Here is a 55,628-nt window from a genome sequence, read left to right as displayed (position 1 = left end):
TGGCAACGTTACGACGCAGGCGGCGGCTCGCACCTTTCCCCAGGTCGGAACGCACTTCAGCATTCAGGGCAAATTCAACAGTCATTGCACTTCTCCAAAATAACCAAACCGCCCTTTACGCTTGCGACCAGCGACCGGACGGTTAGGTAATAAGCCCCACTGGCACAGTGAGGCGTGTTGCGCTCAGGGTGATGGCCGGGTTAGCGGAACATCGCGCTGATCGATTCTTCATTGCTGATACGGCGAACCGCCTCAGCGACTACCGGAGCGATATCCAGTTGGCGAATACGCGAACAGGATTGCGCGGCGGCTGACAGCGGGATGGTGTTGGTCACCACCAGCTCGTCGAGTACGGAATTTTCGATGTTCTCGATCGCACGGCCAGACAGTACGGCGTGTGTGGCGTAGGCGAAGACTTTCGATGCGCCGTGTTCTTTCAGCGCTTTGGCGGCGTGGCACAGGGTGCCGGCGGTATCCACCATGTCGTCGACCAGGATGCAGGTACGGCCTTCAACATCACCGATGATGTGCATCACTTCGGAGTGGTTGGCTTTCTCGCGGCGCTTGTCGATGATCGCCAGGTCAACACCCAGGGACTTGGCCACGGCGCGTGCACGCACTACGCCGCCGATGTCCGGGGATACGATCATCAGGTTTTCAAAGCGCTGGTCTTCGATATCGTCCACCAGTACTGGGGAGCCGTAGATGTTATCTACCGGGATATCGAAGAAGCCCTGGATCTGGTCCGCGTGCAGGTCGACGGTCAAAACCCGGTCGATGCCTACAACGGTGAGCATGTCAGCCACAACTTTGGCGCTGATTGCCACGCGAGCGGAGCGCGGACGGCGATCCTGGCGGGCATAGCCAAAGTAGGGGATAACTGCAGTAATTCGAGTCGCTGAGGAGCGGCGGAAGGCGTCGGCCATCACTACCAGTTCCATCAGGTTGTCATTGGTTGGCGCACACGTCGGTTGAATCAGGAAGACGTCTTTACCGCGGACGTTTTCGTTGATTTCAATCATGATCTCGCCGTCGGAAAACTTACCGACAGAAGCATCACCGAGGGGAATGTGCAGCTGACGTACGATACGTCGCGCCAGATCGGGGTTAGCGTTCCCCGTAAAGACCATCATCTTGGACACGCGCAGTACCTGCCGGCTGAGGGTATACCTGGATGAGTACAGAAATGGCAGGGGCGGCTGGATTCGAACCAACGCATGCCAGGATCAAAACCTGGTGCCTTACCGCTTGGCGACGCCCCTACAACCGTACAACTCTGTGCGTTTATTGCTAAACGCTTGCATTCACTTCCCGACCAATGTTTCGAGCTTGCGGTGCAACATCGAAATGTTACGGCCTTGGGCAATAAAACTTGGCAATGTGGCTGGAAGTTGGCGGGCGACTTTATCAGCATCGTCCTGGTTTGGGAAGCTCCCAAACACACAAGCTCCAGTGCCGGTTAATCTGGTTGGAACAAATTTGTTCAACAAGATCAAAGCGTTACGAACTTCTGAATAACGCTTCGTGACCACCGGCTGGCAGTCATTACGACCACCCCCCTCAAGAAGGCTGCGAACTTTAATGGGCGGCGTATCCCGTGTCAACTCGGGGTCGGAGAAAATTTCCGCTGTGCTGACAAGTACTTGCGGAATTGCGACAAGAAACCAAGGTTCGCTCAGGGTCACCGGTTGCAGCTTTTCACCGACGCCTTCGGCAAAGGCGGCGTGGCCGCGCACAAATACCGGCACGTCCGCGCCGAGGCTCAGGCCCAGGGTGGCCAGTTGTTCTTCGCTGCAGCCCAGTCGCCACAGATGGTTCAGGCCGAGCAGGGTGGTAGCGGCATCCGAGCTGCCGCCACCAATGCCGCCGCCCATGGGCAGGCGTTTGTCCAGCCAGATGTCGGCACCCTGTGTGCAGTTTGCGTGTTGTTGCAGCAGTCGCGCGGCGCGCACGATCAGGTTGCTGTCGTGGGGCACGCCGTCGATGGGCGTATGCAGGTGAATTTCACCGTCGCTGCGCAGGGCAAAGCCCAACTCGTCACCGAAGTCGAGAAACTGAAACAGGGTTTGCAGTTCGTGATAACCGTCGGCGCGGCGGCCGAGGATGTGCAGCATCAGGTTGAGCTTGGCGGGCGCCGGCAGAATCAGTTCGGCAGCGGCGGGTATTGCCGGGGCGCTCATTGGCCGAGCTGGCGCGGTTGCCAGTCCTTGATCACCAGGGTGACTTGCAGGTCAAAGCCGCTGAGCTTGATCCGCTCCGGCAGCCAGAAACCATTCTGCTCGGCATAACTCAGGTACTCGACGTGCCAGCCGTCCTGGCTCAGTTGCGCGAGGTGGCTTTGGCTGTCGAGGTTCAGGCGGCTTTTGCTATCGGGGGATGGCAGGCCACGAATCCACCAGAGCAGGTGCGAGACAGGCAGGTTCAGGCCGAGCTGGTCTTGCAGTAGTTGTTCTGGCGACTCGGCCTGGTAACGGCCCTGATTGGCCACTTCCAGCTGAATGGCACCGGGGCGGCCGGTCAGGCGAGCAGCGCCGCGACCCAATGGGCCGGACAGGCGGATGTCGTAGTAGTCCTGACGCTGCAGCCAGAACAGGGTGCCGCTGCCGGAGTCTTTCGGCGCGCGGATGCCGACTTTGCCGTTGATCTGCCAGGCATCCAGGCTGCTGATCTGCTGCTTGTGTGCTTGCCAGCTCTGCGCGTCGCCCTGGCCTTCGAGGGCTTCGCGGGAGGTCAGGCCGGCGCAGCCTGCCAATAATGTGATCAGGCTGAAAATTATCAGGTGGCGCGCAAGCATCAGAGTGTCTCTGCTCCGGTCAGGCGCAGCAGGGTGCTGCGCAGGATTGTGCTGTCGGGTTGCTGTTTCAGGGCTTCGCGCCAGAGTTTGCGCGCTTCTTTCTGTTTGCCTTGTGCCCACAGCACTTCGCCCAGATGGGCGGCGACTTCGTGATCGGGAAATGCCTGTAGCGCTTGGCGCAGCAGGCGTTCAGCCTCATCCAGGTTGCCCAGGCGGTAATTCACCCAGCCGAGGCTGTCGAGAATCGCCGGGTCGTCCGGGTTGAGTTGGTGCGCTTGCTCGATCAGCTGTTTGGCTTCGGCGTAGCGCGTGGTGCGGTCGGCCAGGGTGTAGCCCAGGGCATTGAGTGCCATGGCGTTGTCCGGTTCGCGCTCGAGAATAAAGCGCAGGTCCTGCTCCAGCAGGGCCAGGTCGTCGCGCTTCTCGGCAAGCATGGCGCGGGTGTAGAGCAGGTTGAGGTCTTCCGGGAACTGCTCCAGGGCTTGCTGGATCAGTTGCCAGGCGCGTTCGGTGTCCTGCTGCTTGGACCAGGCCTCAGCCTCGATCAGGTACAGCTGGATGGCGTAGTCCGGCTGGCTCTCACGGGCCTTGCGCAGGCGCTCGGCGGCTTCCTCGGCGCGTTGCTTTTTGAACAGCAGGTCGCTTTGCCGGGCCTGGGCGGGCAGGTAGTCATTGCCGGGGCCGACCAGGGCGTATTCGATCAGCGCACTGGCGGTATCGCCGAGTTCTTCATAGGCGCGAGCCAGGTTGTAGTGCGCCGCTTCGCTGTGGCTACCACGCTCGACCAGTTCTTCCAGATAGACAATCGCCTCTTTCCAGGCTTTGGCTTCCAGGCAGACCAGCGCCAGAGAGAAACGCAGGTCATCGTCGTTGGGGTGTTGCTGTAGCAGCGAGGCAAACTCGCCCTTGGCATCATCTAGGCGGTCTTCGGCCACCAGTAGGCGGGCGTAGGTCAGGCGCAGGCGTTTGTCGTTCGGGTGCTGTTCAATGCCTTTTTCCAGCAGCGGCAGGGCGTCGTCGTTGCGCTCAAGGCTTTGCAGCAGGCGTGCGTGTAGCAAGATCGAGGCAATGGGGCGGTTTTTGCTGGGTTGTTGCTCCAACAGCTCCAGGGCTTCCTGTGGGCGGCCGTCCTGTTGCAGCAGCAGGGCTTTGCCAAATTGCAGCTGGCTGTTGTCCGGGTATTTCGCCTGTAGGCGATCAAAGCTTTGCAGCAGGCCGGCGCGGGTGTCCGGGTCGGTCTCCGCGGCGGACAGGGCGAGGAAGTCGAAATGCGTATCGCCCTGACGCTGCAGTACCTGCTCCATAAAGGTCATGGATTCGTCATAGCGGCCGGCGCGGGCCAGTTGCACGGCGGCGGCGCGCTGCGCGTCGATATTCTCGGGTGCGGTCTTGGCCCACAGCAGGCTGGTTTCCAGCGCGGGCTGCTCAGCGCCCAGGTACTCGGCGATACGAAAGCCGCGCTCGGCCACGCCAGCATCCTGGGTGGCGTTGGCCTGCTCCACATAGTTTTCCAGGGCAATGTCGAAGCGGTTGCGTTGGCCGGCAAGTTCCGCGATCAGCAGCGACAGCAGGGTTTCCTGGCTGAAGGCGCGGTAGACCTGCGGCTGGGTTTCTGCGGTGACGGCAGCGGGATCTTCCACCGGTGGCGTGCCATCCGGGGTAGAGGGGGCAAACGTCTGGCAGCCGCTTAATAAGGCAGCGGCAGTCAGCAAGGCGAAGGATCTATTCATAGGAAGAGTATGTGGCCAACCTGCGGTTTGGGCATCATGACACAAGCGCTGGGGCAAGCCCATGGGCGGCCATGATGCGGATTAAGAGATAAACCTGGCTATTGGGACAATAGGCCGCAGTGGTTGTTCTCGCTTTGCCGAAGTAGGACAATTGCCGGCTTCCACTCCCTGTCAGCGACGTGCATGGCCTTTATTGCCCTCGGTATCAACCACAAGACCGCCTCGGTGGACGTCCGCGAACGCGTGGCTTTCACTCCCGAGCAGTTGGTTGAGGCGTTGCAGCAGCTCTGTCAGCGCACCAGCAGCCGCGAGGCGGCGATTCTCTCGACCTGCAATCGCAGTGAGCTGTACCTCGAACAGGATGACCTGAGCGCCGATGAGGTACTGGCCTGGCTGGCCGCCTATCACCGGCTAAGTCTCGAAGAACTGCGCGCCTGCGCCTATATCCATGCCGATGACGAAGCCGTGCGTCATATGATGCGCGTGGCCTCGGGGCTGGACTCCATGGTCCTTGGCGAACCGCAGATTCTCGGCCAGATGAAGTCGGCATTTGCCGTGGCCCGTGAGGCCGGCACCCTCGGCCCACTGCTGGGGCGGTTGTTTCAGGCCACCTTCAGCACCGCCAAGACCGTGCGCACCGATACCGCGATTGGCGAAAACCCGGTGTCCGTGGCCTTTGCCGCCGTCAGCCTGGCCAAGCAGATTTTTGCCGACTTGCACCGCAGCCAGGCGCTGTTGATCGGCGCCGGTGAAACCATCAGCCTGGTCGCGCGTCATCTGCACGACCAAGGCATCAAGCGCATCGTGGTGGCCAATCGCACGCTGGAGCGTGCCAGCAGTCTGGCCGAGCAGTTCGGCGCACATGCTGTTTTGTTGTCAGAGATTCCCGATGAGTTGGTCAACAGCGATATCGTGATCAGCTCCACCGCCAGCCAGCTGCCGATTCTTGGCAAGGGCGCGGTCGAGCGGGCGCTGAAGCAGCGCAAGCACAAGCCGATCTTTATGGTCGACATCGCCGTACCGCGCGATATCGAGCCGGAAGTCGGCGAACTGGACGACGTCTACCTGTACACCGTCGATGACCTGCATGAGGTGATCGCGGAAAACCTCAAAAGCCGCCAGGGCGCGGCCCAGGCCGCCGAGGAATTGGTGGCGGTCGGCGCTCAGGACTTTATGCAGCGCCTGCGTGAACTTGCCGCGGTGGATGTGCTCAAGGCCTACCGTCAGCAAGCCGAGCGCCTGCGTGACGAGGAGCTGAACAAGGCTCTGCGTCTGCTTAATAACGGCAGCTCCGCCGAGGACGTACTGGCGCTGCTGGCCCGCGGCCTGACCAACAAGCTGCTGCATGCGCCCAGCGTGCAGCTGAAAAAATTCTCTGCTGACGGCCGCGTCGATGCGCTGGGCGTGGCTCAAGAACTGTTTGCCCTCGACGAGGGCGCGCCTCCTGCTTCTACCCATAGCAGTTCGGCCAATAAATAAAGGTCTGCAATGAAAGCGTCACTGATCAATAAACTCGACCTGTTGCAGGATCGTTTCGAAGAGCTGACCGCGCTGCTCGGCGATGCCGAAGTGATCAGCAACCAGCCGCAGTTTCGCGCCTATTCCAAGGAATACGCCGAGCTTGAGCCGGTGTACCAGGCGTTCAGTGCATTCCGCAAAGTCCAGGCCGACCTCGAAGGCGCCCAGGCGCTGCTCAAGGACAGCGACCCGGATATGCGCGAGATGGCCGAGGAAGAAGTCGCCGAGGCCAAGGAGCAGCTGATCGAGCTGGAGGCCACGCTGCAGCGCATGCTGCTGCCGAAAGACCCGAATGACGGCCGTAACGTATTCCTCGAAGTGCGCGCCGGCACCGGTGGTGACGAGGCGGCGATCTTCTCCGGCGACCTGTTCCGCATGTATTCACGCTATGCCGAGAAACAGGGCTGGCGCGTCGAGGTGCTGTCGGCCAGCGAGGGTGAGCACGGCGGTTATAAGGAAGTGATTGCTCGGGTTGAGGGCGACAACGTCTACGGCAAGCTCAAGTTTGAGTCTGGCGCGCACCGCGTGCAGCGCGTGCCCGAGACCGAGTCGCAAGGCCGTATCCACACCTCGGCCTGCACCGTTGCCGTGCTGCCCGAGCCGGATGAACAGATGGCCATCGACATCAACCCGGCCGACCTACGTGTGGACACCTACCGCAGCTCCGGTGCCGGTGGTCAGCACGTCAACACCACCGACTCGGCGATCCGTATCACCCACATTCCTACCGGTACCGTGGTGGAATGTCAGGAAGAACGCTCGCAGCACAAGAACCGCGCCAAGGCCATGGCCTGGCTCGCGGCGAAATTGAAGGACCAGCAGGAAGCTGCCGCACACAAGGAAATTTCCGATTCGCGCAAGCTGCTGGTGGGCTCCGGTGACCGTTCCGAACGCATCCGCACCTACAACTTTCCTCAGGGGCGAGTCACCGACCACCGTATCAACCTGACCCTGTATTCGCTCAATGAAGTGATTGCTGGCGGTGTTGAAGCGATCATTGAGCCGCTATTGGTCGAGTATCAGGCTGATCAGTTGGCTGCGCTGGGCGATTGAGTCCTGCGGTGCGCACGGCGCACCCGTACGCCATGTGCCACGTAGGGTGGATGACGCTTTTTCATCTACCAGAAGTCTGCGGTGGATCGATAAAGCGCGATCCACCCTACGAGAAAAATATGGTCACCATCGAAACCCTGCTTAACACCGCCGAACTACCTGACTCGCCCACCCCACGGCTGGACGCCGAGCTATTGCTCGCCCATGCCCTGGGCAAGTCGCGCAGCTATCTGCACACCTGGCCGGAGCGCGAGCTTGAGGCCGAGCAGCTTGAGCGTTATCAGGCGATGCTGGCTCGGCGTCAGGCTGGCGAACCGGTGGCTTATATCCTCGGCCAGCAGGGTTTCTGGAACCTGGAGCTGGAGGTTGCCGCGCACACCCTGATTCCGCGTCCGGATACTGAGTTGTTGGTGGAAACCGTTCTCGCGCTGCTGCCGGCCACACCCGCTGCGCTGCTTGATCTCGGCACCGGCACCGGTGCGATTGCCCTGGCCCTGGCCAGCGAGCGCCCAGCCTGGCGGCTTACCGGAGTGGACCGTGTGGCGGAGGCGGTGGCCCTGGCCGAGCGCAACCGCGCACGGCTTAAACTGGCCAATGCCAGTTTTATTGCAAGCCACTGGTTTAGCGCCCTGGCTGGCCAGCGTTATCAGCTGATTGTCAGCAACCCACCGTATATCGCCGCCGATGATCGTCATCTGGCCGAGGGCGATGTGCGCTTCGAGCCGAGCAGCGCCTTGGTGGCGGGCGCGGATGGGCTGGACGATATTCGTCTGATCATCCAGCAGGCACCGGACTATCTTCAAGCCGGTGGCTGGTTGCTGCTGGAACATGGTTTCGATCAGGCCGCAGCGGTGCGCGAGTTGCTCGGCGCGCGTGGCTTTAGTGCGGTGGAAAGCCGGCGTGACCTCGGCGGCCACGAGCGCATCAGTCTGGGACGTTTCGAAAATGAGTGACGCCATGAGTGCGCAGGACATGCTGAATGACGAGGAGCTGCTGCGCTATAGCCGGCAGATTCTCCTGCAACAGATCGATATCGCCGGCCAGCTGCGCCTGAAACACAGCCGCGCGCTGATTATCGGCCTTGGCGGCCTGGGTTCGCCGGTGGCGCTGTATCTGGCCGCCGCTGGTGTCGGTGAATTGCATCTGGCGGACTTCGATACGGTCGACCTGACCAACCTGCAACGGCAGATCGCCCACGACACCGCCAGCATCGGCCTGAGCAAGGTCGACTCGGCGAGCAAGCGCCTGCTGGCGATCAATCCGCAGCTGCGCCTGCAGGCTCACCGGCAAGGTTTGGACAGCGATTCCCTGGCCACAGCGGTGGCAGCGGTAGACCTGGTGCTGGATTGTTCGGACAACTTCAGCACCCGCGAGGCGGTTAACGCCGCCTGTGTGGCCGCCAAGGTGCCGCTGGTCAGCGGCGCTGCGATTCGCCTGGAAGGCCAGCTCTCGGTGTTCGATCCACGCCGCGATGACAGCCCCTGCTATCACTGCATCTACGGCCATGGCAGCGAGGCCGAGCTGACCTGCAGCGAAGCCGGTGTGGTCGGCCCGTTGGTCGGTCTTGTCGGTAGTTTGCAGGCGCTGGAAGCCTTGAAGCTGCTGGCGCAGTTTGGCGAGCCACTGGTCGGTCGCTTGCTGTTGATCGATGCGCTCGGCAGCCGTTTTCGCGAGCTGCGGGTCAAGCGTGATCCGGGCTGCAGCGTGTGTGGAGTGGCCAGCGGTGAGTAATGCGCCAATTGGCGTATTCGACTCCGGCGTTGGCGGCTTGTCGGTGCTGGGCGAGATTCGCGCGCTGCTGCCCAATGAGTCGCTGCTGTATGTCGCCGACAGCGGCCATGTGCCCTACGGTGAGAAGAGCCCGGAATTTATCCGTGAACGCTGCCGGGTGCTGGCTGAGTTTCTCCTGGGTCGGGGCGCCAAGGCGCTGGTGCTGGCCTGTAACACCGCCACGGTGGCAGGTGTTGCTGAGTTGCGGGAGTTGTATCCGCAGCTGCCACTGGTGGGTATGGAGCCGGCGGTCAAGCCTGCCGCTGCTGCTACCCAGAGCGGTGTGGTCGGCGTGCTGGCCACGACCGGCACGCTAAAAAGCGCCAAGTTCGCCGCCTTGCTCGACCGCTTTGCCAACGATGTGCGGGTGATTACCCAGCCCTGTCCAGGGTTGGTCGAGCGTATCGAGGCCGGTGAGTTGGATAGCCAGGCTACCCGCGAGTTGCTGCAGGGCTTTGTCGCGCCGCTACTGGCCGAGGGCTGCGACACGTTGATTCTCGGTTGCACCCATTACCCCTTTATCAAACCGCTACTGCGCAGCCTGGTACCGGACTCGATCAGCCTGATCGACACCGGTGCGGCAGTGGCGCGGCAAGTCCAGCGGCTGTTGGCCGGCCATGATCTACTGGCCAGCGGTCCGGCGCAGCCAGCGCAGTTCTGGTCGAGCGGCGATCCTGCGGCCATGCAGCGGGTGTTGCCGTTGCTATGGGGCGAGGCGGCGGAGGTCAGCGCGCTACCGTAGCGCCTTAAAAAGCGCGCACTTAGCGGTAGATGCTGCTCATGCCCTTGCGCTCGTCCAGGCATTCGGGGGAGGCGGTTTCGAATTCGCGGCAGATCAGCGGGCGCACTTCGTAGATGGTGCAGCGCATGCTGTCGCGGTCCAGCGCGGCGCACCAGCCGTCGTCCAGGCGCAGCATGACTTCGCCGCCCCAGTCGTCGGTATCGATATAGCGTTGTGGCACGCCGGTGTCGGTGATCAGCATGACTTCCAGCTGACAGCAGCAGGCCGCGCAGTTGCTGCAGCTGACGGCGGGTTCGTCCGCGAGTTGGGTATGGGGGATGTTCTGACTCATGCCGCGCAGTGTACGCCATCGGTGTTATTGCGGCGTCTGCGGCCGACGTAGGGTGGCTGGCGCTGCCCTGCGCTGAGCCTGCCTGCTACGCCGACTGGCGTGCGCGCAGGCTCTGTTCGTACTGGCTGCGATAGAGCTTGGCGAAGCCGTGTAGCACGGGCATCACCAGGGCCCAGATGATGCCGATCAGCAGCAGGCTTTGCCAGGTGCCGTAGGGCAGGCCGACGCCAGCAATCTGCGCGCCGCCGTAATAGGACAGCGGCGCGCCAATCACGCCGAGCAGGCTGCCGCGCCACCAGGGTTGCGCGGTCCAGGCCAGGCAGTGATTGAGCGTGGTGGCCATCAGCAGCCACAGGCAGGCCAGCCACAGCGGGATCAGCGTGCGTGGCTCGCCAAAGTCGAATACGCCGAGGTTGAGCAGAAAGCTGTCCAGCGCGCTGCCGGCAAGAAACACCGTGATCAGCAGCTTGCCTTCCGCCGCCCAGTTGCTGGTCCACAGCAGATGTACCGCCAGCACCGCTGCGACAATCAGCAGCCACAGGCTGTCGCCGCCGAAGACACAGGCGAACCAGCCGAGCTGAAATAGCAGGGTGTTGACGATCAATTTAAGCATTGAGATTTCCTAATAAAGGAGCAGGACGTGCCGCAGGCTTAGCCAGCAGCAATTGCGCGGTGCCGATGGTGCGCTCGATAAAGCCGCCCTCGCAATAGCACAGGTAGAACTCCCACAGGCGGAAGAAGTAATCGTCGTAACCCTGTTGCTCCAGCTTGTGCCGCGCGTGGCGCAGGTTGTCGTGCCAGATGCGCAGGGTGCGGGCGTAGTGCAGGCCGAAGTCCTCCATGTGGTGCAGGTTCATATCGGTCTTGGCGGTGATGATTTCCAGCATCTTGTTTACCGAGGGCAGTGCGCCGCCGGGGAAGATATAACGCTGGATAAAGTCCACAGCGTTTTTTGCCTGCTCATAGCGCTGGTCGCGGATGGTGATGGCCTGCAGCAGCATCAGGCCGTCGGGCTTGAGCAGGTTGGCGCATTGTTCGAAATAGGTGGGCAGGAAGCGATGGCCGACGGCCTCGATCATCTCGATCGATACCAGTTTGTCGTACTGCCCGGCCAGGTCGCGGTAGTCCTCCAGCAGCAGGGTGATCTGCCCCTGCAAACCCTGCTCGACAATGCGCTGCTGGGTGTAGGCGAACTGCTCGCGCGACAGGGTGGTGGTGGTGACCTTGCAGCCGTAATGGGTGGCGGCGTAGATCGCCATGCTGCCCCAGCCCGTGCCGATTTCCAGCAGGTGGTCGCTGGGCTTGAGGGCAAGCTTCTGGCAGATGCGTTCGAGCTTATTCAACTGCGCCTGTTCCAGGCTGTCGTCGGCGCTTTGGAACATCGCCGCCGAGTACATCATGGTCGGGTCGAGAAACTGCTCGAACAGGTCGTTGCCCAGGTCGTAATGCGCCGAGATGTTCTTGCGCGAGCCTTTGCGGGTGTTGCGGTTGAGCCAGTGCAGCCCCTGGATCAGCGGGCGGCCCAGTTGCGCCAGGCCGCTTTCCATGGCGTCGAGCACCTCCAGGTTGCTGACGAATACGCGGATCACTGCGGTCAGATCCGGGGTGGTCCAGTAACCGTGGATATAGGCCTCGCCCGATCCAATCGAACCATTGCCCGCCACCAGCCCCCAGACCGCGCCATCCTGCACCTGGATCTCGGCGCTAAGGCTGGAGTGGGCATCGCCGAACTCCATGCGTTCGTCACCTTCGACTATCACCAGTTGGCCATGGCGCAGCTGTTTCAGCTGGCGCAGTACCGCACGGCGCAACAGGCTGGCACCGATGCCACTGCCGGCGCGCACCACATGTTTGGCGGAGGTCAGGCTAGAGCTTTTCATGGGGGACTTCCTTTGATGCGGGGCGGGCGACGCGGAAATCACCTTCAGCGGCCCGATGGGTGAACAGGGGAATACGTTTGAGCAGCAGGCGCAGGGCCTGCCAGTAGATGGCGGCAAGGGTTTTGCCGGTCATCCAGGGAAACTGCAGCAGGTAGCGATGCAAGCTGGCGCGGTTGAGTTCAGTGCGTTGCAGGCTGAGGCTGGCGTCGAAGAGCTTTTCCTCGCCCTGCCAGTCGGCCATATGAATACCTAAGCGCTCGCCTGCCGGGCTGAAGCTCATGCGGTACTCCAGCTCGCGCGGCAGAAACGGCGAGACGTGAAACGCCTTGGCCACAGCGACGTGCTGGTGCCCCTCGCCTTCGGCCGGCAGCACATAGTGGTAGCGCTCACGGAAGGGCGTGTTACTCACCTCGCAGAGAATCGCCGCCAGACGACCATCGGCCTCATGGCAGTAGAAGAAACTCGCCGGGTTAAACGCCAGGCCCCAGCTGCGTGGCTGGGTCAGCAGGCAGATATGCCCCAGCGGCGTACGCCCCAGTGCTTCCGTCACGCGCTGGCGCACGGCGTCGGTCAGGCTGATACCGGCACCGGTGAACTGCGGCAGGTAATCGCTTTCGCGAAAGGCAAAGGGCGCGAAGCGGCCACTGCCGGCCAGGGGCGACAGCGCGAGCACCGCATCCTGCTCGCTCAGGTCGAGGTAGAGCAGGCCCATGCGATAGCGGAAGTTATGCAGGCGCGGGGCAAACCGGCGGTGCTGCACCCAGCCGCTGTAGAGGGCGCTGTTCATTACCGTTGGGCTGTTCACTACAGCGCCTCACCGAATTCACGGGCCACGCGCAGCGCGCTGACCACGCCGTCTTCGTGGAAGCCATTGGCCCAGTAGGCGCCACAGAAGTAGCTGTGGTTGGCGCCGAGCAATTCTTCCCAGCGTGCCTGCGCGGCCATGCCGGCCAGGCTGTATTGCGGGTGGGCGTAGGTGTAGCGGGCGAGGATCTTGCTCGGGTCGATGGCCGCGGTCTGGTTCAGGCTGACGCAGAAAGTCGTATCGCTCTTAATACCCTGCAGGATATTCATGTCATAGGTCACGGCTGCTGGCTGATCCACTGGGCCGCCCAGGCGATAGTTCCAGCTGGCCCAGGCCAGTGGCCGTTTTGGCAGCAGACGGGTGTCGGTGTGCAGCACCACGTCGTTGTCGGCGTAGGGCAGGGCGCCGAGGATTTCCTTCTCGATTCGGGTCGGTTCGGCCAGCAGCGCCAGGGCCTGGTCGCTGTGGCAGGCGAAGATCACCTTGTCGAAGCGTTCGGTTCCGGCGGCGCTGTGCACAGTCACGCCGTCGCTATCACGTTCGACGCGGGTCACTGCGCAGTTGAGGCGGATATGCTGCTTGAAGGATTCGGTCAGCGGCGCCACATAGCTGCTGGAGCCGCCCTCGACCACACACCACTGCGGCCGGTCACTGACCGACAACAGACCGTGGTTCTTGAAGAAACGCACGAAGAACTGCAGCGGAAAACCGAGCATGTCGTTCAGCGACATCGACCAGATCGCCGCGCCCATCGGCACGATGTAATGCTGGATAAAGCGCTCGCTGTAGCCATTGGCCTTGAGGTAATCGCCCAGGGTCATATCGCTGGCGATACGCTGCTGGTTAAGGTCGTTCAGCGCCTCGCGGTTAAAGCGCAGGATGTCGCGCACCATGCTCCAGAATTTTGGCGACACCAGGTTACTGCGCTGGGCGAACAGGCTGTTGAGGCTGTGCCCGTTGTACTCCACGCCGCTAACCGGGTCGCTGACCGAGAAGCTCATCTCAGTGGCCTTGAAGCCCACGCCGAGCTGGCTGAGCAGGCGGATAAAGTTCGGGTAGGTCCAGTCGTTGAACACGATAAAACCGGTGTCCACGGCGTAGCGCTGGCCATCGACTTGTACATCCACGGTATGGGTGTGACCGCCAATCCAGTCACTGGCTTCAAACACCGTGATGTCGTGGCTGCGGTTGAGCAGGTAGGCGCTGGTTAAACCGGCGATACCGCTGCCGATAATGGCGATTTTCATGGGCTGTCCTTGGTCTTGGCTTCAGTGCGGGCCATACGGGCGCCAATGGCCACCTGCAAGCGCTTGGGCAGATGGCCGAGCAGCTTGAGCATGGCGATAAAGGGGCCGGGGAAGCTTATTTCGAAGGGCTGCTGCTGCAGGCGCTCGGCGATATAGCGGGCGGCTTTGTCTACCGGCCAGCGCATGGGCATGGGGAAGTCGTTTTTCTGCGTCAGCGGGGTGTCGACAAAGCCGGGGCTGACCAGGGTGACGGCAATGTTTTCGGCGTTCAGATCAATGCGCAGGGCTTCCAGCAGGTAGCGCATGGCCGCCTTGGACGCACCATAGGCTTCGGCGCGCGGCAGCGGCATAAAGGTCACCGAGCTGCCGACGCCCACCAGATGCGCGCGATTGCCCAGGCGCAGCAAGGGCAGGGCGGCTTCGATGCAGTAACTGGCCGAGAGCAGGTTGGCGCGCATCACCCGCTCAACCATCGCGGCCTCGAAGGCGCTGACCTCGACATACTCGCAAGTGCCGGCGTTGAGAATGGCGCAATCCAGCGCGCCCCAGACCTGGCCGATATGTGCGCCGATGCTACGTACCTGGGCGGCATCGCTGAGGTCGCCAGCCACCACCAGCACCTGCTGCGGATAGCGCTTGGCCAGCGCTTGTAAAGGCTCGACGCTGCGCGCGCTGAGCGCCAGGCGGTGACCCTGTTCGAGCAGTTGTTCGGCCAGGGCGGCGCCGATGCCACTGCTGGCGCCGGTGAGCCAGATACGCCGTGCGTTCGCGTTCATGCCAACCTCCGTTTCAGCCAGCGAATTGCCGAGCCGAGTAAGGGCAGGTGCTCGTAGAGCAGGCTGCCGGCGTCGAAATAGTCGCGGTGGCGATAGACCTTGCTGTGCCACAGCAGGTGCGAGCAGCCTTCCACGCGGATCAGCTGGCCGCCAGCCAGGCGCGGGTGGCGGTAACTCATGGTCCAGCGTAGGTAGCCTTCGCCGTCGCGCACCTGATCAAAGCCGTAGAAGTCGAAGCGCAGTTCGCTGACGTTGGCGTACATCTCGCCGAAGTAGCGCTGCATATTGGCCAGCCCACGCACCTCATGCAGCGGGTCGCAGAACAGCGCATCGTCGCTGTAGAGCTGGCCCAGGCGGTCGAGGTTGTCCTTGTTCAGCCCGGCAAAATCCTGGGCGAACTGGCGCAGAAAGTCGCTCACAGCACCTCCTCGCCGGTAAAGTGCGGCAGGCTCTTGAACGCCGCCAGGGCACGCGTACGACTCTTGCTCAGGTCGACAATCGGCGCGGGGTAATCGGCAATACCGAACAATCCGCCGATGGCCGCTGGGTTATGGATATTGGTTTTGTTCAGGCCGACCAGTTCAGGCAGCCACTGGCTGATAAAGCGGCCATCCGGGTCGAATTTCTGCGACTGGCTGAGTGGGTTGAAGATGCGGAAATACGGCGCCGAATCGGTACCGGTGGAGGAGCTCCACTGCCAGCCGCCGTTGTTCGCCGCCAAGTCGCCATCGATCAGGTGACGCATAAAGAAGCGCTCGCCTTCGCGCCAGTCGATCAGCAGGTTCTTGGTCAGGAACATCGCCACGATCATGCGCAGGCGGTTGTGCATCCAGCCGGTGGCCAGCAACTGACGCATGGCGGCATCGATAATCGGAAAGCCAGTACGGCCTTCCTGCCAGGCTTTCAGCTCCTGCGGCGCATTGCGCCAGGCCACGGCCTCGGTTTCCGCACGGAAGGCGCGGTGCATCGAAACACGCGGGTAGCCCACCAGAATATGTTTGTAGAACTCGCGCCAGAGCAGCTCGTTGATCCAGGTAATCACCCCAACGTTGCCGCTGTCGAACTCGCCCTGGTTGGCCTGCAAGGCCGCATGCAGGCACTGGCGCGGCGAGATCACCCCAGCGGCCAGGTAGGCGGACAGCTGGCTGGTGCCTGGCTTGGCCGGGAAGTCGCGGGCGCTCTGGTAGAAGTCGATCTGCTGCGCGGCAAAATCATCCAGACGCCGCGCCGCCTCGGCTTCACCGGCCGGCCACAGCTCACGCAGTTCGGCAGCGGGCAGGGCGAAGCCTGCAACTTGTTCAGCAATGACATCGCCTTGGATCGCCAGCGGCGCCTGGGCCTTAGGCGTGGCGATCAGCGCCGGTAAGGCGGTGTGCAGGCGCTGATAGCAGACCTTACGGAACTGGCTGTAGACCTGAAAGTAGCCGCCGGATTTGGTCAGCACGCTGCCGGGTTTGAAGAACAGCTGATCCAGATGGCTGCGAAAATTCACCCCTAAGCCATCAAGGGTTTTCGCCACTGCCTGGTCGCGGCGGCTTTCATGCACGCCGTACTCTTCGTTGACCAGCACCGTACTGATCTGCAGCTGTTGGCACAGTTCGCCGATCACCTGCGGCGCGGCGCTCCAGTTATCGGCTTCACGCACCAGCAGCGGCACGTTGAGTTTGCCCAGCTCAGTGGCCAGTTCCTTGAGGTTGCGCAGCCAGAAGTCGACCTTGCTCGGTGCATCATCGTGGCTCAGCCACTGGCCGGGGCTGAGCAGGTACAGCGCCACGGTCGGGCCGCTGCTCATGGCGGCGGCCAGGGCGCTGTTGTCCTGCACGCGCAGGTCGGTACGAAACCAGATCAATTGCAGCATGTTCAATTCCGTCAGCTGTGCAGCAGGTTAAGGTCGGTAAGGCTGTGCAGCGCGGCCAGCGGGTCGGCGGCCAGGCTCAGTTCGGCGTTCTGCGCGGTGATGGCGACTAATTCTTCGGCGTGGATCTGCACCACCTGACCGACCAGCAGGCAGGGGCAGTCATAACCGCCGAGCAGGCGTTGCAGGTGGGTGCTGTTCAGCGCCTGACTGGAATACAGCAGCACCGCGCGCGGCTGAATATGTTCGACCGCCAGGGCCAGTTCGGTCGGTGGCAGTGGCCAGTCGAAGACTTCCACCGGGCAGCCGGCGCTGCTCGCCAGCCAGGCGGTCAGCCACAGACCGGGGGCCATCGGCAGGTCGGAAACGTTGATCAGCAGCAGTGGCGCACCGTTGTGCTGACGGTTGTTGTGGTACAGCCGCGCACCAAGCTTGCTGCGCAGCCAGGAATAAAAGAACACCCGCTCGGCCTGGGCGCCGAACTGGTTGCGCCAGCGCAGTTCCAGATCACTCAGCAGCGGCAACAGCAGTTGCTGGCACAGGGTATGCGGCGGGTAGAGCGCCAGTTCGCTGTTGAAACACTCATCCACGCGTCGCTCGTTGAGGTTGCAGATGGCTTCCTGCAACTGCTGGCGCCGGGCTTCCCACTGCGAACTGGCTTCGGCAAATGCCGGCTGGTTGGAACGCAGCAGCCCCTTAACCTGGCTGACCGAAACGCCGCGATTGAGCCAGGTGAGAATCGCCTGGATACGCGCAACATGTTCATCCGAATACAGGCGATGACCCTTGGGTGTGCGGTGCGGCACGATCAAGCCGTAACGGCGCTCCCAGGCGCGCAGGGTGACGGCGTTGACCCCAGTAATGCGCGCCACATCGCGGATCGGCATAAAACCCTGGGCGATGGCCGCCTGGTAGTCGTCGGCCGCACCTGCGCTGATTGGCTGCAGGCTCATAGGGCGTTACGCAGGCTGAGGTTTTCCGGGTGCGGTTGCAGGTAAACCTGCTGCGCGATGTAGTGATCCGGATGACGGCGGAAGTGATGCTTGAGCAGGGTCATGGGCACCACCAGCGGCACCACGCCGTGGCGGTACTGGCCGATCAGCTGCTGCATTTCCTGCTTCTCGTCGCTGCTTAGCGACTGCTTGAGGTAGCCGCTAAGGTGCTGCAGCACATTGCTGTGGGTGCGGCGGGTGGCGCAGCTTTTCAGTGCGCTCATCAACTCGCTGAAATAGCGCGGCGCCAGCTCGTTGATGTCGTGCTGGCCAAGGTTGCCGAGCATGCGCCCGAGCAGTTTGTACTGCATGGGGTTGGTGGCCATCAGCAGGTATTTGTAGCGCGAGTGGAAGTCGATCAGGCGCTTGCGCGTCAGACCGTCGCGCAACAGCTGCTGCCATTCGGAGTAGGCGAATACGCGGGTGATAAAGTTTTCGCGCAGGATCGGATCATTCAGGCGGCCGTCTTCTTCCACCGGCAGGTTGGGGTGCCGCGCGCAGAAAGCCTGGGCGAAGATGCCACGGCCAGGCTCGCTGGGGCGGCCGTTGTCCTGATAGACCTTGACCCGGTGCAGGCCGCAGGACGGCGACTGCTGCATAAAGATGTAGCCGCAGATATCGGTCAGCTCGCCGGCCATGCGCTCGCCGTACTCGGCCAGCGGTGCGGTGACATCCACCTCGCGCCTGACCGTGCCCACGGCGCGCGGCGCTAGTGGGTCGCCGACCAGACGGATCGGTTCACGCGGGATGCCCATGCCGATGGCCACTTCCGGGCACAGCGGGGCGAAGTCGAAATATTCGCTGAGGGTGCGGCTGCACAGGCGCGATTCCTTGTGGCCGCCGTTGTAGCGCACCTCGGTACCGAGCAGGCAGGCGCTGATGCCCAGTTTGGGTTTGCCGGTGGCGGTTTCGGATGGGCTCATGGGCAACCTCTGATGTACGACTTGTACAGATCCTGGTGGATGTACAACTTGAGTTCATCATAGGTTTGTAATTGTACAAGTCAATATTTTTGTACAACTACTGTAGGGTTTTGTGTGTAAGCCTGTTACTTCCAGCCCATGCGCCAGTGCTCGGGATTTTCCAGTACGCGCCAGTCCAGGCGTTGGCAGCGCTGGTTGAGCACGGCCTGCAATTCGATCTGCAATACTGTGCCGTCTTCGTCGCAGAACAGTTCGGTGACGAGAAAATGTTTCTCGCGGTTCTGTGGCTGCGCTGCTGTCCATTTCGACAGCAGCAGCTTGCGTGGGTTAAGCCGATGTTTGGCCGGCGCAGTGTGGGCTGGAGTATTCATTGCAAATGTTCGAGCAAGCGCCGCGCCGCTTCCTGGCCGCTGAGCCAGGCGCCTTCAACCCGGCCGGACAGGCACCAGTCGCCGCAGGCATAGATGCCCAGGTCGGCATCGGCCAGTACGCCCCACTGGTGTGCGCTGGCCGGGCGGGCATACAGCCAGCGGTGCGCCAGGCTGAAGGCGGGTGCGGGTACGGCGCAGCCGATCAGTTCGGCGAAGGCGCCGAGCAGGTGTTCGATCACCGCTTCCTTGGGCATATCCAGGTGCTGTTTGGTCCACTGGCTGCTGGCGTGCAGCACCCAGGTGTCGAGTTGGGTGTCGCGGCCCGGTTTGCTGCGGTTGCGCGCCAGCCAGTCGAGCGGGCTGTCCTGTACAAAGCAGCCTTCGACGCGGGTTTCCAGCTGGTTGGCAAAGGCCAGGGCCACCGCCCAGGTTGCTTCCATGGCCACGCTGGCGGCGGCGCCAGCCAGTTTCGGCACGCTGGACAGCAGCGCCGTAGCCTGTGGCGCCGGGGTGGCGACGATCACATGGCTGAACGGGCCGTGGTTGTTGCCTTCGGCATCCTGCAGGTGCCAGTGCTGCTCACCGCGAAACACTTCGGTGATGCGGCAGGAGAAGCTCACTGGCAATGCGCCGAGCATGGCGCGGGTGATCGCACTCATGCGCGGGCTGCCGACCCAGCGCACCTGTTCATCCGGCGAGGCACTGAGCTGGCCGTTATTGAAGTTGTAGAGGCTGGGGGTCCATTCGGCGACCCAGCCACGGGCTTGCCATTGCTGCACCACCTCGACAAAGCGCCGGTCGCGGGCGGTGAAGTACTGCGCGCCAAGGTCCAGCGCGCCGGCATCACTGCGCTTGCTGGCCATGCGGCCGCCACTGCCGCGGCTCTTGTCGAACAGTTGCACCGGGTGTCCGGCGGCATGCAGCGCCTGTGCGGCAGACAGCCCGGCGATGCCGGTGCCGATGATGGCGATGGGGTGTAGAGCGGTCATGGTCTACCTCGTGTTTTCAAGCGTTAGGCTACGCTTTAGACAAAAGCTATACAATATGGTTTTTGTGTATAAGCTATGCCGGAGTCGATCCTGCCTTCCTATAGTTAAGACAACCTGCAGCCGGATTGAAGCCACAAACGGCATTAATCCGTCGATTGTTAGCAACTATGCAAAGGTCATGCGAGGGCATTGTTATGCACATTCTTCTGACAGGCGGAACCGGTTTGATCGGGCGCGCGCTGTGCCGCCACTGGTTGCAGCAAGGCCACCAATTAACGGTGTGGAGCCGCAGGCCCGAGCAGGTCGCGGCGCTGTGTGGCGACGCGGTACGCGGTATTGGCCGGCTCGAAGAGCTGGCTGAAGAACCCTTGGATGCCGTGGTCAACCTGGCTGGCGCACCGATTGCCGACCGGCCCTGGACGCGTAAACGCAAGGCGCTGCTGTGGGCCAGCCGGATTGGCCTGACCGAACAACTGCTGGCCTGGCTGGAGAGCCGTGAGCACAAGCCGCGAGTGCTGTTGTCCGGTTCGGCAGTGGGCTGGTACGGCGATGGCGGCGAGCGCGAGCTGCATGAGGATTCGCCGCCAGTGAGTGAGGATTTTGCCGCGCAGCTGTGTGGCGCCTGGGAAGAAACTGCCCAGCGCGCCGAGGATTTGGGTATCCGTGTGGTGCTGCTGCGCACCGGGCTGGTGCTGGCCAGTGACGGCGGGCTGCTCAAGCGTCTGCTGCTGCCGTTCAAGCTTGGCCTGGGTGGCCCGCTGGGTAATGGGCGGCAGTGGATGCCGTGGATTCATCTCAGCGATCAAATCGCCTTGATTGATTTTCTCCTGCAGCAGGAGCAGGCCAGCGGTCCTTATAATGCCTGCGCGCCGACGCCTGAGCGTAACCGCGCTTTCAGTCAGGCCTTGGGCCGCGAGCTGCACCGCCCGGCCTTTATGCCGGCCCCGGCCTTTGTCCTGCGTGTGCTGCTGGGTGAACTGTCGGTGCTGCTGCTCGGTGGCCAGCGTGCGATGCCGACGCGCTTGCAGGAGGCTGGCTTCAGTTTTCGTTTTACTCATTTGGATGTGGCCCTGGCGGACTTGCTCGGCCATCACTGATTAGGACTTTGCATGACCGATCACGCCTTGCTGTTGGTAAACCTGGGCTCGCCGGCCTCCACTGACGTGGCCGATGTGCGCCGTTACCTCAACCAGTTTCTGATGGACCCCTATGTTATCGATCTGCCCTGGCCGCTGCGGCGTCTGCTGGTTTCGCTGATTCTGATCAAGCGTCCGGCCGCCTCGGCACATGCCTACGCTTCGATCTGGTGGGAAGATGGCTCGCCGCTGGTGGTGCTGAGTAAGCGTCTGCATCAGGCGATGAAGGCGTCCTGGAGTCACGGCCCGGTGGAGCTGGCCATGCGCTATGGCGAGCCGTCGCTGCAAACCGTGCTGACCCGCCTGGCCGAGCAGGGCATCAAACAGGTAACCCTGGCGCCGCTTTACCCGCAGTTTGCCGACAGCACCACCACCACGGTGATCGAAGAAGCCAAGCGGGTAGTGCGTGAGCAGCAGCTGCCAATCCGCTTTTCCATCCTGCCGCCATTCTTCGATCAGCCGGAATACCTGGACGCCCTGGTCGACAGCGCCAAGCCTTATCTGGAACAGGATTTCGACCATCTGCTGCTGAGTTTCCACGGCCTGCCGGAACGGCATCTGCACAAGCTCGACCCCAGCAATCACTGCCTGAAAGGTGATGATTGCTGCCGTACTGCCGCGCCCGAAGTGCTGGCGACCTGTTATCGCGCCCAGTGCCTGCGCAGCGCCGAGCTGTTCGCTCAGCGCATGGGGCTTAAGCCCGAGCAGTGGTCGGTGTCGTTCCAGTCGCGGCTCGGCCGCGCCAAATGGATCGAGCCCTACACCGAAGCGCGCCTCGATGAGCTGGCCAAACAGGGCGTGAAGAAGCTCTTGGTGATGTGCCCGGCCTTTGTCGCCGACTGCATCGAAACCCTGGAAGAAATCGGCGACCGTGGCCGCGAGCAGTTTGTCGAAGCAGGCGGCGAGAGCCTGCAGTTGGTGCCGTGTCTGAATGATCATCCCAGCTGGGTTACGGCGTTAAAAACGCTGAGTGAGCGTGCACCGCTGATGCTCTAACCGAATGCGGCGCGGCTGTCATTCGCTCGAAGGGATGCCGCGCATTCGCCTCACTGATAACACCTAAGGGCGATACTCATCGCCCTGTATATCGGCCTAAGCTGGCAGCTCTTTCAACCGTCGTGCACCGCACCAACGGTGCCGAGGAGACTGCCAGTGCCCAACAACAATAACGGCTATCCCTCTGCTACCCGCGCCTGGGTAACTGTCGCCATCCTGATGGTGGCGTACGTGCTGTCGTTTATCGACCGGCAGATTCTTAATCTGCTGGTTGGCCCGATCCGCCGTGATCTGATGATCAGTGACACGCAGATGAGCCTGTTGATGGGGTTGTCCTTTGCGCTGTTCTACACCGTATGCGGCATCCCCCTAGGCCGACTGGCCGATACCAAGAGCCGCCGTGGGCTGATCGCCATCGGCGTGCTGTTCTGGAGTGCGGCCACCGCGGCCTGCGGCATGGCCAAGCTGTACTGGCAATTTCTGCTCTGCCGCATCGGCGTTGGCGTGGGCGAGGCGGCGCTGTCGCCGGCGGCCTATTCGCTGATTGCCGACAGCTTCCCGGCCGAGCGCCGCGCCACCGCGATCAGCGTTTATTCCATGGGGGTTTACCTCGGCTCCGGCCTGGCTTTTCTGCTCGGCGGTCTGGTGATTCAGTTCGCCTCGGCCCAGGGCGATGTGACGCTGCCGGTGTTTGGCGAAGTGCGGCCTTGGCAGCTGATCTTTCTGATTCTTGGTGCAGCAGGGATTCTCTTTACCCTGCTCCTGCTGGTGGTCAAGGAGCCCGTGCGGCGCGGCGTTGGTGCCGGTATCGCGGTGCCGCTGGCGGATGTTGGCCGTTATATCCGCGCCAACCGGCGTACCGTGCTGTGCCATAACTTCGGTTTTGCCGGCCTGGCGTTTGCCGGTTACGGCAGTGCGGCCTGGATTCCGACCTTCTTTATCCGCACCTACGGTTGGGATGCCGGCCAGGTCGGCATCGTTTACGGCAGTATTGTTGCGGTATTTGGTTGTCTGGGTATCGTCTTTGGCGGCCGTTTGGCCGACTGGATGGCCAAGCGCGGCAGCAGCGACGCCAATATGCGCGTCGGTCTGTATGCGGCCATTGGTGCGGTGCCTTTTGTGCTGGCCTTTCCACTGATGGAAACTGCGCTGTGGGCGGCAGTCCTCACCGCACCGGCGGTATTTTTCCTGAGCATGCCGTTTGGCGTCGCGCCGGCGGCGATTCAGGAAATCATGCCCAACTCGATGCGCGGCCAGGCCTCGGCGATTTATCTGTTTGTGATTACCCTGATCGGCCTGGGTATAGGCCCGACGGCGGTGGCCTTGGTGACTGACTACGTGTTTGCCGATGACAATGCGCTGCGTTATTCGCTGCTGATTGTTACCTCGCTGGCGGTATTCAGCTCCATCGTGCTGCTGAGCATGAGCCTCAAGCCTTACCGCGAGAGTGTGGTGCGGTTGCAGCAGTGGTCGGCTAATCCGGCCTGAGTCGGGCTAGCAATCGCGTAATACTGTTCATTTAAGGAAAATGCCGCTTCCCTGTTACAGGCAAGCGGCATTCTTTTGCGCTTAGATCCATGGATGGGTCACCACCCATCCTACGTCCCTGTTCATACAGCTTGAGCCTGGCGCGAACAGTCCCCTCGCCCCTCCGGGGAGAGGGTTAGGGAGAGGGGATAACTGGAAGTTTTGCGGTGTTTCCGACCCTCTCCCCCAGCCCCTCTCCCATAAATGGGAGAGGGGTTAAATCGCGTGCGACCTTAACTGAACAGCACAACGCATCTGCGGGGCTTTTCAGTGGGCGCGATTTACAAATCCGGCTCTTCCAGCACGGTCTTGCTGCGCCAGCCTTGGCCACCCGGCAACACCAGGTTAAGTACCAGGGCGCAGATGGCGCACAGGGAAATGCCGGACAAGGCGAAGTCACTGTTGCCAATCACCATGCCGCCGATGCCAAACACCAGGGTCACCGACACGATGATCAGATTACGCGCCTCGGACAGGTCGACCTGATGGCGGATCAGGGTATTCAGACCCACCACTGCGATGGAGCCGAACAGCAGGCAGAGAATGCCGCCCATGACCGGTACTGGGATGCTCTGCAATGCAGTGCCGAACTTGCCGACAAAGGCCAGGCCGATGGCGAAGCAGGCTGCCCAGGTCATGATCTTCGGGTTGTAGTTCTTGGTCAGCATCACCGCGCCAGTGACTTCCGCATAGGTGGTGTTGGGCGGGCCGCCGAACAGGCCGGCGGCTGAGGTGGCCAGACCGTCGCCCAGCAGGGTGCGGTGCAGGCCAGGCTTCTTGATAAAGTTCTTGCCGGTCACGCTGCCGATCGCTACCACGCCACCAATGTGCTCAATAGCCGGAGCCAACGCGACCGGGACGATGTAGAGAATCGCGCCCCAATGCAGCTCGGGTGTCACGAACGCAGGAATCGCCAGCCAGGGTGCGGCCGCGACATTGCTGGTGTCGATCACCCCGCAGAACGCAGCGACGATGCAGCCAACGATAATCCCCGCGAGGATCGGCACCAGGCGTAGCAGACCTCGACCCATGGCGGCGACCAGCACGGTAGTGACCAGCGCTGACATGGAAATCAACATCGCGGTTTCATACGGCACCAGCTGCGCGCTGCCATCACCGGCCTTGCCCATGGCCATGTTCACCGCCACTGGCGACAGCGCCAGGCCGATGGAAATGATCACCGGGGCAATCACCACGGGCGGCAGTAGGCGGTCGATAAAGCCCGCACCTTTAACCCGCACCACGGCGCTGAGCAAGATATACACCAGGCCCGAGGCGACGATGCCGCCGAGCACGGCCGGCAGGCCGAACTCACCTTTGGCGGCGAGAATCGGCGCGATAAAGGCAAAGCTGGAGGCGAGAAATACTGGCACCTGGCGACCGGTGACCAGTTGGAACAGCAGTGTGCCGATACCGGCGGTGAACAGCGCGACGTTGGGGTCCATGCCGGTGATCAGCGGCATCAACACCAGGGCGCCGAAGGCCACAAACAGCATCTGCGCGCCGGAAATGCCCTGGCGCCAGAGTGGGTCGTTGTATTCGTCCTGCATATGATCCTGCATGGTCAGGCGTCCTTCTGCTTGGTACCGAAGATCTTGTCGCCGGCATCACCGAGGCCGGGAATGATGTAGCCGTGTTCGTTCAGGCGCTCGTCGATGGAGGCGGTGAAGATCAGCACATCCGGGTGCGCGTCGTTGACCACCTTGATCCCTTCCGGGGCGGCGACCAGCACCATGGCGCGAATATCCTTGCAGCCGGCTTTTTTCAGCAGGTCGATGGTGGCGACCATCGAACCGCCGGTGGCGAGCATCGGGTCGATGATCATCGCCAGACGCTCGTCGATTTCCGGCACCAGCTTTTCCAAGTAGGTGTGTGCCTGCAGCGTTTCCTCATTGCGCGCGACGCCCACGGCGCTGACTTTGGCCCCGGGAATCAGGCTGAGTACGCCTTCAAGCATGCCAATGCCGGCACGCAGGATCGGCACTACGGTGATTTTCTTGCCGGAGATTTTCTCCACCTGCACGGTGCCGCACCAGCCTTCGATCTCGCAGTTTTCCAGCGGCAGATCCTTGGTTGCCTCGTAGGTCAGCAGCGCGCCGACTTCCTGGGCCAGCTCGCGAAAGTTCTTCGTGCTGATATCGGCGCGGCGCATCAGGCCGAGTTTGTGGCGGATCAGCGGGTGGCGGATCTCGAGGATGGGCATGGCGGGGTCTCCGGCAGGACGGGCGAAAAATTGCGTTAGATTAAAGCATTGGCTATGCCAAGTGCTGCCTCGGGCTCGGGTGAAATCAGCAATTAGCGTCTAAATTTCGCCTGTTGGCGACAAATTGCCCTGTTTGTCTGGCAACCCTTGCTCTGCTCTACGCAGATGGGTACCTTTGCCGGCTTTTATTTTGACGCATTGATCAGCTTTCTGGTCTGGCCGTCCCGCTCCCAAGAGGAAACAGCATGTCCGTCGATCTCGCGCATATTCGCCAAGTTATGGCCGAAGCCGATTGCCTGCACAGCAATGCCGAGGTCGAGATGGCTATCGACGCCATGGCGGCAGCCATCAACAACGAGATGGCCGACAGCAATCCCGTGGTGTTCTGCGTGATGAACGGCGGGCTGATCTTCTCCGGCAAGCTGCTGCCCAAGCTCAGCTTTCCGCTGGAGTTGTCCTACCTACACGCCACCCGCTACCGCAATGAAACCAGCGGCGGCGAGCTGTTCTGGAAGGCCAAGCCGGAAATCTCCTTTATCGACCGCGACGTGCTGATCATCGACGACATCCTCGATGAAGGGCACACCCTCGGTGCAATCATCGATTTCTGCCGGCATGCCGGTGCCAAAAACGTGCGCATCGCCGTGCTGGTAGACAAGACCCACGACCGCAAGGCACGCCCCGACCTCAAGGCGGATTACGTCGGCATGTCCTGCGTTGATCGCTACGTGTTTGGCTACGGCATGGATTACAAGGGCTACTGGCGCAATGCGCCGGGCATCTACGCGGTTAAAGGGCTGTAAGCACCGCCTTTGTAGGGTGGAAAACCGCGAAGTGTTTCCACCAATAAGGTCCACGGTGGATAAGCAGCACGTTATCTCCCTACGTTGTTGCAATAGCCGGCCTTGGTAGCCCGGATAAGCCTTGGCGCAATCCGGGATGGAGTTGCCCCCGGATTGCGCTGCGCTTATCCGGGCTACGAAATCGCAGGCCTTGCGAGTAAGCATGGGCTCTACGCCATCGCTGATTCCCCATCGGCCATGGGCGCCAGCCAGCGCAAGGCCTTTTCCCTGGCCTGGGCCAGGTCACGCACATAGGCCAGCTGTCCTTCCACTCGCACTATCCCAGCGCGGCGCAATTGCAGGCGCACCTGGGCCGTCGGCCCGCTCAATATCAGTCCGACCTGTTGTTCACGGTAGTCGCGCAGTACGTTGTCCAGCGCGGCGATGGCGGTCATATCCAGCAGCGGCACCGCGCTGATATCGACGATCACCACCTTCACTCCTGGGGTAAAGCGCCGCAGCACGCTCAGAGCTTTTTCCGCTGCGCCGAAGAACAGCGGCCCGCGAATGGCGTAGGCCAGTACGTGTTCGGGCAGGTCATTAAGCGCCTGGTGAAAGTGCTTGGGCAGCGCTTCGGTGTCGGTCAGGTCACTCATGCGCTTGATAAACAGCCCGGCAGCCAGCAGCAGGCCGACGCCCACGGCCAGCACCATATCGAACAGCACGGTAAGAATCAGGCAGGTCAGCAGCACCAGTACATCACTGCGCGGGGCGATGCGCAGGGTATGCCTTACATGCCGCGGCTCGCTCATGTTCCACGCCACCACCAGCAGCAAGGCCGCCAGCGCCGCCATCGGCAGGTAGCTGAACAGGGGCGCGAGAAACAGAATGGCGATCAGCACCACACCGGCATGGGCAATCGCGGCCAGTGGCGAGTAAGCCCCGGCGCGCACGTTGGCGGCGCTACGGGCAATCGCAGCGGTGGCGGTGATGCCTCCGAACAGCGGCGCAACCAGATTGCCGATGCCCTGGCCGATCAGCTCGCCATTGGGGTCGTGCTTGCTGCCGGTCATGCCGTCTGCGACCACCGCGCAGAGCAGCGACTCGATGGCCCCGAGCATGGCAATGGCAAAGGCCGGGGCCAGCAGTTGGCGAAACAGCTCAAAGCTCATCACCAGCGGCTGGCCATCCGCGCCCGGTAACTGCCAGGGCCAGACAAAGCTCGGCAGAAACGGTGGAATCCCTGGGTACTCGATGCCATCGAGGCTGTAGCTGAAGCGCTCGCCAATAGTCGCCACGGGAATCTGCAGGCTTTCCAGCAGCAGCCCGAGCAGCGCGCCGACCGTCAGCGCCACCAGATGCCCGGGTACTTTCGGCACCCAGCGCGGCCAGATCAGCAACGTCGCCAGGCACACCAGCGCCACCAGGCAGTCGCCCAGTTGCAGGCTGGGCAGGGCGTGTAGCAGGCCATTGAGTTGTTCGATGTAGTTGTGCGGCTCGCTGATCAGGCGCAGGCCCAGCAGATCCTTGATCTGTAGGGTGGCGATGACGATGCCGATACCGGCGGTAAAGCCCAGCGTCACCGGGTAGGGGATAAATTCGATCAGCCGCCCGGCGCGCATCAGCCCTAGGGCAATCAGGATCACCCCGGCCATTAGGGTGCACAGCAGCAGGCCGCCGAGGCCGAATTGCTGGGTGATTGGCAGCAGAATCACCACAAAGGCGGCGGTCGGCCCGGAAACATTAAAGCGCGAGCCGCCAAACAGGGCGATCAACGTGCCGGCCACCAGCACCGTATACAGGCCGTGCTGCGGCGCCACGCCGACGGCAATCGCCAGGGCCATGGCCAGCGGAATGGCGATGATGCCCACCGTGACCCCGGCGCTCAGGTCGCTGCGCAGGTTTTTCCAGCCGTAGCCGGTGCGCAATGTCTGGCGCCAGGCGGAGAACAGCGGCGGTAAGGGCAGCGACATAATGACTCCCAGGTGGCTGGGCGCAGTATAAGGGCGGGGCGCGGCGGGCTGTATTGACCTAAGTCGGCTGTGCGCCAGCTTCGTCGCGTGCTAAACCGTGTGGTTGGCCGGCATCCGTTGAGCCGTTGCCCACCCCGGAGGTACACTGCCGGCCCCGTGTGGCCTGGTTAGCTGGAGTGAACGATGCGTAAAGACAAGAAACAGGTGATTGGCGAAGAGATTGGTGACGAGCCGATCAAGCTGTTCCTCAGCGTAGAACCGGCCGATGCCACGCCGCCGTCGCTGCACAAGCTGGTCAAGGCCTACCGTGGCCTGCGTATCGATGACTTCGAGCGCTTTGTCGGCTTCTTCGTTGCCGCCGGCTACGACCTGAACGCCAAGGACGCCCAGGGCAATGACTTTATCGCGCTGATCCAGGATCAACGCTTTGCCGAACCCTACATCGACGTGATCAAAGCCGCTCGCGGCTAAACGCCGAGTCAGCGCGTGCAGCGCTGATTAAGGCTCACGCCTGCCCACAAAGCCGCGACCTGTTCGCGGCTTTGTCGTTTCTAAAACCCGCTCTGCTTCTTACCGATAATCACGCAAATCAATAGTGCTGGGCGAAGCGAGACGACCGGTCATATTCTTGCCGGTATGAACTCCAGCATCCGACTCGACAAGCGTGACCTGATCCTCGCCAAAGGCGCCGAGGTGATGACCCGTCGTGGTTATCACGGCGCCGGCGTGCAGGAAATCGTGCAGGCGGCGGGGGTGCCGAAAGGCTCCTTCTACCACTACTTCGCCAGCAAAGAAGACTTTGCCCTGCAGGCCCTGCAGCAGGTTTATCAGCCACGCCTGGCGCGTTATGCCGAAGCCCTGAGCAATCCGGCGCTGAGCCCGCGTGAACGCATCCTCGGTTATTACGCCGAATTGGTGGAGCACTTCGCTCGCCAGGAGCGTCTGGAATACCACTGCTTTATTGGCAGCCTGAGCTTCGAGATGGCCGAGCTGTCGCCGACGCTGGGCGCGCAGGTCGATGCGATTCTGCAGGCCTCGGCGGACACCCTGCAGGCCTGTCTGGAACAGGCGCAGACCGCTGGTGAGCTGCCTGTCGATGAAGATTGCCGCAACCTGGCGAGCTTTATCGCCAATGCCTGGCAAGGCGCGCTGACCCGGCTCAAGGTGGCCAACAACACCCGCGCCCTGACTGACTTTATCCAACGCCTGCAGCTGCTGTTGCAGGCTTGATCACAAGCCCCTTTAACCAGTTGCGGCGCTCTGGCCGCCCCGAGGAATGATGATGACCGATCCCGTTAAAGCGCTGTTCCAACCCTTTACCCTGGGCAACCTGGAGCTGCCGACCCGTGTGGTCATGGCGCCGATGACCCGTTCCTTCTCCCCGGGTGGCGTACCGAACAGCAAGGTCATCGAGTACTACCGTCGCCGCGCCGCTGGCGGTGTTGGCCTGATCGTCACCGAAGGCACCACCGTTGGCCACAAGGCTGCCAATGGTTACCCGAACGTGCCACGTTTCTATGGTGAAGACGCCCTGGCTGGCTGGAAAAAAGTGGTCGAGGCCGTGCACGCCGAAGGCGGCAAGATCGTTCCTCAGCTGTGGCACGTGGGCAATGTGCGCAAGCTGGGCACCGAGCCGGACGCCAGCGTCCCAGGCTACGGCCCGAGCGAGAAAATCAAGGAAGGTAACGTGGTTGTGCACGGCATGACCCAGGACGACATCAAGGAAGTGATCGCCGCTTTCGCCCAAGCCGCTAAAGATGCCAAAGCCATCGGCATGGACGGCGTGGAAATCCACGGTGCCCACGGCTATCTGGTCGACCAGTTCTTCTGGGCCGGCAGCAACCAGCGCACCGACGAATACGGCGGTGACCTGGCGCAGCGCTCGCGCTTTGCCATTGAGCTGATCCAGGCCGTGCGCGCCGCAGTGGGCCCGGAATTCCCGATCATCTTCCGCTTCTCGCAGTGGAAGCAGCAGGACTACACCGCACGCCTGGTGCAAACCCCGGAAGAGCTGGGAGCCTTCCTCAAACCGCTGGCCGATGCCGGCGTGGATATCTTCCACTGCTCGACGCGCCGCTTCTGGGAGCCAGAGTTCGACGGCTCCGAGCTGAACCTGGCGGGCTGGACGCGCAAGCTGACCGGCAAGCCAACCATTACCGTGGGCAGCGTCGGCCTGGATGGCGAGTTCCTCCAGTTTATGGTCAACACCGACAAGGTGGCTCAGCCAGCCAGCCTGGAAAACCTGCTGGAGCGCCTGAACAAGCAGGAGTTCGACTTGGTTGCCGTAGGTCGCGCACTGCTGGTCGACCCGGATTGGGCGGTAAAAGTACGCGATGGTCGCGAGCAGGACATTCTGCCCTTTAGTCGTGATGCGTTGACCAGCCTGGTCTAAATACCCGTTTTATCGTGTGCGCCGCAAAACGGCGCAACACTCCTCAAGCCCCGGCACATCGGGGCTTTTTTTCGTCTGCATATTGAGGGAGCTGGGGGCGCCTAGTTCCATGGCCGCGAAGCCCTTATCGCGGCCATGGGCCGCTCCTACAACCGGGTGGTGCACGACGGACACAGGCAAGCTGCGCCTCGTTGACTAGTATTGCCAGTGCCTTGCCATCAGGTACCGACTATGAAACGTGTTGTGCAGATATCCGTATCCCTTGTTCTGCTGTTGCTGATCAGCCTGGCCGCCGCAGTGGCCTGGAACTGGGCGCCGGATCGTCCCCTGGCGGACCTCAAGCCGCGCTGGGCTTTGCCGCCATCCGAGTTTCTGGCCATCGACGGCATGCTGGTACACCTGCGTGATCAGGGCCCACGGGATGACCCCGCACCGATTGTGCTGCTGCATGGCACCTCGGCCAGCCTGCACACCTGGGAGGGTTGGGTGGCTGCACTGCAGACTAAACGCCGGGTAATCAGCCTCGATCTACCGGGCTTCGGCCTGACCGGGCCATTCCCCGATGGCGATTACCGTATGGCCCACTACAGCGCCTTCCTCGGCCATGTGCTGGACCAGTTGCAGGTGCCGCGCGCGGTGGTGGCGGGCAACAGTTTTGGTGGGCAACTGGCCTGGCAATTTGCCCTGGACCATCCGCAACGGGTCGAGCGCCTGGTGTTGGTGGATGCGGCCGGTTATCCGCGCAACGCCACGTCTATCCCCATCGGCTTTCGCCTGGCGCAGGTTCCCGCGTTGGCGCCGCTGATGGCCAACCTGCTGCCCCGGCAGATGATCGAGGCAAGCATCCGCAACGTCTACGGCGACCCTGACAAGGTCAGCGATGAACTGATTGATCGCTACTACGAGCTGACCCTGCGCGCTGGCAACCGTGAAGCCTTGCGTCAGCGTTTTATCCAGGCCGAAGCGGGGCAGAGCTACACGCGCATTGCCGAACTCAAGGTGCCGACGCTGATTATCTGGGGCGGCCGCGATGAGTTGATTCCACCGGTCAACGCCGAGCGCTTCAAGCGCGATATCAAGGGCAGCCGTCTGGTGCTGTTCGATGAGCTGGGGCATGTGCCCCAAGAAGAGGACCCCGCACGCACCGTGGCGGTGCTGATGGGCTTTCTAGAGGGCTAGCCGGGGTTTATCGCAGCTTTTTTCCCTGCACTAAGCTGCTGATATTTCGAGAGAGATTGGCCGCGTAAAAGAGCTGGCGTGCTTTGTGCTACCTCAGCTTGCGCTGATTGGCTTTGGCCAATCTTGGTCTAGGCTCTCGGAATAACAATTATTCGGCAGGTGCAGTATGCCCAAGGCCATCAGGCTGTTTGTGCACGCAGTGGAGGCGCTCAACCGCGTTGTCGGGCGTTTCGCCATGTACCTGATCTTCGCCATTCTCGGCGTGCTGCTGTACTCCTCAATCAGCAAGACCTTCTTTATGCCGGCCGCCTGGACGCTGGAATCGGCGCAGTTTCTGATGGTCGCCTACTTCCTGCTTGGTGGCGCCTATTCCATGCAGCTCGATGCCCATGTGCGCATGGACCTGTTCTACAGCCGCTGGTCGCCACGGGCCCGCGCGATCATCGATGCGATCACCATCGGCTTTCTGATTTTCTACCTGGTGTTTCTGCTCTACGGCGGTATTTCCTCGACCCAGTACGCCCTTGAGTACAACGAAACCAGCTACTCGGCCTGGTCGCCGAAAATGGCGCCGATCAAGATCATCATGTGCATCGGCATCGCCCTGATGCTGCTGCAGGCCATCGCCACCCTGTTCAAGGACATCGCCGCCGCGCGGGGGGAACCGCTGTAATGGATTACGAGCTGATAGCCCTGCTGATGTTCTCCTCGATGATGTTGCTGCTGCTTACCGGTAAACGGGTATTTGGCGCGATTGGTTTTGTCGCAGTGGCGGCAGCCCTGCTGTTGTGGGGCGATGGTGGTTCGGAAATGGCCTTCAGCGCGGCCATGAAACTGATGAAGTGGTACCCGCTGCTGACCCTGCCGCTGTTCGTATTTATGGGCTACATGCTCTCCGAATCAGGACTGGCTGAAGACCTCTACAAGATGTTCCACGTCTGGATGGGGCCGCTCAATGGTGGCCTGGCCATCGGCACCATCGGGCTGATGGTGGCGATCTCGGCGATGAATGGCCTGAGCGTGGCCGGCATGGCCATCGGCGCCAGTATTGCGCTGCCTGAATTACTGCGCCGTGGTTACGACAAGATCATGGTCACCGGGGTGATCCAGGCCGGCAGCTCCCTGGGCATTCTGATTCCGCCGAGCGTGGTGCTGGTGCTGTACGGCATGATCGCCCGCCAGCCGGTCGGCCAGCTGTGGCTGGCCGGGGTGTTTCCCGGTCTGCTGATGGCGGGGCTGTTTATCCTCTATATCGCCGTGCGTTGCCGTTTGCAGCCTGAACTGGGACCGGCTTTATCCGCGGAAGAGCGCGGGCAGATCAGCCGGCGCGAGAAACTGCTGCTGCTCAAGGCCGGCATTGCGCCGCTGTTTATCTTCTTCTGCATGACCGGCCTATTTCTCATGGGCATTACCAGCCTGGTGGAAAGCTCGGCGGTGGGCGCAGCGGCGGCCACCCTGATGGCGCTGGTCAAGGGGCGTTTGACCCGCAGCGTGATGGAAGAAACCCTGCGCAAGACCCTCGGTATCAGCTGCATGTTTATGTGGATCATCCTCGCCGCGCTGTGTTTCGGCGCGGTGTTCGACGGCCTCGGTGCGGTCAAGGCGATTGAGGCATTCTTCCTCGAAAGCCTCGGGCTGGGGCCCTGGCAGGTACTGATCCTGATGCAGCTGTCGTTCATCATCATGGGCATGTTCCTCGATGACACCGCCATGCTGGTGATTGTCGCCCCCCTCTATATTCCGCTGGTCGGTGCTCTGGGCTTCGACCTGGTCTGGTATGGCGTGCTCTACACCATCACCTGCCAGATCGCCTATATGACGCCGCCCTTCGGCTACAACCTGTTCCTGATGCGCGCCATGGCTCCGCCGGAAGTCTCGCTGCGCGACATCTATGTATCGGTTACCCCATTCGTGCTGATCATGGTTCTGGCGCTGGTGCTGGTCATGGTCTTCCCGCAGATCGCCCTGTGGTTGCCGCAGTGGCATTACGGCAGGTGAGCACATGAATTTCAGCTGTAGGCCAGCGCAGTCGTATCTGTAGAAGCCAGTGAGGATTGCTGCGGTACGTGCCGTTTATGCCGTATGCAATCCTCAAGGACTTTGTCGCAATCAGGTGCAGGTCGCCCCTCTGAAAACCCTGCCAGCGCCCCGTGGGCCTGGCAGTGCGGTTGTATGCCATCTGAATCGTCACGATCTGAATCGACACGTCTGGAGATAACAGCATGAGTACGAGACGCAGTTTTCTGAAAACCGCCGCGGTGGCCACCGGGGCAGCAGGGGCAACGGCACTGGGCCCGGCGCATATCTACGCCTCCGAGCCGAAGAAAATCGTTTGGCGCCTGCAAACCTATGCCGGCGCGGCCCTGGGCGAGCATGTGATCAAACCCTCCATCGATGCCTTCAACAAGGCTGCCAATGGCGAGATGGAAATCCAGCTGTATTACGCCGACCAACTGGTGCCCACCGGTGAGCTGTTTCGCGCCATGCAGCGCGGCACCATCGATGCGGTACAGAGCGATGACGACTCCATCGCCGCGCCCGTGGATATCTCGGTGTTCGGCGGCTACTTCCCGTTTGCCACGCGCTACAGCCTGGATATTCCAGTGCTGTTCGAGCAGTACGGGCTCAATGAAATCTGGGCCGAGGCCTATGGTGAAGTCAAAGGCGTGACCTGGCTCGGCGCCGGCGCCTGGGACCCTTGCCACTTCGCCACGGTGGAGCCGATCACCAAGCTTGAGCACCTCAAAGGCAAACGCATCTTCACCTTTCCCACGGCCGGCAAGTTTCTCACCCGCTTTGGTGTGATTCCGGTGACCCTGCCCTGGGAAGATGTTGAGGTGGCCATGCAGACCGGTGAGCTGGACGGCATTGCCTGGTCCGGCATCACCGAGGACTACACCGTCGGCTGGGCCAACGTGACCAAGTACTTCCTTACCAACAACATCTCCGGCGCCTGGTGCGGCTCCTACTTCGCCAACTCGGATAAATGGGCCGAGGTGCCCGAGCACCTGAAAACCCTGTTCAAGCGGTGCATGGACAGCTCCAACTACTATCGCCAGCACTGGTACTGGGGCGGTGAGGCGCAATTGCGAGTCGAAGGCGGCAAGCTGCAACTGACCTCCATCGCCGCCGAAGAATGGGCCACGGTGGAAGGCGAGGCGCTGAAGTTCTGGGACGAAATCGCCAAAACCAGCCCACGCTGCGCCCGTGTGGTGGAGATTTTCAAGAAGTACAACGCGCTGATGGCCAAGGCTGGCGCGCCTTATCGTTGATTGCGTCGATCCGCCTGCAAAACCACGCCCGCGCCGCAAGGTGCGGGCGTTTTGCTGTGTGTAGTGAGTGAGAACTCGTTGCGATAGCTTCCCTTTACTAAAGTGAAGCAGCCGTGAAGTTGTTAGTTGTGGCTCTCGCTGGCTAGAGCCGGTGTGTGTTGCGTAGCGCTGAAAATCTGAAACCAGTCAGCTGCCCACTCTAAGCGTTGGTTGAGAAAGTGTGCGTTCTCAGGAAAGTTATTAATCAGCGCAGGATTCCAGGGATTCATACTCCAGTCTTTGGGCGCCGAGCTCCCAAATTGTGAGTCCGGGAAGGTGTAATAAAGCGTCGTGAGCGACATGGAAGAATCAGCTTTATGGAATCCTGTACTGATCGCTGAGTCGGGTAGAGCGGTGCCTAGCTCGGCAAGGCGATTAGCAGCAAATTTAAATATTGGTTGTTGCCATGGGGTAGCGACATGACTCGACCAGTAACAAAGTTGTTGTCCGAGTGCCTGGTTTGATTGCACATGTTTTTTATAATCGGCGAGTTGGCTACATGCCTGATATTGACTGAAGCCCTGATCGTCTTTAACTCTTTGCAAGCGTATGGCCAATAGATCTGAAAGTTGGTTGTTTGTGTTGCGCGACAGTAATAGATAGTGGTCCTCACCACGTGTTGACGGGGTTTGAACATGGCCAAGTCCGTGCCATACCCCGTCGGGTAGTAGTAGTGTTGTTTGGGCAATTGTCAGGTGATTGCTAAATGTCTTGCCCTTATACTGTTCTGGCTGGTTAAGCAGGGGAGTACGTGTTGTGTCCATACGGCCGCTAGCAATAGTAAAGTGTTCGGACTTGTATGCGCCTTGAAAGGAGGTGGGCGACAAGCCTGTTAGGGTCTTGAGCTTGAACATGGCTGTTGCAAACTTAGGGTCATCTTGTTTATACGCGTAAAAATGATCCGGCTGTCTTGTGCAGTTCAGGCAGGGCGATGATTCATAGCTATGAACGTCGACAGGTATGGATTCGCTGATGCCCTCTATATCCTGGCCGTGATAACCAGCAAGAATAACCTTGCGTAGATCTGCAGCTGGTCGCGCGACTATCTTCCAGCGTACCGGTTCATATGCCATCAGAGTAAGTACTACCGGTGAGGTCGTCTGGTTTAGGTAAACCGTGATTGTTCTGATGGGGTGCTGGTCGGAGTACTTTTGATGGCATGCCATCATGGCTGTTGGGTCATCCCCGAGGGCCGTGCAGTTACTCCACCAAGGTTTTTCCCTTTCTCCATTAGGTAGGGCAGCTTCGTATACGCCAATAACATGCAGTTCGGTGTCAGACGTGAATGTGGCAGTTGGAAGATTGATCGGAGTATCGAATGCTGGGTCGAGTGGGGATTGGCGTGGTATCGCCGCCATACCGGTCCCCGGGATAGGCGCTGGTGGCGTGTACTGTGCCTGCCCTCGGCTAGGGATCTTGTGCTGCCAAGGCGCACTCAAAACAACTAGTGCTGTTGCGAGCAGGGTAAGTGATAGTGTCCAGCGCCAAGCCGGAGAGATAGACCATAAACTATTTGTGCCGCGCATAGGCTTATTCCCGAGTGGGCGGACGTGTTACTGCCTGCGCCGAAATACGCTGTTCTGAGTCTATTTGAAGCTTGATTTTCGGGTGGCCGGCCTTTTTCGCCTCGATCAAGGAGTCAGCTAATTGCTCCTCAATGGCTCTGATTAGATCGCGTGACGATCCAAGCTTACCGAGTTTCTGATAGCGAGCCATCAAGGTAAGAATAATGTCAGGGTCAATGCCTTGGTCGGCGACTTCAAGGCCATAACCGTGAATCATATCTTCGATTTCTAGGGCAGTAACTCTAGCAATGTCGAGTCCCTTGAATGGCTGGAAGACAAAGATGCGGTCGATCCGATTAAGAACCTCAGGGGCGAAGTGTGCTTCACGTAAGGTATTTACGGCTGCTTCACGCATGGCGTCTGGTTCTTGCGCGAACTGTATCGATATTTCGCTCAGGCGCTGAGTTCCAGCGTTGCTGGTAAGTATGAATATCGCAGACGCAGTAGATATCTGATTGCTATCGGAGCGCTCAGTTATGAATCCATCGTTCCAGGCTGTTAAGAATGCTTTGAGTACATCTGGATGGGCTTTTTCAATTTCATCTAGTAGTACTACTGCATTCGGGGTGTCTTGCAAGCCTGAGGTAAGTTTCCCGTAAGTGTCGGATCCGACATAACCTTTGTTCATGCCAAGTAGTTGCGAGAGTGAGTGGCTGCCTGCGGAAAATTGGGTCATGTCCAAGTGCAGCAGTGGGCGCTCCAACTCTTTGGCGAGAATTTTTGCTAGGTAGGTTTTCCCTGTGCCGGGTGGCCCAGCGAATAGGAATACTCCTACGGGTTTTCCACGCTGTGACAAGGCAAGACGACGTCGTATTTGGGCGGCTATGTCATCACAAACAGTGTTCTGGCCGATAACACGCTGTTTCAATGCCTCAGACAAACTTTTGGCGTCTATAAAGGTGGCGGTATCCTGTTTTTCAAACCCCTCTTCAACTGCTTGTTTATTAGTAAGTCTGTCCAGAATATCCATGAGGGGCCTCAGTTGCAGAAAACGTGGGAGTTCGTCGTGCGCGTGCAACCAGCCAAGTAGCAACACTAGCCAGCCTAGTATTGCCGCAGCAGCGATATACCAAGCGATACTGTGAATCGCCGTGAGCAGAGCTGCGATAAACGCAGGTTGTGGCCAGTGACTTTCAACGAACTGGAAGATCATGGTGAAAACCATGATTGCAAAAAGCAGTGGCATATACCGACTAATGGTGTTCAGCATGATAGGACCATTTAGAAGGTGACTGGCACGGTAAGTGACTGCCCTGGCTGAATTACGGGGAGGGATATAGCCGCCGCACCACTTCTGAGCCCAAGGGTGATACCGCCCCCACCGTCTGTCACCCCGACTATTTTTATCGTGGTTGTTCCATCAATAGGAACGGCAAGTCGAGCTGGGGCATTCAGCAGTGGGTAGTCGATTTGGTAGCCGGCCGACGAAATACGCACAACATCGCCATCCTGGTCAGCAAAATCCCAGAGTTCTATCCAACCTAAGCTGCTTTTTTGTGAGGTTGCAGCTGGCTGCTCGTTCAGAGCGGTTTGCAGGGCGCTACGTTGGTCTGGGCTAAGCCGCATCATATCCAGCGCGCCATCTATTTCATGTGCGGCCACTGGTGCGAGTTGAAAAGCCTGAGCACGTGAGAACTCATTGATGAGTGCGGCTTTGTCTCTTTCGGAAAGGTCATCAGCTGACGAAGGTCCCCAAAAGGCTGTCATTAGGCTGCCCGCTCCAAGGGTTAAACCAAGGAATATGGCGGCAAGCATAGTTTTGGTATTGCGCTTCTGGGAGGGAACCTTGGGTGCCATTTGATGTGTGGCGTGTTGAGGCTGCGGCTCCAAATGCTTCATGCTGAAACTCTTTTAATCCATTAAAAATTTGTGGCGGGCTTTTGCTAATAAGGCGTGGCGGACCCTTTGTACTTTTCCACGTCATGGTGCTGAGGCCCATGCCGGCGACTTTTACAGGTAAAGGATTTTTCCACAATAGCCGGCTGGGGGAATAATGATGACAGAGTGTCGCGTAACGTGATTTCAGTATTTTCTTTTTTGGGACGTGCTACGGGCAGTAAGTGAATAGATTTTCTGTCTTGGCTTTACCGGGGATTTCGAACATGGCTTTTGCCCACGATGTTTTCCCTAATTTGTCAGCCAACTCCTCAATCCTGTACCACACTGAACAGGCTTTTTCCGGGTGTTCTAACAGGCGTTGGGTGGTAGTCAGGGCGCGTTGTGCGGTTGTTGTGGGGATGCGCTTGAGACTTTGTTGTTACCCCCGAATGTCGGCCATAACGACAGTCATAACAACAAGAGACAGGTGTATTTATGCTCAATCCGCGAGACGTGAAAACCGTTCAGGATGCCAAGCGCATTGTCGAAGAGCGGGGCCTTAGCCATATCAAGGTCGGGGTGTTTGATAACGATGGGGTGATGCGCGGCAAATACCTCAGTCGCAGCAAGTTCTTCTCTGCCCTCGACAGCGGCTTTGCCTTCTGCGATGTGGTGCTCGGCTGGGACGTGAAGGACCAGCTCTACGACAACGCCCAGTACACCGGCTGGCACACTGGTTACCCGGACGCGCCGGTGCGGGTGTTGCCGCACACATGCCGCGATCTGCCGTTCGAGAACGGCATGTTGCTGTTTATCTGCGAGTTTGCCGAGGCGGCCGAGAAGGTCTGCCCACGCGGCACCCTGCGCCGGGTGGTGGAGCGCTGCAAGGCCATGGGTTTTGATGCCTTTGCCGCGCTGGAATATGAATTCTTTATGTTCGATGAAACCCCGGAGTCGGCCCGCGAGAAGGGCTTTCGCAACCTCAAGCCGTTCACCCCGGACTGGTTTGGCTACTCGATGATCCGCAACTCGGTGCACGCCGAGCTGTACCACGAGATTCTGGAAATGGCCGAGCGCATGGACTTTCCCATCGAAGGCCTGCACACCGAAACCGGCCCCGGCGTGCTGGAGGCGGCCATCGCCTATGACCGCGCCGAAGCCGCAGCCGACAAGGGCGCGCTGTTCAAAACCTTTATGAAGGTGCTGGCCCAGCGCAACGGCCTGATGGCCACCTTTATGGCCAAGTGGTCGGGCAAGTACCCGGGGCAGAGCGGGCATATCCATGTGTCGCTGCGTGATCTGGCCAGCGGCAAGTCGGCGTTCTATGACCCGAGCCAGGCGCACAATATGAGCAAGATTCAGCGCCACTTTCTCGCTGGGCAGCAGCGTTTGATGCCGGAGTTTCTCTGCATGGTGGCGCCAACGCTGAACAGCTACCGCCGGCTGATTCCCGGTTTCTGGGCGCCCACCGATGCCACCTGGGGCGTGGAAAATCGCACCGCCGCGCTGCGGGTAATTCCCGGCAGCGACAAATCCCAGCGTCAGGAGTATCGCCTCGGCGCGGCCGACGGCAATCCGTTTCTGGCCCTGTCGGTGGCCCTCGGCTCTGGGCTGTATGGCGTGATGCAGCAGTGGGAACCGACCGAACCGGTGGTGGGCAATGCCTACGCGATGAAGCACCCCGAGGAGCTGGCCCTGCCGCGCACCCTGTGGGATGCAGCGCAACGGTTGAAGGCTTCGGCGGCGGCGCGGGAGCTGTTTGGCGATGAGTTTGTCGAGCACTTTGCCGCCAGCCGCGAGTGGGAAGAGCGCGAATACCGTCGGCATGTCAGCGACTGGGAATTGGATCGCTACTTCGAAATTATCTAGCGCGCGGCCCCGGCTGATTGGGCTTATGGAGTCTTTTCAATGAGCAAACTGCAATGCATTTCACCCATCGATGGCTCGGTGTATGTCGAGCGCCATCTGGCCTCCAATCCGGAAATTCAGGTGGCGCTGGTCAAGGCCGAACTGGCGCAGCAGGCCTGGAAGAACACCCCGCTGGCCGAGCGCATCGCCATCGGCCGTAAGGCGATTGCTGCCTTCGCCGCCAAGGAAACCCAGCTGGCTGAAGAGCTGTGCTGGATGATGGGCCGGCCGATCCGCTATGCCGCCGGCGAAGTGCGCGGCTTTGTCGAGCGTGCCAGCTATATGGCGGATATCGCCGAACAGGCGCTGGCGGATATCAAGGTGCCGGAAAAGCCCGGTTTTATTCGCTTTATCCGCCGTGAGCCGTTGGGTGTGGCATTGGTGATCGCGCCGTGGAATTACCCCTACCTGACGGCGGTAAACGCAGTGATGCCGGCGCTGCTGGCTGGCAATGCGGTGCTGCTGAAACACTCCGCGCAAACTCCGCTGTGCGCCGAACGCATGGTTGAGGCCTTTAGCGAAGCCGGCTTGCCGGATGGGGTGTTCCAGTATTTGCACCTGAGCCATGGCGAAACCGAGGCGCTGATCCAGGCGCCGACCATCGCCCATGTGGCCTTTACCGGTTCGGTGCCCGGCGGCACCATGGTAGAGCGGGTAGCGGTGGGGCGTTTTCTCAGCATCGGCCTGGAGCTGGGCGGTAAAGATCCGGCCTATGTACGAGCAGATGCCGATCTGACCCATGCGGTGGAAACCACAATTGATGGAGCGTTCTTCAACTCCGGGCAATCGTGCTGCGGCATCGAGCGCATCTATGTGCATGAATCGCTCTACGACGCCTTTGTCGAGCAGGCGGTGGCGCTGGTCAAACAGTACAAGCTCGGCCGTTCCGATGACCCGGAGACCACCCTCGGCCCACTGGTGCGTGCCGAGGCGGCGGACTTCGTGCGTGGGCAGATTCACGACGCTATTGAGCAGGGCGCCACCGCCCATCTGGTACCGGCCGACTTTGCCCTTGACCATCCCGGTACGCAGTACCTGGCGCCGCAGGTGCTGACCAACGTGAATCACGGTATGCGGGTTATGACCGAAGAATCCTTCGGCCCGGTGGTGGGCATCCAGAAGGTCAAGGATGACGAAGAAGCTCTGGCGCTGATGAACGACAGCGAGTTCGGCCTGACCGCCGCGATTTTCAGCCGTGATGTCGACGTCGCCATGGCCCTGGCCGACCGAGTGCAGGCGGGCACGGTGTTTCTCAATCGCTGCGACTACCTCGACCCAGCGCTGGCCTGGACCGGGGTGAAAAACTCCGGACGCGGCTGCACGCTGTCCAGCGTCGGCTTCGAGCACGTCACCCGGCCGAAATCCTTCCACTTCAAAACTCAGTTGTGAGGCGCGCCATGGACCTGAATCACTACCGCATGAACTGGAATTACCCGACCTCGGTGCGCGTCGGAGTTGGTCGTATCAGCGAACTGCCGGCGGCTTGCCGGCAACTGGGCATGAGCGCGCCGCTGCTGGTCACCGACCCAGGCCTGGCCGCATTGCCGATGATCGACCGGGCGTTGTTGCACTGCCGCGATGATGGCCTCAAGGCCGGGTTGTTTCATGGCATCAAGGGCAACCCCACCGGGCAGAACGTCATGGATGGAGTGGCCGCATTCAAGGCCGGCGCACATGACGGAGTGATCGCCTTTGGCGGTGGCTCGGCGCTGGATGCCGGCAAGGCCATCGCCCTGATGGTCGGCCAGGATCGACCGCTGTGGGATTTCGAGGATATCGGCGACAACTGCAACCGCGTCAATGTTGCCGGCATGGCCCCGGTGGTGGCGGTGCCGACCACCGCCGGAACCGGCTCGGAAGTCGGCCGCGCTTCGGTAATCACCGATGATGCGGTGCATATCAAACGCATCATCTTCCACGCGCGCATGCTGCCGGCGCTGGTGATTCTTGATCCCGAGCTGACCCTTGGTCTGCCAGCCAAGATCACCGCCGCCACCGGTATGGATGCGCTGTCGCACAATCTGGAGGCGTTCTGCTCGCCGCTGTTTCACCCAATGGCCGAAGGCATTGCCCTGGAAGGTATGCGCCTGGTGCAGGAGTATCTGCCGCGCGCGGTAGCGCAGGGTAGCGATGTTGAAGCACGCTTACAGATGCTGGTGGCATCAAGCATGGGCGCCACGGCATTCCAGCGCGGCCTGGGCGCCATGCATGCCCTGGCTCATCCGCTGGGCGCGCTGTACGACGCGCACCATGGCCTGCTCAATGCGGTGCTGATGCCTTATGTGCTGGTGGCCAACCGCGAACGTATCGAGCCGCAGATGGAGAAAATGGCGCGCTACCTGAACCTGGCCAAACCCGGTTTCAGTGGCGTGCTGGAGTGGGTGATGGCGCTGCGTGAACAGGTCGGCATCCCGCACAGCCTGGGCGAGATCGGCATTGATGATGCGCGCATCGAGCAGGTCGGGCAGATGGCTGAGGTCGATCCCTCTGCCGGCACCAACCCGATTGCCTTTACGGCTGAGCAATACAGCCAGTTGTTCGAAAAAGCCCTGCGCGGCACTCTCTAGTCTGCGATCTGCCGGGCGCAGGTTGTTAAGCAACCCGCGCCTGGCCCCGCTGTAGCGAACAGATACATGACTCCCCGGTTCTTCGCTTGCGCTGCCTGCGCGTGACTCCTTATAGTCCGCCGGCACTTAAGCGCCCGGCTTGCGTCAGTACCGGCTGCAAGCAGGGCCTGTTACCGCAATGGTGAGAGGCCATGATCGAAATAAAAAACCTAACCAAGCGTTTTGCGCAACACACTGCTGTTGACGACCTGTCCTTCAGTGTTCAACCCGGTGAAGTGCTGGGCTTTCTCGGCCCTAATGGTGCCGGCAAATCCACCACCATGAAGATGCTCACCGGCTTTCTTGCGCCGACCTCCGGCAGCGCCAGCATCCTCGGTTTCGATATCCAGAAAGACACCCTCAAAGCCCAGCGGCAGATCGGTTATCTTCCCGAAGGCGCGCCGTGCTACGGCGATATGACGGTGCGCAGCTTCCTCGAATTTATCGCCGAGGTGCGCGGTTTCAAGGGCACCGAGAAGCGTGAGCGGGTGGCCAAGGCGGTCGCCCAGGTCGAGCTGGAAGCTGTGCTGGAGCAGAGCATCGAAACCCTATCCAAGGGCTTTAAGCGCCGCGTCGGCCTGGCCCAGGCGATTCTGCATGACCCCAAGGTGCTGATTCTCGATGAGCCCACCGATGGCCTCGACCCGAATCAGAAGCACCAGGTGCGCAAGCTGATCCAGAGCTTGGCCTACGACAAGATCGTGATCATCTCCACCCACATTCTCGAAGAAGTCTCCGCGGTCTGCACCCGCGCGGTGGTGATCGCCCACGGCAAGCTGCTGGCCGATGGCACGCCGCTGGAGCTGGAAAGCCGTTCGCGTTATCACCAGGCAGTCACCTTGGTGGCCCAAGAGCCGCTGGATCAGGCCGCACTGGCTGCCTTGCCGGGCGTTGTCGGGGTGGAAGAAAACGCCCTGGAACACAGCCTGAGCATCCTGGCTAAGCCGGGTGAGGTGATCTTCCCGCAGGTCAATGCGCTGATCGCCGAACGTGGTTGGAAGGTCAAGGAGTTGAATGTAGAACGCGGTCGGCTGGACGAAGTGTTCCGCAGCCTGACCCGTGGGGAGGTGGTATGAGTCAGTTGTTGGTGATTTTCAAGCGCGAGCTGGCGAGCTACTTCGCCACGCCGCTGGCCTATGTGTTTATCCTGATCTTTCTGGTGCTGTCCGGGGTGTTCACCTTCTACCTTGGCGGTTTCTTCGAGAGCGGCCAGGCCAACCTGTCGCCGTTCTTCAATTTCCACCCCTGGCTGTATCTGTTTCTGGTGCCGGCGATTGCCATGCGTCTATGGGCCGAGGAGCGCAAGAGCGGCACCATTGAGCTGCTGATGACCCTGCCGATCACCCGTTTCGACGCGGTTACCGGCAAGTTTCTCGCCGCCTGGGCCTTCGCTGGCTTGGCGCTGCTGCTGACCTTCCCGATGGTGATCACCGTCAACTACCTCGGTGAGCCGGACAACGGCGCGATCATCACCGGCTATATCGGCAGCTGGCTGCTGGCCGGCGCTTATCTCGCGATTGGTTCGTGCATGTCGGCGTTGGCGAAGAACCAGGTGATCGCCTTTATCCTGGCGGTGAGCGTGTGCTTCCTGTTTATCGTCAGCGGCTTCCCCATGGTGCTCGACGGTTTCAGTGGCTGGGCGCCGCAGTGGCTGGTGGATGCCGTGGCTTCGCTGAGCTTCCTGACCCGTTTCGATGCGATCAGCAAGGGCGTGATCGACCTGCGCGACCTGCTGTACTTCCTCACCCTGATCGCCGCCTGGTTGGCTGCGACGGCGGTGGTTATCGACCTGAAGAAAGCTGACTGAGGCCGCCCATGAAAAAGCTGATGGTTTCCAGCGCCGGGCTTGCACTCATTGCCCTGGCGTTTCTCGCCTTCAACCTGTTCTCCAGCGTCAGCCTTAGTGGCGTGCGGCTGGATCTGACCGAGCAGAAGCTCTACACCCTCTCAAGTGGCACCGAGCAGATTCTTGCCGAGCTGGACGAGCCGGTGGAGCTGAACTTCTTCTACTCCGACACCGCCACCAAGGACCTGCCGGCGCTGCGCACTTACGCCAAGCGCGTTGAGGAAATGCTCAAGGCTTATCAGCGCGAGGCCGGCGATAAACTCAAGTTGACGATCATCGACCCGGCGCCGTTCTCCGAGGACGAAGACAAGGCCGCCGAATTCGGCCTGCAGGGCATTCCGCTGCAGCAGGGCGGCGACTCGATCTACTTCGGTCTGGCCGGCAAGAATGCCGAAGGCCTGACCCAGGTGATCCCGTTCTTCGCCCTGGATCAGGAAGAGTTCCTTGAATACGAACTCAGCCGTCTGGTGCAAAGCCTGGCCAAGCCCGAGCGGCCGGTGGTCGGCGTGCTGTCTGGCTTGCAGGTCAACGGCGGTTTCGACATGGCTGCGCGTCAACCGACGCCGGCCTGGATGCTGATCGAAGAAATTCGCCAGCTGTTCCAGATCGAAAGCCTCAAGCGCGATGTCGACCTGATCCCCGAGAATGTCTCGGTGTTGCTGCTGATTCATCCCAAGCAGCTGCCCGAGCAGACGCTGTATGCGATTGATCAGTTCGTTCTGCGTGGCGGCAAGCTGCTGACCTTTGTCGACCCGTTCAGCGAGGCCGATACCCAGGCCGAAATGCCCGGCGAAATGGTGGTCGACAAGGCCTCCGACCTGCCGGAACTGTTCAAGGCCTGGGGCCTACGCATGCTGCCGGACCAGGTACTCGGCGACGGCTCCTACGCCATGTCGGTAAGCATGGGCGAAGGCCAGCGCCCGGTGCGCCACGCCGCCTGGCTGACGCTGCCCAAGCGTGCCCTGGATGCCGAGGACATCAGCACCGCCTCGCTGGAAACCATGACGGTGGCCACCGCCGGCATACTTGAGCCTTTGGAAGGCGCGAAAACCCAGTTCACTCCGCTGATTCGCAGCTCGCAGTACGCCATGCCGTTTGATGCCAAACGCTTTGGCATGCTGGCCAATCCGGAAGAGCTGATCCGCGAGCTGGAACCCACCGGTGAGCGCTATACCTTGGCGGCGCGTATCAGTGGCCCGGCGCAAACGGCCTTCCCTGAGGGCATCGAGGGGCAGAAGGATGGCCTCAAGCAGGCGGATAATATCAATGTGATCGTCGTCGCCGACACCGACATGCTCACCGACCGCATGTGGGTGCAGGTGCAGGACTTCTTCGGCCAGCGTATCCCGCAGCCCTGGGCGGATAACGCCGGTTTTGCGATCAACGCCCTGGACAACCTGGCCGGCTCCGAAGCGCTGATCAGCGTGCGTTCGCGTGGTCGCTTTACCCGTCCGTTCGAGGTGGTAGACGCCATTCAGCGTGAGGCCGAGGTCAAGTTCCGTGAGAAGGAACAGGCCCTGCAAACGCAACTGGCCGACACCGAGCAGAAGCTCGCCGCCCTGCAGCAGAGCGATGATCCGAGCAAAGCCCTGGAGCTGACCCCTGAGCAGCAGGCCGCGGTGCAGCAGTTCGTGCAGCAGAAGCTGGCGATTCGTAAGGAACTGCGCGATGTACGCTACCAGCTGAATGCCGATATTGAGGCCCTGGGCAGCACGCTCAAGTTTCTCAACATCGCCCTGGTGCCGCTGCTGCTGACCCTCGGCGTGCTGGCGCTGTGGTTGTGGCGCAGACGCCGTCACGGCTGATCCCGTCTGTACCTGCAAAGGGCCGCTTAATGCGGCCCTTTGTTTTTCTGTCGTCCCGGTCAGATAATGCCCCGCGCATATGCGCCAAGCGGATCGCCGTGACCGATCTAACCAGTCCTGTTGCACCTGTTATGAGGATTAATTAGATGCCTACCCTCCTGGTCAAAATATTCGAAGGCCGCAGCGATGAGATCAAGCGCGAGTACGCCAAAGCCCTGACCGACGCCTCGACCAAAGTGCTCGGCTGCGATGCCAGCGCGGTTGATGTGATTTTCGAAGAGGTCAAAAAAGGCGACTGGGCCACCGGTGGTGTGATGTGGTCTGAGCGCGACTAGCCCTGAGTCGGGGATGGGTTATCCGTTGCACGGTGAGCCCATCCTGTTGCCTGCTTTCTTATCCGTAAATATCGCTGCATAGCTTGTCCTGTATGGCCTGTAGCCTTTCTGTAAAAAGTGCTTTTCAGTCATAAACGCTGTTTTATACTCGGCCTGCGGTTATGGCCGGGCACTCGCCTGCAGGCCGCGCCAAACAATAAAAACTGCACGCTGGAGATACAGGTAATGGCTGAGCGCGAGACAGGCACCGTCAAGTGGTTCAATGATTCCAAGGGCTATGGCTTTATTCAGCGCGAGAGCGGTGCGGATGTGTTCGTGCATTTCCGCGCCATCCGTGGCGAAGGCCATCGCACTCTGCTCGAAGGGCAGAAGGTCGAGTACACGGTAACCCAGGGGCAGAAGGGCCTGCAGGCTGACGACGTGTCAGCGTTCTAGGCTCCATGCCCCTCTAAAAAAGCCCATCGCTGATGGGCTTTTTGCTTTCTGCCCTTTGGTCGTTTTCCCCTAGGCAAAAATGCGACAATCGCCGCCTTCCTGCTCTTCCCCTTGACCCCATCCCGCGATTACCCGATGACCGACGCCACGCCCGCCGTTGACCAACTGCTGAAAAACCTCGACCAGACCCTGCTGGTTGACCGTCATCGTCTGCGCCGGCAGTTGCATGAACTGCGCAAGCAGACGCCGGTGGACGAAGCCAAGTTGGCGCAGTGGCTGCAGCGCTTCGAGGCCTCGCGCGCCAAGGTCGAGGCGCGCCGGCTGAGCGTGCCGCCGATGCGTTACGACGATGCCCTGCCGATTGCCGCCAAGCGCGACGAAATCAAGGCCGCCATCGCTGCGCATCAGGTGGTGGTGATTGCCGGGGAAACCGGTTCGGGCAAGACCACCCAGCTGCCGAAAATCTGCCTGGAACTGGGCCGCGGCGTGCACGGCTTGATCGGCCACACCCAGCCGCGTCGACTGGCGGCACGCAGCGTGGCGACCCGAGTCGCAGAAGAAATCGGCACGCCGCTGGGCGAGCTGGTCGGTTATCAGGTGCGTTTCGAGGATCAGAGCAACGAGCGCAGCCTGATCAAGCTGATGACCGACGGCATCCTGCTGGCCGAGACTCAGCACGACCGCTACCTGGAAAAGTACGACACGATCATCGTCGACGAGGCCCACGAACGCAGCCTGAATATCGACTTCTTGCTGGGCTTTCTGAAGACCCTGTTGGTGCGCCGCCCTGATCTCAAGCTGATCATCACTTCGGCGACCATCGATCTGCAGCGCTTCTCTGCGCACTTCGATGGCGCGCCGATTGTCGAGGTGTCCGGGCGCACCTTCCCGGTGGACACCTGGTACCGTCCGCTGACCGCTGAGCAGGACGAAGACGGCAACCGCGTCGAGGAAGACCTCTCTGTCGACCAGGCGCTTCTCGCCACCCTCGATGAGATCAGCGCTTTCGAGAAAGCCGAAGGCAAGCGACCCGGCGATGTGCTGGTGTTTCTGCCCGGCGAGCGCGAGATTCGCGACGCCGCCGAGGTGCTGCGCAAGGCCAATCTACGCCTGACCGAAGTGCTGCCGCTGTATGCGCGGCTGACCCCGGCCGAGCAGCAGAAGATTTTCGCACCCATGGGCGCACGCAAGATCGTTCTGGCCACCAACGTCGCAGAAACCTCGCTGACCGTGCCGGGCATCCGCTACGTGATCGACAGCGGTACGGCGCGCATCAGCCGCTACAGCTATCGCGCCAAGGTGCAGCGTCTGCCCATCGAGGCCGTGTCCCAGGCCAGCGCCAACCAGCGCAAGGGCCGCTGCGGGCGGGTCGAGCCGGGCATCTGCATCCGCCTGTACAGCGAGGAAGATTTCAACGGCCGCCCGGCCTTTACCGATCCGGAAATTCTGCGTACCAACCTGGCGGCGGTGATTCTGCAGATGCTCCATCTGCGCCTCGGCGAGATTGAGGCTTTCCCGTTTATCGAGCCGCCGGATGGCAAGGCGATTAGCGACGGCTTCAACCTGTTGCAGGAACTCTCGGCGGTTAATCGCGAGGGCCAACTGACGCCGCTGGGTCGTCAGCTGGCGCGTTTGCCGGTGGACCCGCGTCTGGGTCGCATGGTGCTGGAAGGCGCCAAGCAGGGCAGTCTGGAAGAAATCCTGATTATCGCCAGCGCCTTGTCGGTGCAGGATGTGCGCGAGCGCCCATCCGACCGCCAGCAGGCCGCTGACCAGGCCCATGCGCAGTGGAAGGATGTCGATTCCGACTTCGCCGCGCTGATCAATCTGTGGCGCGGTTTCGAGGAGCAGCGCCAGGCTCTCGGCTCAAGCGCGCTGCGCAGCTGGTGCCGTAAGAATTTCCTTAACTACCTCAGGCTGCGTGAGTGGCGCGACGCGCATCGCCAACTGGTGCTGATTACCCGCGACTTACAGCTGTCTGAAGGTGGTCGCGGTCAGGGTAGGAGCGGCCTTGGCCGCGATCAGCAATCTGCAGGCCAGCCCGCGATTGCCGGGGACCGCCGGAATGCCGAACCACAGCTCTCCGCCGCGCTGAAAGAAAAAGAACTGGCCGAAAAAGACCAGGCCGCCCAGCGCGCCAAAGGCTACGCCGCCGTGCATAAGGCGATTCTCGCCGGCCTGCTCAGCCAGATCGGTCAGAAGACCGAAGACGGCGACTATCTCGGTGCGCGTCAGCGGCGCTTCTGGGTGCATCCGTCCTCGGTGATCGGCCGCAAGAAACCTAGCTGGTTGATGGCCGCCGAGTTGGTGGAAACCACCAAGCTGTTTGCGCGCATGGTGGCCAAGATCGAGCCGGACTGGATCGAGCCGCTGGCCGGCCATCTGATCAAGAAAAACCACCTGGAACCGCACTGGGAGAAGAAGCGCGGCCAGGTGGTGGCCTTCGAGCAGATCAGCCTCTACGGCCTGATCGTGGTCGGCCGCCGTCCGGTGCATTTCGGCCCTATTGAACCGGTGGTCTGCCGCGAGCTGTTTATCCGCGAGGGCCTGGTTGGTGGCGAGATCAACTCGCGCGCCAAGTGCCTGACCGCCAATCGCCAGTTGCTGGAAAAGCTCGACGAGCTGGAAGCCAAGGCACGCCGCCGCGACATTCTGGCCGACGATGAAACCCTGTTCGCCTACTACGAGGCGCGCCTGCCGGCGAACATCTATCAGAGCGCGACCTTCGACAGTTGGTACAAGACTGAGAGCGCGAAGAACCCGCAGCTGCTGCTTATGCGCGAAGAAGACGTGCTCGCCCGCGACGCCAAGGAAGTTACCGCTGCGCAGTACCCGGACAGCCTGCGTCTGGGCGAATTGACCTTGCCGCTGAGCTATCACTTCGAGCCCAATCACCCGCGTGACGGCGTCACCCTGCGCGTACCCGCGCCGTTGTTGCCGCAACTGCCGCCTGAACGCCTGGAATGGCTGGTGCCCGGCCTGCTGGAGGCCAAGTGCATGGCCCTGGTGCGCGGCCTGCCCAAGGCGTTGCGCAAGAACTTTGTACCGGTGCCGGATTTTGTCGGCGCCGCCCTGGGCAAGATCAGTTTTGCCGACGGCAGCCTGCCCGAAGCCCTGGGTCGCGAGCTAACGCGCATGACCGGCACGCGGGTCAGCGAGGAAGCCTGGATCGAGTCCGCGTCCCAGATCGAAAGCCATCTGCGGATGAATATCGAAGTGGTCGACAACCAGGGCAAACCCCTGGGCGAAGGCCGCGATCTTGCCGAGCTGACCGCGCGCTTTAGCGAAGCGACCCAGGCCGGCCTGGCCTTGCCAAAAACTGCCAAGAGCCAGCAGCCGGTGGAGGCCAAGGCCTTTAGCGAAGTGGCGGCGAAGACCCAGCAGCAGGTCGCCGGTCTGTCCATGACCGTCTACCCGGCGCTGGTGGAAGAGGCGGGCGTGGTCAAGGAAGGGCGCTTCCCGACTTTGGCCGAAGCCGAGTTTCAGCATCGCCGCGCCCTGCAGCGTTTGCTCTTGCAGCAGTTGGCTGAGCAGGCCAAGTTTCTGCGCGGCAAGCTACCGGGGCTGACCGAGCTGGCGCTGCTGTACCGCGACATGGGCCGCGTTGATGCCTTGGTCGAAGATATTCTGCTGGCCAGCCTCGACAGCTGCATCCTCGAGGGTAGCGAGCCGCTACCGCGTGACGGTGCCGGTCTGGCGGCCCTGGCCGAGCGCAAGCGCGGCGACTGGACCAGCGAGGCCGAACGCCTGGCCAAGCTGTGCCTGGAAATTCTCAAGCTGTGGCACGGGCTGCAGAAGCGCTTTAAGGGCAAGATCGACCTGGCCCAGGCCATGGCGCTCAACGACATCAAGCTGCAGCTGAGCAACCTGGTCTATCCCGGCTTCGTCCGCGAAACCCCGGCGCAGTGGCTTAAGGAAGTGCCGCGTTATCTCAAGGCCATTGAGCAGCGTCTGGACAAGATCGCCGGCCAGGTGCAGCGCGACCGCGTCTGGAGCGGCGAGCTGGCGGGCTATTGGGAGCAATACCAAGCGCGCCTGGGCAAACACAGCCAGGAAGGCAAGCGCGACCCGCAGCTGGTGCTGTACCGCTGGCTACTGGAGGAATACCGCGTGTCGCTGTTCGCCCAGCAGCTGGGCACCAAACTGCCGGTATCGGACAAGCGTCTGAGTAAGCAGTGGAGCGTGGTCGAAGGCTAGCAGGTTGTTGAAAACTACCTGCGCTGGCGGCCTCCCTAGGCTTTCAACGGCCTGCTAGCCGTGGCTATTCTTCGGTTGCTGCCTGGCAGTCCACCAGGTCATCGTCTTCGATCAGCCAGGTTTCCGACGCGCTCACCGTAACGCCCTGCAGTACGCACACATCTTCATCCTCATCGACCAGGCGGATGTCCCACTCACCTGGGGTGACGCCCGTTAGCGACAGGGTCATGCCGGACTCCAGCACGTGTTCGCCGAGGTGATCTTCCCCCCAGTTCTCCTCGTCACTGGGTGAGAAATAGAGCTCGTGGATCTCCCAGGACGACTGGTTCTCCACATCAATGTCCGCCGCATGGGCGGGCAGGCTGAGCAGCAGGGTTAAAACAGCAAGCGCGGTGGGTAGGGTTTGCATCGGATGATTCTCCGCGATTCAGGTTATGGCCTAACAACCATGGTTGCTGACTGCCGCGAGGTCAAATCGTCGGACGCGCCATCAATGTTGCTCGATCCCGCGACACTTTTATGCAAACCCTGCTTGTTCCACGACAAACGCCGTATTTATACGGGTATATGGCTTGCTGGCACGCGGGACTCTGCTGCTAGACTCAGGCCACAGCCCGTCGAGCCCGCGTGAGTGATGATCTTGATTGCAGTCGATGTACGCCGCTCGCCCTTACTGCGCCTCCGCTTGTTGCTTGCCCTGTTGCTGCTGGCCTGTTGGCCGGGGCTGGCGGCAGCTGCCTGCGAGAAAACGCTGCGTTGGGATGATGATCCGCCGTTCAGCATGCAGACGGCAGATGGTGCGGTGGTCGGTATCGATGTTGAAATCAACCGCGCAGCACTGGCGCGCCTGGGCTGCCAGATCAAACTGCGCAAACTGCCTTGGGCGCGGGCGCTCAAGGAACTGGAGCTGGGCCGTCTGGATATTCTACCTGGCGCCTTCCGCCGGCCAGAGCGCGAGGTCTATGCGCACTTCTCCGGCCCGGTGCTGCCGCCCTCGCGCAATATTCTGTTTATGCATGCCCCTGCGCTGCAACGCTGGCCCATCACACAACTGCTGGAGCTGCAGCACAGCGAATTCCGCCTGGGCGCGCAGATCAACGTGGCCTACGGCGCGGACTATGAGCAGCTGATGGGTGATCCGGCGTTTGCCGCGCGGGTCGTGCAGGTGGCCAACCGCAACAACCTCTGGCGCATGGTCGGCAAGGGCCGTATCGATGGCGTGATTGCCGACGAAAACACCGGTGCCTACGAAATCCAGCAACTGGGCCTCAGCGAGCGGATCAAGCCTACCGCAGTAGTGGTGTCCAGTGACGCCGCAGAGGTGGCCTTCAGCAAGAAGTCGATTGAGTCCGACTTTGTTCAGGCCTATTCCGATGCGCTGCGCGAGCTGGTGGTGGATGGCCGGTATACGCGGATTGTGCAGCGCTATATACAGCCGTAAGCGCCGCCGCTTCGCCGATATGCGCGGCCCATGGCCGCGAGCTTTTGCTCAGCGCTGCAGTACCGCGCTGTGCATGTCATCCGGGGTGCGCAGATGGCGCAGCAGGTGCGGCAGGATGTATTGCGCATCTGGCCCCACACCGCGCAGGGTTGCAGAGGCAAAGTTGCGCTGTCTGGGCATGCCGACAAAGTACAAGCCGGGCACGTGCAGGGCTCGCCCGTCGCGCTGCACTACCTGGCCTCGTGCGTCGAGCACTGGCAGGCCTTCGAGAAAGGGCAGGTTAGGGCGATAACCGGTGGCAAATATCAGGCTATCAACCGCTTCATGCTGGCCATCGGCCCAGACAATGCCGCTTGCCGTGACCTGGGTGAACATGGCTTTTTGTGTGAAGTATCCGTTTTTAAGCGCTTTTCGATAGGTGCCGTCATCCAGCACCGGTGTGCTCTGGTCGCTTAGCCAGCGGGTTTTCTCCAGGCCTGTCCATTTCATCCAGCTATGGAAATCGGCCCCCAGTATCCGCTGTGGCGTGAAGCGGACCGCCTCCCGCGTAGCCAGCGTAACGCCCGCCACCTGGGCCAGGTCATAAGCGATCTGTACGGCCGAGTTTGCCGCGCCAATCACGATGATGCGTTGCCCACGAAAAGGCTCTGCATTGCGGTAATCGGCACTGTGCAGCCGAGTGCCGCTGAAGTGTTCGAGCCCCGGGATATCGGGTAGGTAGGGGCGACTAAAGGCGCCCGATGCGACGATTACTGCTCCTGCCAAGAAGCGTTGGCCGTCAGCGGCAGTTACCTGAAAGCCCCCATCGTGCTGATCAATATGCGTGACCTGAATCCCTTGGCGGATGGGCAGTTGAACATGCTCGGCATACGTCGCCAGGTAGTGCACCACTTCATCGCGAGTGGGGTAGTGGCCTGGCGCTGCGGGGAAGGGCATGCCCGGCAGTGCGGAGTAGGCGGCCGGCGAGAACAGTTCGAGGCTGTCGTAGTAGTGACGCCAATTGCCGCCCGGTTGCTGCTGCTCATCGAGAATCAGAAAGTTCAGGCCCTGCTGCTGCAAGTGCCAGCCGCTGGCCAACCCGGCCTGACCGGCGCCGATAACGATGACATCGTAGCTTTGAATCATATTGTTCATAAGTGCGCACCTATACACATATTTGCCTAAATAAAATCACTCCGCCCGGCCTGGGCAGCACAGCGGAGTGATGTTTTTGGTGTGGGTGAGGATGCTTTCCAGGCGCTGGGTAATGGCTGGGCCATCCACTTCGTAGAACACCTGGCGGCCAACCTTCGTGGCGCGGACGATGCCGGCATCAAGCAGCACCTGCAGATGGCGCGAAACCACTGAGCGCTCCTGCGGCAGTTCAGCGGCAATCTCGGTGACATCTGCGCGCCCCAGAAGCATGACGCGCTTGAGTACGGCCACGCGTGGCGCCTCGCATAGGGCTTTGAAGAACGCGCCATCGAGTGACGCGATGGCGGCTTCGATGGCTTGGGTTCGGGATAGAGGTGTATTCATGTGGCGACTATATGTGCGTGTGCGTGCACATGTAAAGCGCCATTCAAGGCTTTATGCCGTCGCCATAACTTGGGCAGGGCTGCTCAGGTGATAAAGGCCGCGCGAGTCTGACGCGGCCGCTAATGCTTGGCGGCGAGCCAACGCGGCCGTTGGCGGCAGGCGGAAATCGCTCAGCAGCCATTAGATATGCCTAGCCAAGATCGACGGATTTGCCGTCCTGTTGGCGAGCGCCTGAAGGCTCTACGTGTGCTTGCGAACAGACAGCTCAAGCCAGGGCGAACAGACTGGTAGGGATAACCAGATCTGCGCGTACTTCACGTTTTGGCTGGCATCACCCTGCACAGGTATTTGCGATGAATTCGCTGTATTCCATCGTTTACCGCTACATCGTCATGGGGCTCGCGCCCGCTGTGCACGCGCCAAGCGCCGCGTCGTTTGCAATGAAGTTCAAGGCGCTGTGCTGTGTGCCGGCTTCTGCGGGTTGGGCGGCATGAAGGCCGCAGACGCATTACCTTCAGCAGCAACCGCAGATGTTGCGGGTCTATCCGCCAGCACAACGTCAACCAAGATCAGCGCCACACAGGCACCCGCTAAGCTCGGCCTTGGCTTGCTGGTGGCGCTGGTGGTCGGCTCGATTATCGGCAGCGGGATCTTCGGTCTGCCGCAGAACATGGCAGCCGGCGCGGGTGCCGGTGCCATCCTGATCGGCTGGACCATTACCGGTATCGGCATGTTGCTGCTGGTGCGGGTCTACCAGATGCTCTCGCTGCGCAAACCCGAACTCGACAACGGCGTCTACGCCTATGCCCGCGCATTGTCGGGTGAGTACGTCGGCTTCAACTCCGCCTGGGGTTACTGGGTCAGCGCCTGGATCGGCAA

The 55,628-nt window shown here is 61.1% G+C and carries 54 protein-coding genes and 1 tRNA gene (2 of these 55 running past the window's edge); 28 read left to right on the top strand and 27 right to left on the bottom strand.

The annotated features are described in order from the left end of the window. The 6 genes from Q8O69_RS18205 to Q8O69_RS18180 all read right to left on the bottom strand — a co-directional run. Positions 1-85, bottom strand: partial view of a 50S ribosomal protein L25/general stress protein Ctc gene (locus Q8O69_RS18205; RefSeq protein WP_305593611.1) — the 5' end (the start) only. 533 nt of this gene lie to the left of the window's left edge; 85 of the gene's 618 nt are visible here — the first part of the coding sequence; its start codon is at positions 83-85; its stop codon lies off the left edge, out of view. Between the two features lie 115 nt (positions 86-200). Continuing rightward, positions 201-1,142 (bottom strand): ribose-phosphate pyrophosphokinase, encoded by a 942-nt coding sequence (locus Q8O69_RS18200; protein WP_305593610.1) that lies wholly within the window; start codon positions 1,140-1,142, stop codon positions 201-203. Between the two features lie 45 nt (positions 1,143-1,187). After that, positions 1,188-1,262, bottom strand: a tRNA-Gln gene (locus Q8O69_RS18195). Positions 1,263-1,304: 42 nt separating this feature from the next. Next, on the bottom strand, positions 1,305-2,180 hold the full coding sequence (gene ispE, locus Q8O69_RS18190; RefSeq protein ID WP_305593609.1) for a 4-(cytidine 5'-diphospho)-2-C-methyl-D-erythritol kinase: 876 nt from the start codon (positions 2,178-2,180) through the stop codon (positions 1,305-1,307). Next, a complete protein-coding gene (gene lolB / locus Q8O69_RS18185; protein WP_305593608.1) occupies positions 2,177-2,794 on the bottom strand; it encodes a lipoprotein insertase outer membrane protein LolB in 618 nt (205 codons plus the stop codon). The genes ispE and lolB overlap by 4 nt, the downstream gene beginning before the upstream one ends. Continuing rightward, complete coding sequence (locus tag Q8O69_RS18180) at positions 2,794-4,524, bottom strand: tetratricopeptide repeat protein (protein ID WP_305593607.1); 1,731 nt, start codon at positions 4,522-4,524, stop codon at positions 2,794-2,796. Before Q8O69_RS18180 ends, lolB begins: the two co-directional genes overlap by 1 nt. Positions 4,525-4,707: 183 nt before the next feature. Here Q8O69_RS18180 and hemA point away from each other — a divergent pair, with 183 nt between their 5' ends. The 5 genes from hemA to murI all read left to right on the top strand — a co-directional run bounded on the left by hemA (position 4,708) and on the right by murI (position 9,607). Continuing rightward, on the top strand, positions 4,708-6,003 hold the full coding sequence (gene hemA, locus Q8O69_RS18175) for a glutamyl-tRNA reductase (protein ID WP_305593606.1): 1,296 nt from the start codon (positions 4,708-4,710) through the stop codon (positions 6,001-6,003). Positions 6,004-6,012: 9 nt separating this feature from the next. Beyond that, a complete protein-coding gene (prfA, locus tag Q8O69_RS18170; RefSeq protein WP_275963427.1) occupies positions 6,013-7,095 on the top strand; it encodes a peptide chain release factor 1 in 1,083 nt (360 codons plus the stop codon). A gap of 119 nt (positions 7,096-7,214) precedes the next feature. Further along, positions 7,215-8,048: a peptide chain release factor N(5)-glutamine methyltransferase gene (prmC, locus tag Q8O69_RS18165; protein WP_305593605.1), complete on the top strand. Its 834-nt coding sequence runs from the start codon at positions 7,215-7,217 to the stop codon at positions 8,046-8,048. Between the two features lie 19 nt (positions 8,049-8,067). Continuing rightward, a complete protein-coding gene (locus tag Q8O69_RS18160) occupies positions 8,068-8,826 on the top strand; it encodes a molybdopterin-synthase adenylyltransferase MoeB (protein ID WP_305593620.1) in 759 nt (252 codons plus the stop codon). Next, positions 8,819-9,607, top strand: a complete 789-nt coding sequence (gene murI / locus Q8O69_RS18155; protein WP_305593604.1) for a glutamate racemase — start codon at positions 8,819-8,821, stop codon at positions 9,605-9,607. Before Q8O69_RS18160 ends, murI begins: the two co-directional genes overlap by 8 nt. A 19-nt stretch (positions 9,608-9,626) precedes the next feature. Here the strand turns inward: murI and Q8O69_RS18150 are convergent, their stop codons facing one another. From Q8O69_RS18150 to Q8O69_RS18095, 12 genes are all read right to left on the bottom strand, one after another. Then, positions 9,627-9,938, bottom strand: coding sequence for a YkgJ family cysteine cluster protein (locus tag Q8O69_RS18150; protein ID WP_305593603.1), 312 nt, complete (start codon positions 9,936-9,938; stop codon positions 9,627-9,629). A gap of 85 nt (positions 9,939-10,023) precedes the next feature. Then, positions 10,024-10,551 (bottom strand): DUF2878 domain-containing protein, encoded by a 528-nt coding sequence (locus tag Q8O69_RS18145; protein ID WP_305593602.1) that lies wholly within the window; start codon positions 10,549-10,551, stop codon positions 10,024-10,026. Beyond that, entirely contained in the window at positions 10,544-11,818 is a 1,275-nt protein-coding gene (locus Q8O69_RS18140; RefSeq protein ID WP_275963421.1) for a cyclopropane-fatty-acyl-phospholipid synthase family protein, read from the bottom strand. The genes Q8O69_RS18145 and Q8O69_RS18140 overlap by 8 nt, the downstream gene beginning before the upstream one ends. Then, on the bottom strand, positions 11,805-12,605 hold the full coding sequence (locus Q8O69_RS18135) for a DUF1365 domain-containing protein (protein WP_305593619.1): 801 nt from the start codon (positions 12,603-12,605) through the stop codon (positions 11,805-11,807). The genes Q8O69_RS18140 and Q8O69_RS18135 overlap by 14 nt, the downstream gene beginning before the upstream one ends. Before the next feature lie 17 nt (positions 12,606-12,622). Further along, on the bottom strand, positions 12,623-13,870 hold the full coding sequence (locus tag Q8O69_RS18130) for an NAD(P)/FAD-dependent oxidoreductase (protein WP_305593601.1): 1,248 nt from the start codon (positions 13,868-13,870) through the stop codon (positions 12,623-12,625). Beyond that, entirely contained in the window at positions 13,867-14,646 is a 780-nt protein-coding gene (locus Q8O69_RS18125) for an SDR family oxidoreductase (RefSeq protein WP_305593600.1), read from the bottom strand. The genes Q8O69_RS18130 and Q8O69_RS18125 overlap by 4 nt, the downstream gene beginning before the upstream one ends. Then, positions 14,643-15,065: a nuclear transport factor 2 family protein gene (locus Q8O69_RS18120; RefSeq protein ID WP_305593599.1), complete on the bottom strand. Its 423-nt coding sequence runs from the start codon at positions 15,063-15,065 to the stop codon at positions 14,643-14,645. The genes Q8O69_RS18125 and Q8O69_RS18120 overlap by 4 nt, the downstream gene beginning before the upstream one ends. After that, positions 15,062-16,501 (bottom strand): deoxyribodipyrimidine photo-lyase, encoded by a 1,440-nt coding sequence (gene phrB, locus Q8O69_RS18115; RefSeq protein WP_305593618.1) that lies wholly within the window; start codon positions 16,499-16,501, stop codon positions 15,062-15,064. Before phrB ends, Q8O69_RS18120 begins: the two co-directional genes overlap by 4 nt. A 14-nt stretch (positions 16,502-16,515) precedes the next feature. Next, complete coding sequence (locus tag Q8O69_RS18110) at positions 16,516-17,454, bottom strand: MerR family transcriptional regulator (RefSeq protein ID WP_305593598.1); 939 nt, start codon at positions 17,452-17,454, stop codon at positions 16,516-16,518. Then, positions 17,451-18,416 carry a DUF523 and DUF1722 domain-containing protein gene (locus tag Q8O69_RS18105; protein ID WP_305593597.1) on the bottom strand — a complete coding sequence of 322 codons (966 nt, stop codon included), beginning with the start codon at positions 18,414-18,416 and terminating at the stop codon, positions 17,451-17,453. Before Q8O69_RS18105 ends, Q8O69_RS18110 begins: the two co-directional genes overlap by 4 nt. A gap of 125 nt (positions 18,417-18,541) precedes the next feature. After that, positions 18,542-18,787 (bottom strand): TIGR02450 family Trp-rich protein, encoded by a 246-nt coding sequence (locus Q8O69_RS18100; RefSeq protein ID WP_305593596.1) that lies wholly within the window; start codon positions 18,785-18,787, stop codon positions 18,542-18,544. Continuing rightward, positions 18,784-19,776: an NAD(P)/FAD-dependent oxidoreductase gene (locus tag Q8O69_RS18095; protein ID WP_305593595.1), complete on the bottom strand. Its 993-nt coding sequence runs from the start codon at positions 19,774-19,776 to the stop codon at positions 18,784-18,786. The genes Q8O69_RS18100 and Q8O69_RS18095 overlap by 4 nt, the downstream gene beginning before the upstream one ends. Positions 19,777-19,970: 194 nt before the next feature. Between Q8O69_RS18095 and Q8O69_RS18090 the strand changes: the two genes are divergently transcribed. The 3 genes from Q8O69_RS18090 (at position 19,971) to Q8O69_RS18080 (ending at position 23,396) form a co-directional block, all read left to right on the top strand. Next, entirely contained in the window at positions 19,971-20,873 is a 903-nt protein-coding gene (locus tag Q8O69_RS18090) for a TIGR01777 family oxidoreductase (protein WP_305593594.1), read from the top strand. Positions 20,874-20,885: 12 nt separating this feature from the next. After that, positions 20,886-21,908, top strand: a complete 1,023-nt coding sequence (hemH, locus tag Q8O69_RS18085) for a ferrochelatase (protein ID WP_305593593.1) — start codon at positions 20,886-20,888, stop codon at positions 21,906-21,908. A gap of 156 nt (positions 21,909-22,064) precedes the next feature. Continuing rightward, the gene (locus tag Q8O69_RS18080) at positions 22,065-23,396 is read left to right on the top strand and encodes an MFS transporter (protein WP_305593592.1); all 1,332 of its coding nucleotides are present in this window, start codon (positions 22,065-22,067) and stop codon (positions 23,394-23,396) included. A 320-nt stretch (positions 23,397-23,716) separates the two neighbouring features. Here Q8O69_RS18080 and Q8O69_RS18075 read toward each other — a convergent pair whose 3' ends face one another. Then, positions 23,717-24,997, bottom strand: a complete 1,281-nt coding sequence (locus Q8O69_RS18075; protein ID WP_305593591.1) for a uracil-xanthine permease family protein — start codon at positions 24,995-24,997, stop codon at positions 23,717-23,719. Positions 24,998-24,999: 2 nt separating this feature from the next. Next, entirely contained in the window at positions 25,000-25,638 is a 639-nt protein-coding gene (upp, locus tag Q8O69_RS18070) for a uracil phosphoribosyltransferase (RefSeq protein WP_304866451.1), read from the bottom strand. Between the two features lie 245 nt (positions 25,639-25,883). Here upp and Q8O69_RS18065 point away from each other — a divergent pair, with 245 nt between their 5' ends. Beyond that, positions 25,884-26,441, top strand: a complete 558-nt coding sequence (locus Q8O69_RS18065) for a hypoxanthine-guanine phosphoribosyltransferase (RefSeq protein ID WP_305593590.1) — start codon at positions 25,884-25,886, stop codon at positions 26,439-26,441. Between the two features lie 209 nt (positions 26,442-26,650). Here Q8O69_RS18065 and dauA read toward each other — a convergent pair whose 3' ends face one another. Continuing rightward, positions 26,651-28,393, bottom strand: a complete 1,743-nt coding sequence (dauA, locus tag Q8O69_RS18060; RefSeq protein ID WP_305593589.1) for a C4-dicarboxylic acid transporter DauA — start codon at positions 28,391-28,393, stop codon at positions 26,651-26,653. A gap of 183 nt (positions 28,394-28,576) precedes the next feature. Between dauA and Q8O69_RS18055 the strand changes: the two genes are divergently transcribed. The 7 genes from Q8O69_RS18055 to Q8O69_RS18025 all read left to right on the top strand — a co-directional run bounded on the left by Q8O69_RS18055 (position 28,577) and on the right by Q8O69_RS18025 (position 35,236). Further along, positions 28,577-28,864: a PA4642 family protein gene (locus Q8O69_RS18055; protein WP_160088297.1), complete on the top strand. Its 288-nt coding sequence runs from the start codon at positions 28,577-28,579 to the stop codon at positions 28,862-28,864. A gap of 165 nt (positions 28,865-29,029) precedes the next feature. After that, entirely contained in the window at positions 29,030-29,623 is a 594-nt protein-coding gene (locus Q8O69_RS18050) for a TetR/AcrR family transcriptional regulator (RefSeq protein WP_305593588.1), read from the top strand. A gap of 52 nt (positions 29,624-29,675) precedes the next feature. Further along, entirely contained in the window at positions 29,676-30,785 is a 1,110-nt protein-coding gene (locus Q8O69_RS18045) for an NADH:flavin oxidoreductase (RefSeq protein WP_305593587.1), read from the top strand. Positions 30,786-31,016: 231 nt separating this feature from the next. Further along, positions 31,017-31,964 carry an alpha/beta fold hydrolase gene (locus tag Q8O69_RS18040; protein WP_305593586.1) on the top strand — a complete coding sequence of 316 codons (948 nt, stop codon included), beginning with the start codon at positions 31,017-31,019 and terminating at the stop codon, positions 31,962-31,964. 166 nt (positions 31,965-32,130) lie between these two features. After that, positions 32,131-32,637, top strand: a complete 507-nt coding sequence (locus Q8O69_RS18035; protein WP_275963403.1) for a TRAP transporter small permease subunit — start codon at positions 32,131-32,133, stop codon at positions 32,635-32,637. Continuing rightward, the gene (locus Q8O69_RS18030) at positions 32,637-33,962 is read left to right on the top strand and encodes a TRAP transporter large permease subunit (protein ID WP_305593585.1); all 1,326 of its coding nucleotides are present in this window, start codon (positions 32,637-32,639) and stop codon (positions 33,960-33,962) included. Before Q8O69_RS18035 ends, Q8O69_RS18030 begins: the two co-directional genes overlap by 1 nt. A gap of 224 nt (positions 33,963-34,186) precedes the next feature. Then, positions 34,187-35,236, top strand: coding sequence for a TRAP transporter substrate-binding protein (locus tag Q8O69_RS18025; RefSeq protein WP_305593584.1), 1,050 nt, complete (start codon positions 34,187-34,189; stop codon positions 35,234-35,236). Between the two features lie 122 nt (positions 35,237-35,358). Here Q8O69_RS18025 and Q8O69_RS18020 read toward each other — a convergent pair whose 3' ends face one another. From Q8O69_RS18020 to Q8O69_RS18010, 3 genes are read right to left on the bottom strand one after another with little or no spacing between them, the layout of a single operon-like run. Continuing rightward, a complete protein-coding gene (locus Q8O69_RS18020) occupies positions 35,359-36,801 on the bottom strand; it encodes a hypothetical protein (RefSeq protein WP_305593583.1) in 1,443 nt (480 codons plus the stop codon). 4 nt (positions 36,802-36,805) lie between these two features. Beyond that, positions 36,806-38,050: an AAA family ATPase gene (locus Q8O69_RS18015; RefSeq protein WP_305593582.1), complete on the bottom strand. Its 1,245-nt coding sequence runs from the start codon at positions 38,048-38,050 to the stop codon at positions 36,806-36,808. A gap of 11 nt (positions 38,051-38,061) precedes the next feature. Further along, complete coding sequence (locus Q8O69_RS18010) at positions 38,062-38,679, bottom strand: hypothetical protein (RefSeq protein WP_305593581.1); 618 nt, start codon at positions 38,677-38,679, stop codon at positions 38,062-38,064. 474 nt (positions 38,680-39,153) lie between these two features. Between Q8O69_RS18010 and Q8O69_RS18005 the strand changes: the two genes are divergently transcribed. The 9 genes from Q8O69_RS18005 (at position 39,154) to hrpA (ending at position 51,790) form a co-directional block, all read left to right on the top strand. Further along, positions 39,154-40,527, top strand: a complete 1,374-nt coding sequence (locus Q8O69_RS18005) for a glutamine synthetase family protein (RefSeq protein ID WP_305593580.1) — start codon at positions 39,154-39,156, stop codon at positions 40,525-40,527. Between the two features lie 39 nt (positions 40,528-40,566). Beyond that, positions 40,567-41,955 carry an aldehyde dehydrogenase family protein gene (locus Q8O69_RS18000; protein ID WP_305593579.1) on the top strand — a complete coding sequence of 463 codons (1,389 nt, stop codon included), beginning with the start codon at positions 40,567-40,569 and terminating at the stop codon, positions 41,953-41,955. Between the two features lie 8 nt (positions 41,956-41,963). Further along, complete coding sequence (locus tag Q8O69_RS17995) at positions 41,964-43,133, top strand: iron-containing alcohol dehydrogenase (protein WP_305593578.1); 1,170 nt, start codon at positions 41,964-41,966, stop codon at positions 43,131-43,133. A gap of 191 nt (positions 43,134-43,324) precedes the next feature. Further along, entirely contained in the window at positions 43,325-44,248 is a 924-nt protein-coding gene (locus tag Q8O69_RS17990) for an ABC transporter ATP-binding protein (protein WP_305593577.1), read from the top strand. Next, positions 44,245-44,979: an ABC transporter permease subunit gene (locus Q8O69_RS17985; protein WP_305593576.1), complete on the top strand. Its 735-nt coding sequence runs from the start codon at positions 44,245-44,247 to the stop codon at positions 44,977-44,979. The genes Q8O69_RS17990 and Q8O69_RS17985 overlap by 4 nt, the downstream gene beginning before the upstream one ends. An 8-nt stretch (positions 44,980-44,987) precedes the next feature. Next, entirely contained in the window at positions 44,988-46,823 is a 1,836-nt protein-coding gene (locus Q8O69_RS17980; protein WP_305593575.1) for a Gldg family protein, read from the top strand. A 146-nt stretch (positions 46,824-46,969) separates the two neighbouring features. Further along, positions 46,970-47,158 carry a 4-oxalocrotonate tautomerase gene (locus Q8O69_RS17975; RefSeq protein ID WP_090251538.1) on the top strand — a complete coding sequence of 63 codons (189 nt, stop codon included), beginning with the start codon at positions 46,970-46,972 and terminating at the stop codon, positions 47,156-47,158. Between the two features lie 225 nt (positions 47,159-47,383). Then, positions 47,384-47,593, top strand: a complete 210-nt coding sequence (locus tag Q8O69_RS17970) for a cold-shock protein (RefSeq protein ID WP_305593574.1) — start codon at positions 47,384-47,386, stop codon at positions 47,591-47,593. Positions 47,594-47,728: 135 nt separating this feature from the next. Further along, a complete protein-coding gene (gene hrpA / locus Q8O69_RS17965) occupies positions 47,729-51,790 on the top strand; it encodes an ATP-dependent RNA helicase HrpA (protein WP_305593617.1) in 4,062 nt (1,353 codons plus the stop codon). Between the two features lie 64 nt (positions 51,791-51,854). Here the strand turns inward: hrpA and Q8O69_RS17960 are convergent, their stop codons facing one another. Then, positions 51,855-52,199 carry a hypothetical protein gene (locus Q8O69_RS17960; protein WP_305593573.1) on the bottom strand — a complete coding sequence of 115 codons (345 nt, stop codon included), beginning with the start codon at positions 52,197-52,199 and terminating at the stop codon, positions 51,855-51,857. Positions 52,200-52,424: 225 nt separating this feature from the next. Between Q8O69_RS17960 and Q8O69_RS17955 the strand changes: the two genes are divergently transcribed. Further along, the gene (locus Q8O69_RS17955) at positions 52,425-53,231 is read left to right on the top strand and encodes an ABC transporter substrate-binding protein (RefSeq protein WP_305593616.1); all 807 of its coding nucleotides are present in this window, start codon (positions 52,425-52,427) and stop codon (positions 53,229-53,231) included. Between the two features lie 48 nt (positions 53,232-53,279). Here Q8O69_RS17955 and Q8O69_RS17950 read toward each other — a convergent pair whose 3' ends face one another. Both Q8O69_RS17950 and Q8O69_RS17945 read right to left on the bottom strand, forming a co-directional pair. After that, positions 53,280-54,365, bottom strand: a complete 1,086-nt coding sequence (locus Q8O69_RS17950; RefSeq protein ID WP_305593572.1) for an NAD(P)-binding domain-containing protein — start codon at positions 54,363-54,365, stop codon at positions 53,280-53,282. 36 nt (positions 54,366-54,401) lie between these two features. Beyond that, the gene (locus Q8O69_RS17945) at positions 54,402-54,749 is read right to left on the bottom strand and encodes a helix-turn-helix transcriptional regulator (protein WP_305593571.1); all 348 of its coding nucleotides are present in this window, start codon (positions 54,747-54,749) and stop codon (positions 54,402-54,404) included. 353 nt (positions 54,750-55,102) lie between these two features. Here Q8O69_RS17945 and Q8O69_RS17940 point away from each other — a divergent pair, with 353 nt between their 5' ends. Both Q8O69_RS17940 and arcD read left to right on the top strand, forming a co-directional pair. Next, on the top strand, positions 55,103-55,243 hold the full coding sequence (locus Q8O69_RS17940; RefSeq protein ID WP_305593570.1) for a hypothetical protein: 141 nt from the start codon (positions 55,103-55,105) through the stop codon (positions 55,241-55,243). After that, positions 55,240-55,628 carry the beginning of an arginine-ornithine antiporter gene (arcD, locus tag Q8O69_RS17935; protein WP_305593569.1) on the top strand. Its footprint extends 1,111 nt past the window's final position, so only the first 389 of its 1,500 coding nucleotides appear in the window; the start codon lies at positions 55,240-55,242; the stop codon falls past the right edge of the window. Before Q8O69_RS17940 ends, arcD begins: the two co-directional genes overlap by 4 nt.

Source organism: Pseudomonas sp. (assembly GCF_030690725.1).
Taxonomy (GTDB): domain Bacteria; phylum Pseudomonadota; class Gammaproteobacteria; order Pseudomonadales; family Pseudomonadaceae; genus Aquipseudomonas.
The sequence above is the reverse complement of the archived record's forward strand: the minus strand, read 5'-3'. Positions and strand labels throughout refer to the sequence as shown.

Bases quoted from the DNA above. Each gene is read 5' to 3' on its own strand.
- ispE (WP_305593609.1), bottom strand. From the start codon at position 2,180: ATGAGCGCCCCGGCAATACCCGCCGCTGCCGAACTGATTCTGCCGGCG.
- lolB (WP_305593608.1), bottom strand. From the start codon at position 2,794: ATGCTTGCGCGCCACCTGATAATTTTCAGCCTGATCACATTATTGGCA.
- Q8O69_RS18180 (WP_305593607.1), bottom strand. From the start codon at position 4,524: ATGAATAGATCCTTCGCCTTGCTGACTGCCGCTGCCTTATTAAGCGGC.
- hemA (WP_305593606.1), top strand. From the start codon at position 4,708: ATGGCCTTTATTGCCCTCGGTATCAACCACAAGACCGCCTCGGTGGAC.
- prfA (WP_275963427.1), top strand. From the start codon at position 6,013: ATGAAAGCGTCACTGATCAATAAACTCGACCTGTTGCAGGATCGTTTC.
- prmC (WP_305593605.1), top strand. From the start codon at position 7,215: ATGGTCACCATCGAAACCCTGCTTAACACCGCCGAACTACCTGACTCG.
- Q8O69_RS18160 (WP_305593620.1), top strand. From the start codon at position 8,068: ATGCTGAATGACGAGGAGCTGCTGCGCTATAGCCGGCAGATTCTCCTG.
- Q8O69_RS18150 (WP_305593603.1), bottom strand. From the start codon at position 9,938: ATGAGTCAGAACATCCCCCATACCCAACTCGCGGACGAACCCGCCGTC.
- Q8O69_RS18145 (WP_305593602.1), bottom strand. From the start codon at position 10,551: ATGCTTAAATTGATCGTCAACACCCTGCTATTTCAGCTCGGCTGGTTC.
- Q8O69_RS18140 (WP_275963421.1), bottom strand. From the start codon at position 11,818: ATGAAAAGCTCTAGCCTGACCTCCGCCAAACATGTGGTGCGCGCCGGC.
- Q8O69_RS18135 (WP_305593619.1), bottom strand. From the start codon at position 12,605: ATGAACAGCGCCCTCTACAGCGGCTGGGTGCAGCACCGCCGGTTTGCC.
- Q8O69_RS18130 (WP_305593601.1), bottom strand. From the start codon at position 13,870: ATGAAAATCGCCATTATCGGCAGCGGTATCGCCGGTTTAACCAGCGCC.
- Q8O69_RS18125 (WP_305593600.1), bottom strand. From the start codon at position 14,646: ATGAACGCGAACGCACGGCGTATCTGGCTCACCGGCGCCAGCAGTGGC.
- Q8O69_RS18110 (WP_305593598.1), bottom strand. From the start codon at position 17,454: ATGAGCCTGCAGCCAATCAGCGCAGGTGCGGCCGACGACTACCAGGCG.
- Q8O69_RS18105 (WP_305593597.1), bottom strand. From the start codon at position 18,416: ATGAGCCCATCCGAAACCGCCACCGGCAAACCCAAACTGGGCATCAGC.
- Q8O69_RS18100 (WP_305593596.1), bottom strand. From the start codon at position 18,787: ATGAATACTCCAGCCCACACTGCGCCGGCCAAACATCGGCTTAACCCA.
- Q8O69_RS18095 (WP_305593595.1), bottom strand. From the start codon at position 19,776: ATGACCGCTCTACACCCCATCGCCATCATCGGCACCGGCATCGCCGGG.
- Q8O69_RS18090 (WP_305593594.1), top strand. From the start codon at position 19,971: ATGCACATTCTTCTGACAGGCGGAACCGGTTTGATCGGGCGCGCGCTG.
- hemH (WP_305593593.1), top strand. From the start codon at position 20,886: ATGACCGATCACGCCTTGCTGTTGGTAAACCTGGGCTCGCCGGCCTCC.
- Q8O69_RS18075 (WP_305593591.1), bottom strand. From the start codon at position 24,997: ATGCAGGATCATATGCAGGACGAATACAACGACCCACTCTGGCGCCAG.
- upp (WP_304866451.1), bottom strand. From the start codon at position 25,638: ATGCCCATCCTCGAGATCCGCCACCCGCTGATCCGCCACAAACTCGGC.
- Q8O69_RS18065 (WP_305593590.1), top strand. From the start codon at position 25,884: ATGTCCGTCGATCTCGCGCATATTCGCCAAGTTATGGCCGAAGCCGAT.
- dauA (WP_305593589.1), bottom strand. From the start codon at position 28,393: ATGTCGCTGCCCTTACCGCCGCTGTTCTCCGCCTGGCGCCAGACATTG.
- Q8O69_RS18055 (WP_160088297.1), top strand. From the start codon at position 28,577: ATGCGTAAAGACAAGAAACAGGTGATTGGCGAAGAGATTGGTGACGAG.
- Q8O69_RS18050 (WP_305593588.1), top strand. From the start codon at position 29,030: ATGAACTCCAGCATCCGACTCGACAAGCGTGACCTGATCCTCGCCAAA.
- Q8O69_RS18045 (WP_305593587.1), top strand. From the start codon at position 29,676: ATGACCGATCCCGTTAAAGCGCTGTTCCAACCCTTTACCCTGGGCAAC.
- Q8O69_RS18040 (WP_305593586.1), top strand. From the start codon at position 31,017: ATGAAACGTGTTGTGCAGATATCCGTATCCCTTGTTCTGCTGTTGCTG.
- Q8O69_RS18035 (WP_275963403.1), top strand. From the start codon at position 32,131: ATGCCCAAGGCCATCAGGCTGTTTGTGCACGCAGTGGAGGCGCTCAAC.
- Q8O69_RS18030 (WP_305593585.1), top strand. From the start codon at position 32,637: ATGGATTACGAGCTGATAGCCCTGCTGATGTTCTCCTCGATGATGTTG.
- Q8O69_RS18025 (WP_305593584.1), top strand. From the start codon at position 34,187: ATGAGTACGAGACGCAGTTTTCTGAAAACCGCCGCGGTGGCCACCGGG.
- Q8O69_RS18020 (WP_305593583.1), bottom strand. From the start codon at position 36,801: ATGCGCGGCACAAATAGTTTATGGTCTATCTCTCCGGCTTGGCGCTGG.
- Q8O69_RS18015 (WP_305593582.1), bottom strand. From the start codon at position 38,050: ATGCTGAACACCATTAGTCGGTATATGCCACTGCTTTTTGCAATCATG.
- Q8O69_RS18010 (WP_305593581.1), bottom strand. From the start codon at position 38,679: ATGAAGCATTTGGAGCCGCAGCCTCAACACGCCACACATCAAATGGCA.
- Q8O69_RS18005 (WP_305593580.1), top strand. From the start codon at position 39,154: ATGCTCAATCCGCGAGACGTGAAAACCGTTCAGGATGCCAAGCGCATT.
- Q8O69_RS18000 (WP_305593579.1), top strand. From the start codon at position 40,567: ATGAGCAAACTGCAATGCATTTCACCCATCGATGGCTCGGTGTATGTC.
- Q8O69_RS17995 (WP_305593578.1), top strand. From the start codon at position 41,964: ATGGACCTGAATCACTACCGCATGAACTGGAATTACCCGACCTCGGTG.
- Q8O69_RS17990 (WP_305593577.1), top strand. From the start codon at position 43,325: ATGATCGAAATAAAAAACCTAACCAAGCGTTTTGCGCAACACACTGCT.
- Q8O69_RS17985 (WP_305593576.1), top strand. From the start codon at position 44,245: ATGAGTCAGTTGTTGGTGATTTTCAAGCGCGAGCTGGCGAGCTACTTC.
- Q8O69_RS17980 (WP_305593575.1), top strand. From the start codon at position 44,988: ATGAAAAAGCTGATGGTTTCCAGCGCCGGGCTTGCACTCATTGCCCTG.
- Q8O69_RS17975 (WP_090251538.1), top strand. From the start codon at position 46,970: ATGCCTACCCTCCTGGTCAAAATATTCGAAGGCCGCAGCGATGAGATC.
- Q8O69_RS17970 (WP_305593574.1), top strand. From the start codon at position 47,384: ATGGCTGAGCGCGAGACAGGCACCGTCAAGTGGTTCAATGATTCCAAG.
- hrpA (WP_305593617.1), top strand. From the start codon at position 47,729: ATGACCGACGCCACGCCCGCCGTTGACCAACTGCTGAAAAACCTCGAC.
- Q8O69_RS17960 (WP_305593573.1), bottom strand. From the start codon at position 52,199: ATGCAAACCCTACCCACCGCGCTTGCTGTTTTAACCCTGCTGCTCAGC.
- Q8O69_RS17955 (WP_305593616.1), top strand. From the start codon at position 52,425: ATGATCTTGATTGCAGTCGATGTACGCCGCTCGCCCTTACTGCGCCTC.
- Q8O69_RS17950 (WP_305593572.1), bottom strand. From the start codon at position 54,365: ATGAACAATATGATTCAAAGCTACGATGTCATCGTTATCGGCGCCGGT.
- Q8O69_RS17945 (WP_305593571.1), bottom strand. From the start codon at position 54,749: ATGAATACACCTCTATCCCGAACCCAAGCCATCGAAGCCGCCATCGCG.
- Q8O69_RS17940 (WP_305593570.1), top strand. From the start codon at position 55,103: ATGAATTCGCTGTATTCCATCGTTTACCGCTACATCGTCATGGGGCTC.